36 protein-coding genes are annotated in these 45,155 nt (G+C 31.5%); 17 read left to right on the top strand and 19 right to left on the bottom strand.

Translation table 11 applies throughout. The features are described 5' to 3' along the window. A partial coding sequence (locus tag B4E59_RS01670; protein ID WP_291050921.1) for a hypothetical protein occupies window positions 1–722 on the top strand: 722 nt, incomplete at its 5' end. 72 nt (window positions 723–794) lie between these two features. Next, window positions 795–1,061: a DUF6520 family protein gene (locus B4E59_RS01675; protein WP_225542528.1), complete on the top strand. Its 267-nt coding sequence runs from the start codon at window positions 795–797 to the stop codon at window positions 1,059–1,061. Between the two features lie 33 nt (window positions 1,062–1,094). Here B4E59_RS01675 and B4E59_RS01680 read toward each other — a convergent pair whose 3' ends face one another. Genes B4E59_RS01680 through B4E59_RS01690 form a run of 3 tightly spaced genes read right to left on the bottom strand, consistent with a single transcriptional unit; the run spans window position 1,095 to window position 7,974 of the window. Then, on the bottom strand, window positions 1,095–3,602 hold the full coding sequence (locus B4E59_RS01680) for a S9 family peptidase (protein ID WP_291050926.1): 2,508 nt from the start codon (window positions 3,600–3,602) through the stop codon (window positions 1,095–1,097). Next, entirely contained in the window at window positions 3,592–4,989 is a 1,398-nt protein-coding gene (locus tag B4E59_RS01685) for a RagB/SusD family nutrient uptake outer membrane protein (protein ID WP_291050928.1), read from the bottom strand. Before B4E59_RS01685 ends, B4E59_RS01680 begins: the two co-directional genes overlap by 11 nt. A gap of 12 nt (window positions 4,990–5,001) precedes the next feature. Further along, the gene (locus tag B4E59_RS01690) at window positions 5,002–7,974 is read right to left on the bottom strand and encodes a SusC/RagA family TonB-linked outer membrane protein (RefSeq protein ID WP_291050931.1); all 2,973 of its coding nucleotides are present in this window, start codon (window positions 7,972–7,974) and stop codon (window positions 5,002–5,004) included. A gap of 2,566 nt (window positions 7,975–10,540) precedes the next feature. Here B4E59_RS01690 and B4E59_RS01695 point away from each other — a divergent pair. The 6 genes from B4E59_RS01695 (at window position 10,541) to B4E59_RS01720 (ending at window position 18,931) form a co-directional block, all read left to right on the top strand. Further along, on the top strand, window positions 10,541–10,846 hold the full coding sequence (locus tag B4E59_RS01695) for a helix-turn-helix domain-containing protein (RefSeq protein ID WP_291050934.1): 306 nt from the start codon (window positions 10,541–10,543) through the stop codon (window positions 10,844–10,846). 329 nt (window positions 10,847–11,175) lie between these two features. After that, window positions 11,176–14,142, top strand: coding sequence for a type I restriction endonuclease subunit R (locus tag B4E59_RS01700; protein ID WP_291050936.1), 2,967 nt, complete (start codon window positions 11,176–11,178; stop codon window positions 14,140–14,142). Continuing rightward, on the top strand, window positions 14,135–15,346 hold the full coding sequence (locus B4E59_RS01705; RefSeq protein ID WP_291050939.1) for a restriction endonuclease subunit S: 1,212 nt from the start codon (window positions 14,135–14,137) through the stop codon (window positions 15,344–15,346). The genes B4E59_RS01700 and B4E59_RS01705 overlap by 8 nt, the downstream gene beginning before the upstream one ends. Before the next feature lie 2 nt (window positions 15,347–15,348). Further along, complete coding sequence (locus B4E59_RS01710; RefSeq protein ID WP_291050942.1) at window positions 15,349–16,488, top strand: AAA family ATPase; 1,140 nt, start codon at window positions 15,349–15,351, stop codon at window positions 16,486–16,488. Then, on the top strand, window positions 16,485–18,134 hold the full coding sequence (locus tag B4E59_RS01715; RefSeq protein WP_291050945.1) for a type I restriction-modification system subunit M: 1,650 nt from the start codon (window positions 16,485–16,487) through the stop codon (window positions 18,132–18,134). The genes B4E59_RS01710 and B4E59_RS01715 overlap by 4 nt, the downstream gene beginning before the upstream one ends. A gap of 212 nt (window positions 18,135–18,346) precedes the next feature. Further along, window positions 18,347–18,931 (top strand): SOS response-associated peptidase, encoded by a 585-nt coding sequence (locus tag B4E59_RS01720; protein ID WP_291050948.1) that lies wholly within the window; start codon window positions 18,347–18,349, stop codon window positions 18,929–18,931. Here the strand turns inward: B4E59_RS01720 and B4E59_RS01725 are convergent. Beyond that, complete coding sequence (locus B4E59_RS01725; RefSeq protein WP_291050950.1) at window positions 18,920–19,726, bottom strand: GIY-YIG nuclease family protein; 807 nt, start codon at window positions 19,724–19,726, stop codon at window positions 18,920–18,922. The two genes, B4E59_RS01720 and B4E59_RS01725, sit on opposite strands and share 12 nt — an antisense overlap. 90 nt (window positions 19,727–19,816) lie before the next feature. On the opposite strand from B4E59_RS01725, the gene B4E59_RS01730 reads away from it, so the two are divergent. Both B4E59_RS01730 and B4E59_RS01735 read left to right on the top strand, forming a co-directional pair. Further along, the gene (locus B4E59_RS01730) at window positions 19,817–21,085 is read left to right on the top strand and encodes a Y-family DNA polymerase (protein WP_312067276.1); all 1,269 of its coding nucleotides are present in this window, start codon (window positions 19,817–19,819) and stop codon (window positions 21,083–21,085) included. Next, complete coding sequence (locus B4E59_RS01735) at window positions 21,086–21,544, top strand: LexA family protein (RefSeq protein WP_291050953.1); 459 nt, start codon at window positions 21,086–21,088, stop codon at window positions 21,542–21,544. It abuts the gene before it with no gap. 85 nt (window positions 21,545–21,629) lie between these two features. Here the strand turns inward: B4E59_RS01735 and B4E59_RS01740 are convergent, their stop codons facing one another. The 10 genes from B4E59_RS01740 to B4E59_RS01785 form a co-directional block, all read right to left on the bottom strand. Continuing rightward, window positions 21,630–22,448, bottom strand: a complete 819-nt coding sequence (locus B4E59_RS01740; protein ID WP_221854659.1) for a hypothetical protein — start codon at window positions 22,446–22,448, stop codon at window positions 21,630–21,632. 166 nt (window positions 22,449–22,614) lie between these two features. After that, on the bottom strand, window positions 22,615–23,013 hold the full coding sequence (locus tag B4E59_RS01745; RefSeq protein ID WP_221854658.1) for a hypothetical protein: 399 nt from the start codon (window positions 23,011–23,013) through the stop codon (window positions 22,615–22,617). Between the two features lie 11 nt (window positions 23,014–23,024). Further along, complete coding sequence (locus B4E59_RS01750) at window positions 23,025–26,192, bottom strand: type I restriction endonuclease subunit R (RefSeq protein WP_286476336.1); 3,168 nt, start codon at window positions 26,190–26,192, stop codon at window positions 23,025–23,027. 1 nt (window position 26,193) lies between these two features. Further along, window positions 26,194–28,563: a DUF262 domain-containing protein gene (locus B4E59_RS01755; RefSeq protein WP_291050960.1), complete on the bottom strand. Its 2,370-nt coding sequence runs from the start codon at window positions 28,561–28,563 to the stop codon at window positions 26,194–26,196. Window positions 28,564–28,566: 3 nt separating this feature from the next. Then, window positions 28,567–30,447, bottom strand: coding sequence for a DUF262 domain-containing protein (locus tag B4E59_RS01760; protein ID WP_291050962.1), 1,881 nt, complete (start codon window positions 30,445–30,447; stop codon window positions 28,567–28,569). 32 nt (window positions 30,448–30,479) lie between these two features. After that, the gene (locus B4E59_RS01765) at window positions 30,480–31,424 is read right to left on the bottom strand and encodes a hypothetical protein (protein ID WP_286476330.1); all 945 of its coding nucleotides are present in this window, start codon (window positions 31,422–31,424) and stop codon (window positions 30,480–30,482) included. Between the two features lie 119 nt (window positions 31,425–31,543). Next, window positions 31,544–31,960 (bottom strand): hypothetical protein, encoded by a 417-nt coding sequence (locus B4E59_RS01770; protein ID WP_291050965.1) that lies wholly within the window; start codon window positions 31,958–31,960, stop codon window positions 31,544–31,546. 41 nt (window positions 31,961–32,001) lie between these two features. Continuing rightward, window positions 32,002–33,189 carry a restriction endonuclease subunit S gene (locus B4E59_RS01775; protein WP_291050968.1) on the bottom strand — a complete coding sequence of 396 codons (1,188 nt, stop codon included), beginning with the start codon at window positions 33,187–33,189 and terminating at the stop codon, window positions 32,002–32,004. After that, window positions 33,186–34,784: a type I restriction-modification system subunit M gene (locus B4E59_RS01780; protein WP_291050971.1), complete on the bottom strand. Its 1,599-nt coding sequence runs from the start codon at window positions 34,782–34,784 to the stop codon at window positions 33,186–33,188. Before B4E59_RS01780 ends, B4E59_RS01775 begins: the two co-directional genes overlap by 4 nt. Window positions 34,785–34,884: 100 nt before the next feature. Next, entirely contained in the window at window positions 34,885–35,094 is a 210-nt protein-coding gene (locus B4E59_RS01785; RefSeq protein WP_225541534.1) for a hypothetical protein, read from the bottom strand. A gap of 149 nt (window positions 35,095–35,243) precedes the next feature. Between B4E59_RS01785 and B4E59_RS01790 the strand changes: the two genes are divergently transcribed. Then, a complete protein-coding gene (locus B4E59_RS01790; protein ID WP_225541533.1) occupies window positions 35,244–35,663 on the top strand; it encodes a hypothetical protein in 420 nt (139 codons plus the stop codon). A 29-nt stretch (window positions 35,664–35,692) separates the two neighbouring features. Here B4E59_RS01790 and ytxJ read toward each other — a convergent pair whose 3' ends face one another. The 4 genes from ytxJ to relB form a co-directional block, all read right to left on the bottom strand. Beyond that, entirely contained in the window at window positions 35,693–35,977 is a 285-nt protein-coding gene (gene ytxJ, locus B4E59_RS01795) for a bacillithiol system redox-active protein YtxJ (RefSeq protein WP_291050978.1), read from the bottom strand. Between the two features lie 117 nt (window positions 35,978–36,094). Further along, window positions 36,095–37,081, bottom strand: a complete 987-nt coding sequence (locus B4E59_RS01800; RefSeq protein ID WP_291050981.1) for a type II toxin-antitoxin system HipA family toxin — start codon at window positions 37,079–37,081, stop codon at window positions 36,095–36,097. 1 nt (window position 37,082) lies between these two features. Further along, complete coding sequence (locus tag B4E59_RS01805) at window positions 37,083–37,403, bottom strand: HipA N-terminal domain-containing protein (RefSeq protein WP_291050984.1); 321 nt, start codon at window positions 37,401–37,403, stop codon at window positions 37,083–37,085. Next, window positions 37,400–37,609 carry a type II toxin-antitoxin system RelB family anti-toxin gene (relB, locus tag B4E59_RS01810; protein ID WP_194182874.1) on the bottom strand — a complete coding sequence of 70 codons (210 nt, stop codon included), beginning with the start codon at window positions 37,607–37,609 and terminating at the stop codon, window positions 37,400–37,402. The genes B4E59_RS01805 and relB overlap by 4 nt, the downstream gene beginning before the upstream one ends. Window positions 37,610–38,112: 503 nt before the next feature. On the opposite strand from relB, the gene B4E59_RS01815 reads away from it, so the two are divergent. Further along, window positions 38,113–38,727, top strand: coding sequence for a DUF6088 family protein (locus tag B4E59_RS01815; protein ID WP_291050989.1), 615 nt, complete (start codon window positions 38,113–38,115; stop codon window positions 38,725–38,727). Next, window positions 38,717–39,715 (top strand): nucleotidyl transferase AbiEii/AbiGii toxin family protein, encoded by a 999-nt coding sequence (locus tag B4E59_RS01820; protein ID WP_291050992.1) that lies wholly within the window; start codon window positions 38,717–38,719, stop codon window positions 39,713–39,715. The genes B4E59_RS01815 and B4E59_RS01820 overlap by 11 nt, the downstream gene beginning before the upstream one ends. A 72-nt stretch (window positions 39,716–39,787) precedes the next feature. Here the strand turns inward: B4E59_RS01820 and B4E59_RS01825 are convergent, their stop codons facing one another. Next, window positions 39,788–40,699: an IS481 family transposase gene (locus tag B4E59_RS01825; protein ID WP_291050994.1), complete on the bottom strand. Its 912-nt coding sequence runs from the start codon at window positions 40,697–40,699 to the stop codon at window positions 39,788–39,790. A 255-nt stretch (window positions 40,700–40,954) separates the two neighbouring features. Between B4E59_RS01825 and B4E59_RS01830 the strand changes: the two genes are divergently transcribed. The 4 genes from B4E59_RS01830 to B4E59_RS01845 are packed head-to-tail and all read left to right on the top strand — an operon-like array spanning window position 40,955 to window position 45,130. After that, the gene (locus B4E59_RS01830; RefSeq protein ID WP_291050996.1) at window positions 40,955–42,502 is read left to right on the top strand and encodes a type I restriction-modification system subunit M; all 1,548 of its coding nucleotides are present in this window, start codon (window positions 40,955–40,957) and stop codon (window positions 42,500–42,502) included. After that, complete coding sequence (locus B4E59_RS01835) at window positions 42,499–43,527, top strand: virulence RhuM family protein (protein ID WP_219035294.1); 1,029 nt, start codon at window positions 42,499–42,501, stop codon at window positions 43,525–43,527. Before B4E59_RS01830 ends, B4E59_RS01835 begins: the two co-directional genes overlap by 4 nt. Next, a complete protein-coding gene (locus B4E59_RS01840; RefSeq protein ID WP_291050998.1) occupies window positions 43,524–44,792 on the top strand; it encodes a restriction endonuclease subunit S in 1,269 nt (422 codons plus the stop codon). The genes B4E59_RS01835 and B4E59_RS01840 overlap by 4 nt, the downstream gene beginning before the upstream one ends. A 38-nt stretch (window positions 44,793–44,830) precedes the next feature. After that, window positions 44,831–45,130 carry a GIY-YIG nuclease family protein gene (locus B4E59_RS01845; protein ID WP_114999448.1) on the top strand — a complete coding sequence of 100 codons (300 nt, stop codon included), beginning with the start codon at window positions 44,831–44,833 and terminating at the stop codon, window positions 45,128–45,130. The last annotated feature ends 25 nt before the right edge of the window (window positions 45,131–45,155 follow it).

The following is a 45,155-nucleotide window of genomic DNA, read 5'->3' on the forward strand; positions in this document are numbered from 1 at the left end:
AACTTTCGTTAGGATATCCATATTTCTACTTAGGGGATGGAACAGTAGGAATTATAGAAAAAGGAATATTAAATGATTATACGGCTTCTCTTGAAACTATTGATAATGCTTATTACAATCAATATGTTCCTGGAAAAGATGATCATTTTGGTCTTTCTGTAACAAGTCAAAAAACTAAACAAACAGCACTCGCTTTATTGTATAAAACAGTGGATGGATTTCAACTAAAAATAAACGATACAACTCTAAAAAGCCAACAAAATGGAGCATTTGATTTGGATGGATTACTCATTTGGAATGAACAACATCAGATTTTTTTATATGTCTATTATTATAAAAATGAAATTATCATCCTTGATTCTATGATGAATGAAAAAAATGTTATGAAAAGCATCGATTCTTTAAATGAACCAGAACTTGATGTTGCTTTTTATAAAAAAGACCAAAACTATCGATTAGGTCCAAAGACAATTCGAGTGAATGAAACGATAGCTACCTATGGTGATAATCTCTACATCCACAGCAAACGACTGGGAAATTTTGAAGAAGAACACCAAAGTGCAAGCATCATAGATGTATATGATCTCGTAAACAACCATTATCTCCACAGTTTTTACCTCTATCATAAACCTAAACAACAACTTAGGGATTTTAAAATATACCAAAACTCTGTTTTCGCTGTAATTGATGATGAAATCTATCGTTACCAATTAAAAAAATAAATCGTTGCGCAACGCAGGGGAAGACTGAAAACCTGTATAATAGAGTAAGTCACCACATTAAAATTATACAAAATGAAAACAAATTTTCTAAAAAAAGCGCTACCTATTGGGGTAGGAATGATGGCTGTTGCTTTTGCATTTGCCACTGAAGGTAAATCTTCTAACAAATCTACAGAGTATGCAACTGCATATATTTACAATGATTTAGAAGAATGTGAACAGGTAGATGCCACTTGTAATAACATAGGAACTGTAAGTTGTACAATTGGTTCTAAAGAAGTATTTGAATTTAAAAATGGTACTCAATGTAGTCAAAACTTGATGCATTGGCAACCATAATTTAAAGGAAAGGAGCGTAATAGCTCCTTTCTCTTATTTTAAATATGTATTAAACCAACTTAAGATTGAATCATATAACATTTCTTGATTCTCTTTACGAGTTAAATAATGACCATCATTATTAAATAAAATCAATTTACCTTCTTTATTTAATTTTTTCATTGCCATATACATATATATGCTTTGATACCAATTTATATTATAATCAGATTTACCAGCCCATAACAATAAAGGCGTTTTCATGTTTTCCACCTGATAGAAAGGTGAGTTTCTTATATAGTTATTTTTATCCGTATAATAACTATCTTTCATTCGAAACTGCTGACTTTCTAACCTCCATGCTTGCTCTCTAAACCAACCTTCCCATTGTACATCATGCGACCAAGAAACCAAATCCATCACGCCAGAACCCGCTACAATTGCCTTAAACAAATTGGAATGCGTTGCTATAAATGCCGCTTCATAACCACCAAACGAATGCCCTATTAGTCCTAATCTATTCTTATCAATATAGGATCGACTTGCTAGTTCTTCTACACTATTTTCTATATTCACGACAATTGATTCACCTAAATTTCCTATTTGATAATCTAAATTGGGTAAAAAAACAAAATACCCATCCAATATATAATTAAGAATGTTAAAACCGTCCTCCGTATGTTTTGTTGGACTTGCAAACTGATTTACTTTATACGTCATATTCTCGTATATATAGTAAATAACAGGATATTGCTTGGTAGGATTAAAATTAGTTGGGTAAAGTAAAATCCCTTTCGATTTGTTTCCTTTTATGTTCTTGTATTCTATACTTTCACTTTTACCTAAATCTAACTTTGCCAAATTGGGATTACTTTGATATACTATCTTTCTTTTTTTCGTAGCCAAATCTACACGCTCTATAACAGGAGATACGTTATACCTAAACTTCTTAAAAAAACACGTTTGCTTATTAATACATACAACATTTTCAATCGTATTGGATTCTAAGACAATTGGTAAAATTTTACCTTTTTCAAAAAAAGCAAAACCATTTTGCTCATCTTTGGTCGATAGATCTAACATCAACTTTTGATTGATATCAATGTGAGAGGTATTTTTTCGTTCTTTTTTATTAAATCTATAACTTATATCCCCATTACTAGCTGTTAACCTTTTAGCATTACCATTTTTTATATCATACATCCAAATATCAAACTCATCATACACAAATACTTCATTTTCGTTTATAGACCACCCTTCTACTCCATATGGTGTTGGATGTTTATAATACATATCGTTTGTTTTATATAAAGAATAATTTGATGGTATGGTGATATCAAAGTACTTATCATTTTCTGTATCATATCCCCACCATTTTTTATCTTTAAAATACATGATATATTTTCCACTCGGCGAAAACGAAAGATAGTCGTAAGAAAAATAATGTGCAGGAACAATTAACTTCTCTTCTCCTTTTTCATAATTTTTTAGGTATAAATCGGCAACAGTATATTGTTCTGTAGAAGGTTCATTTTCTAAAAAGTCATACGCTAATGCATAACTATAGTTAGGTTTAATGATAACAGCATTCAATTTATTTGAAGTAATGATAGAAAATTCATTCGTTTTTGTATCCCATCTTATGCTCTGTTTATTCAAAACATATTCTTCAGCAACAGCTTTTCTAGGTGCGATTAAAGCATCTTGGGTATCCCAAATACTGTAATTATCATTTTTACTCTTTACGATATCTACATTAAAAAAGACTATTCCATTACGATCACTAGTAGTATCAAAACCATTTATTTTACGAACTACCTCATCAGAAAATAATGTTTTACAAGCCAAAGATTTTACCTCCTTATTTTGGGTATTAATCGTGTAAAGTATCCCTCCGTCAACCGTGTTTTCTAGTAGAAGTATACTTTTTTGATCGCTTTGCCATCCTAATATCTTTACTTCATTTTTTGGGCTTATAAAGAGAGACTGCTGATTTTCTGAACCCGATTCCCATTTTTTTAATGTTTTAGTATTAGAATCCGTATTTGATGTTAGAAAAATTAAATCATCTTTGACGGTATGCCACTGGTAGTTTTCTACATCGTGTATCGTATATGACTTGTTACTCTTCAAATCAAGTAACTGTAAATCTTTTTTCTCTTTTTCGCCCTTTCTTAGGTATGAAATTATCGTTTGATCATGATTTGTAAAATATCTTTTATGTAGTACCTCAACTTGCAAGATTGTTTTTAATGTTTTTAAATCAATTAGATGCAAATTTGATTTATCATCAACAAAAGATAGTATATCATTATTTTTCAAAAATTTCAAAAGAATGATTGAACCCAATTCTTTTCTAACACCTGATTCTGTCTGTATAAGTATAACATTATTTTTATCTTGCATATCATTTACAACAACCCACTTTCCATCGCTACTTACGTCTGTAAATAAAGTATGTTTTGTCCAATTCGAAGTTTTTTGAATCTCTTGCGCTTTTGAAAAGTATCCCAAACAGACAAACAGTATAACTAGTATTGAATTGACATATTTAATAGCCATCGTTTTGAGGATTTAGATTAGGATTAATCAATAATTCGCTTTCTGGAATTGGTAAAATTAAATCTCTTGGTTTCCAATTTGATTTTATAGGTTTTAGAGTTTCCTCGGCTATTTTCCAACGTTTCAAATCAAACCATCTGTTTCCATGTTCTGTAAACAATTCTAGTTTTCTTTGAAGTATAAGTTCTTTTTGAATCTCATTTGGATTAGAAGAATTAAACTGATTTAACCCTGCTTTCTCTCGAATGATATTAATTTCTTTTACTGCCAATGCCAATTCATTTGTATGTAAATAAGCTTCTGCTCTCATCAAGATTATTTCTGACAAACCAAATACAATAGAAAACTCTTTGCTTGAACCTGTATTTGCATTTTCTTTATATTTATACGGTATATACCAAGATTGTGTATTTGTTGTATTGCTTACTTTCTTTGTCCAAAATTGTAACCTTTTATCGAGTGGATTAAACAGGTTTATAAAATCTTGTCGTAAAGCTACCCGAGTTGGAGGTCCGCTATTAATAATAAAATATGATCCTTCTAACGTATTTTCACCATTTATGGTCGATGAAAATTGAAATATTGTAGACTTGCTTTCTTTTTTATATTGATTTTCTATTGGTTGTTGAAATGAAAAGTTCTTATTTTGAACAATTCCTTGCGATTCACTCACTACTTTATCCCATTTTTCTTGGTATAAGTACACCTTACTTAATAGGGCTGACACTGCATATATAGTTGCTCTGTTACTCGCAGTAGACGCCACATTATTTACCAATAAACCTTTTGCTTGGAGCAAATCTTTTTCGATATTATCGTAAACAATCTTTATTTCATCACGGTAAACATATCGATTGATTTGATAATTAGATGTAGTGATATAGGGTATTTTACCATATACATTCATCAAATTAAAATGCGTAAATGCTCTAATAAACAACACTTCTGCTATCAATTTATTTTTTAACTCAAGGGATAAATTCGTTGAATTATTTAATGCCTCTATAGCTAAATTTGTTTCATAAATAATTCTATAATTATTTGCCCATATAGACGTTACAAGTGTATTAGAAGGCAATAATTGATGGGAATGAAACATTGAAAGGTTATTGCTCGTAGAACCATAAAAATCAAGTTCATCTGCATACAAACTAAATAATACGCTTGATCCATTTGTACTTCCCGACAACAAACCATCATTTTTCATGTCTTTGTAAATACTCGCAACTGCTGCATTAGCAGTTTGCTCGTTGTTGTAAACCTTTTCAATTTTTATTTCTCCCTTAGGATCATCTGTTTCAATCCAATCATTACAAGCAGCCAATGTAAATATGGCAATCAATAGGATGAATCTATTCATCACATATATTGTTCTATTATTTTTCATGGTTTCAATTTTTTAAAATGAGATAGTTGTTCCAAATGCGATACGTTTTAATGGAGGTAAAAAATCTTCAATTTGTTCGGGATCCCCTCCTTTGTAGTTCGTAAGCGTTAGCAGATTAAAACCTTGCGCATATAAAGCGACTTTATAATTTTTCTTAAGAGGTACATTGTAGTTTATCGAAAGTGATTTTAACCTCACAAAAGAAGCATCACTTACAACTCCAGTACTTGTATAAAAATAATTTTGGGCAACAACAGCATTTGTATTAGAGCCTGTTGTATAAATTTGCGTTCGACCTTCATCTATAACCGAAACAGGTTGATTGAAGAATGTACCTGCTGCATTTAACGTATGCAGTTCGTTGTAGGCTTTCTTTTTCGAGAATTGAAAAAGTACCTCAAGATTCCAATTGTTATAACGAATGGTATTTCCTAAACTTCCGTACCATTTGGGATTGAAATCAGTATATATTCTACGATCATCGGCACTACTTATTTTTCCATCATTGTTATAATCCTCGAACATATAAGTTCCATTTACAGGGTTTATTCCTATATAATTGTATAGCTTTGTGATATTTATAGATTGCCCAATAACATATTGATTGCTATAACTGGATTGAGCTAGATTTTCGAACGCTTTTAATTTATTCTTTGGAAATGTAATTAAAAAGGATGTTTCCCATTGCCATTTATCTTTCTTAATATTGGTTGAATGGAGAGCAATTTCTAATCCTTTATTAACCACTACTGCATCCAAATTTGCTTGAATTGTTTTAAACCCTGTTGTAGCAGGTAACGAATAGCCTATTAGCTGATTATTGGATTGATTGTGGTAATAGTTTACTTCAAGATTTAATCTATTTTTCAGAAAAGCCAATTCTATTGCTCCTTCTATCTTTCGATTTTTTTCCCATGAAAAATTCGGATTATGTAAACGAGAAGGTGTTAAATAGGTTGTTCCATCATAACCGTCTTGTTTTATAGAATATGTACTCAAATACTGATAATCCCCTATTTGGTCGTTTCCAGTAATTCCATAACTCCCTCTCAATTTCCCGAAACTCAACCACGATTGATCACTCAAAAAATGTTCTTTCGAAAAAATCCATGCAGCGCCTATTGCACCAAAATTTGCTAACTTATTGGCTTCTCCAAATCGACTTGATCCATCTCTTCTTGCTGTAAGATTAAGAATATATTTTTGATACAAACTGTAATTAAATCGTCCATAGATCGCATTGTATTTATATTGTGAAGAAATATCTTGCAGAAATTGAAATGCTTTTGCTGCGCTCATCACATTCATTAGTGCATTATCTGCAAAGCCAACTCCTCTTGTAACCAACTGATTTTGTTCGTTCATCATAAAAGTTGCTCCTACATTCAAGTTAATTTCACTATTTGTCCAACTAAGATGATAATCCAACTGCGGTTCTATTGACCATACTTCTTTTTCATTCTCATTCATTATGACACTACTATCGGCACTTGTATTACCATAAGCAGGATTTCTTACTGTATGTGGATTGAAACTTTTATCTTTTAAAATTGAATGATTGTAACCTATATTCGTTTTAAATGTTAATTGATCCGTTAAAGCATAGCTCATATTAAAGCTGGTATTCAACACATTTGCATGACTACGATAGGTACTATAAGTAGATGCTATAGGGTTTGTCCATGTATTATTTTCCCAATTTAGATTTCCATTTTCATCGAATAAAGCGGGTGCATTGGGAGCTAATTTTTTAGCTGTACGCGCTAAGTTTTCTATTGGTAATACATTGTTATCATCTCCATAAACTAGGACAGTACCTACTTTAAATCTATTGTCTTTAGAAGAATGATTAAGATTGACAAAGGCATTCAGTTTTTTATAGCTATAATCCCCATATAAAACAGAAGTTTCTTTCATAAAATTGGTGCCAATCATAAAACTTGTTTGCTCGCTACCGCCCATAATATTTAGTCTTGTATTATTGGTTGTACCAGTATTCCCTATTAGTAATTTTTGCCAGTCGGTATATCGCGTTTGATCCCATGCTCCATTAATATCATACGCATTTGTCGGGTAATTTGTAATTCCATCATTTTCAAATGCTTTCTTTCGCATCATGAGGTATTGTTCTGTATTTAGAAGATTTACTTTTTTTGTAATGGAATTGACACTAATCGATGAATCTATATTAAATGTAGTTTTTCTCTTTTGTCCCTTTTTAGTCGTTATCAAAATCACCCCATTTGCACCACGCGAACCATAAATAGCAGTAGCATCCGCGTCTTTTAAAACTTCAATCTTCTCGATTGATTTTGGATCAATAGAATTCAACGGATTAATGTTTGAATTGGGCATTACGGTATTGGAAATACTGGTGTAGGACATCGAATTCATATCAAACGGAACTCCATCTATTATAAACAAAGGATCATTCCCCGCATTTATACTATTCTGTCCTCTTAACCGAATGGTATAACCACCACCTGCTGTTCCTGTAGTTGGCGTAATTTCTAAACCTGCAACTCTACCCTGCAAGGCATCTAACACATTATTCACAGGCTGATTCTCAATTTCTTTAGCCGTTACACGTGCAATTGACCCCGTTCGTTCTTTATCCTTTACGGAGTAGTATCCTGCATTGATCACCACATCTTTCAGCTGAATACTCTCCTCTTCTTTTGTGAAACGTACATTGATCACGCTTCTATTCAATACCTCTTCTTCTCGAATAGGAAAATCCAATTGCTCAAAAATTAGTTTAGCATCATCATGTTGTAAGGTCAACGAATAATGTCCATTGTCATCGGTATAGGTAGAATTATCGGTTCCCTCCTCCTTTACCATTACGCCCACCAGTGGGATTTGAAGTTCTTTTACCGTTCCAGTCACGGTTTTTCCTGTTTGTGCAAATAGTGGTGTTGCACAAAACAATCCCAATAATACAGCAAATGACTGCCTACTGAGTTTAAAGTAAAATTTTTTCATAATTTTACATAGTTTTTTAAAATTCAACATTAGTTTTAAAAGCCACTCCTTTTCCTGTACATCGCGCCAACTTTGTTTTAGGGAAAGGAGGTTTTATTTTTTTTACGTTATAAGTTATTTTTTAACCACAATAGATACATAGGTTTTTATCTTTTTTTATTTTAGAGATTCCATAGTTCAGTAAACAGAAACATAGCGAGCTGCTAACTATGTTTAATAGATTTATCTTCTCTATTGCTCTTTATTTTTCATCATTCAGTTCTATGTATCTATGTGGTGAATATTATTTTCTACCATTCTAAACATGGGCACTTAGGCACTCGAAGTGCAGAATCTTTCTATTTTTTTTCTTCTAACTTTTACCTTAATGCAAAGTCTGTGCTAACAGAGTATGTGATTACAAAACATCAAGTCTTTGATTTTCGACGGTCAAAATAAGTTTCAGCCATTCAATATTTTAAATCATTTGCTACGCAAACAGTAAAATATTTTAACCATGGCGATCAACTTTTTGACACTCGCCTCCAAATCATATGACATTTTTTTTCATCCTTTTTCAATATTCAAATCCACTTTTAACAACAAATTTCAAAACCGTCATTGCTGAAAAGTCGAGCGTCAATTCGGCGTAGTGAGCGTTAAAAATGATTTACTGTTCGCATTTCATATGCGAATGATTTAAAGCATTTAGCGAATAGCCGTTATTGACCGACTTGTAAGCACGGACTTGATTTTTTTTGATTCGTTTTTTTTATCAAGAAAAAAAATGAATAATCTTAATCATTCTCTTCAACTTTTTGACACTCGCCTCCAAATCATATGACGTTTTCTTCATTCTTTTTCAATACTCAAATTCGTTGTCATTTTTAAAAACGGATTTTGTCATTCTGGGCTTGTCTCAGAATCGCATCCTTTATAAATCCCCCGATATAGACAAGTTTTAAAAATTACATTAATAAATGAAAAAAATTAACACTAATACATTTTATAAAGATCATTTATACTCTTTGTGTTGTCTTCGGGGGATAGAGTGTGAATCTGTTTACTCTTTCATAATTTTACATCGTTATTTAATTCAACATTAGTTTTAAAAGCCACTAACTTTCCTGTACATCGCGCCAACTTTGTTTTTGGGAAAGGGGTTTTGTTTTTTTATTTCAAATTTGTTCTTTATTTTCATTTTTTTGAGCATCCAAAAAAACGAAACAAAAAAAGATGCCGACAGTAGTCTCTCAATGATTCAACTAAATAAATTATTTCCATAAAGTTGATAACTCACTTCGTTCAAACACCTCAACTTTTTTTATTCCAATAATTTAGAGTTGAATTGCATTTCGATCCTAAATCGTCGGATTTTTATCATTCTTTTTAAATATTCAAATTCATTGTCATATAAATTCTCAAATCCCGCACCTCGAATTTCGAATTTCGCGTCTCGAATCTCGAATCTAAAATCTAACATCTAATCTGTACATTTTACAACTCAGCATCGATACACGAACCTCGAACAAACCATACGGAACGCATATACAATGGATACAGAATGGATACAGCGCGGATACACAACCGATACAGAAAAATGTCATTTTGGATATACAGAGATACAAGAATTTAACACTTTTTAACACATTATTTCTCTAATATTCTGTCATTTCAAGAAATCTTTTTTCATTTTTTGAGCGCAAAAAACGAAACAAAAAACTCTTGTCTTTGATTTTCGACGGTCAAAATAAGTTTCAGCCATTGAATGTTTTAAATCATTTGCTACGCAAATAGTAAAACATTTTAACCATTTTCTTCAACTTTTTGACACTTGCCTCCAAATCATATGACATTTTTTTAATCCTTTTTCAAATACATAATACATTCTACTTTTTACATAGTACAAATCTAAAATTTCAATTCTCATATCTAACATCTAATCTGTACATCATACATTTAACTCATTACTTATAACTCATTACTTACAACTTAAAACAGGTAGTAGCCCCAATAAATTTGGAAAATGATATGAAAGGCATTACTTTTAATGTGCGAAAAAAAAAGAGTATAACCAAACTGTCAAAGTCTCATTACCGAGGCTCTGATAGAGAGCGTGTAAAGAAAGGATAGCCCTTTACTTTACGATCCGTGTTTTAAAAATGTTATAAAAACGGAGGTTTATTCTTTAAAAAAATTAGTAACACCAACAGACTTTGTCTGGCGGTTTTTTACGGATGAATGGAAATTGTTTCGTTCTCATGTGTTTTGGGTTTTATGGAACGATGTCTTCTATTCTTGATAGAAGTAGAAATAAAAAGTCAGAGAAACGATTTACACTCCTTCATTATCGTGAGGAAATCCGGTAAGAAAACCTTTAGAGTAAACTCTTGCCCAATGAAGTACAAACGCATAAATCGCCCTCTGGAATTATCGCAAATATATGAAAATCCCAGTGTATTGGGCGACTTTTTGTACTCTCTAGGGCTTATAATTTACCGGATTATTCCCGAATAGAGAGACATCATTTCGTTAAGTCAAATAGCCTTAACTAATTGTGTCGCTTTAAACATATATCAAATATACAATGTTTGACATTAAACGCCAAACTTTTTTAATAAATATTTTAAATTATATGAAAATTAATCGATTAGATATTGTTTTTAAAGAAAGAAATGTACAAAATAGAGTCATTGCTAAATTTATTGGTAAAACTGAATTTACAATATCTAAATGGCGTAATAATAAAAGACAGCCTTCATTAGATGATCTTATAGAAATTGCAAAATTACTAAGAGTTAGTATTTATGATTTAATAGAACCAACTAATTGGGATAATGAAAAATCTGATACTTATGAGGAGTTTGTAAAAAAAGTAAAAGATATTAAGTAAATAAACGTTTTATTTAAAAACAATATACTAAATTAGTCGTGTTAGCTTTTAGGTAAGTTTAATGTTAGTAATGGTACTTTGGAGTTAATTTTAGGTTTGTCTAACTCCAGAGTATTTTTACCTGTAGACTCACATATAATTAGAATAACTATTCAACTTCCGTCAACTGCCTTGCTATTTCTAATTTATTTAAAATAGTCAATTATATAATATTTAGATTCTTAGCGACTTTATAGTCAGATATATGTTGTAATTATAAATTAAGTCATTTAAACCATTGCTTATTTTATGTATATTTGGATGACATTCTATTAAATTTAGAACCATTCATGACAAAAGAGCAAAATATTGAAAATCAATTAATTTCACAGTTAAAAGACTTAAAATATACCTATCGACCTGAAATTGTTGATAGAAAATCATTAGAAGATAACTTCCGTCAAAAATTTGAAGAATTAAATCGGGTACGATTGACGGATAGTGAGTTTTTGAGATTGAGAGAAGAAATTATCCGTTCGGATGTGTTTGAAGCTTCTAAATTAATACGTGAAAGACAATATTTTCAACGTGAAGACGGCACACCTTTACATTATACTTTAGTAAACATTAAAGATTGGTGCAAAAATGATTTTGAGGTTATCAATCAATTACGAATCAATACCGAAAATAGCCACCAACGTTATGATGTTATCATTTTAATTAACGGTTTGCCAATGGTGCAGATTGAACTTAAAAGAGGTGACATTTCGCATAGAAATGCCATGCAACAAATCGTTGATTATAAAAATGAACCGGGCAATGGGTATGCCAATACCTTGCTATGTTTTATGCAATTGTTTATTGTAAGCAACAGTAACAGAACCTTATATTTTGCGAATAACAAAAATCAACATTTTGCTTTTAATGCCGATGAGCAGTTTTTACCTGTATATGAATTAGCTGATATTGATAATAAAAAAATTAATGACCTAAACGATTTTACCGATGTATTTTTAGCCAAATGCACGCTGGGTGAAATGATTAGTAAATATATGGTGTTGGTTCAGGGCGAGCAGAAAATACTGGTAATGCGACCTTACCAAATTTATGCGGTAAAAGCTATTGTAGATTGTATTAAAGACAACCGAGGTAATGGGTATATCTGGCATACAACGGGAAGTGGTAAAACATTGACTTCTTTTAAAGCTTCTACTTTGTTGAAAGACAATCCCGATATTGAAAAATGTTTGTTTGTGGTAGATCGAAAAGATTTAGATCGCCAAACCCGTGAAGAATTTAATCGTTTTCAGGAAGGCAGTGTAGAAGAAAATACAAACACCGAAACATTGGTAAGACGCTTGCTATCTACAGACTATGCCGATAAAGTAATAGTCACTACCATTCAAAAACTGGGGTTGGCATTGGACGGATCCAACCAAAAAAACTATAAAGAACGTTTAGAACCATTGCGCAACAAACGCGTTGTGTTTATTTTTGATGAATGTCATCGTTCACAATTCGGTGATAATCACAAAGCAATTAAAGATTTTTTCCCGAGCGCACAATTGTTTGGTTTTACAGGTACGCCTATTTTTGAAAGCAATTCTACGCAAAAAATACGAGAGGGTGAGTATGAAACTTATAAGACCACAGAATATATTTTTGAAAAAGAGTTACATGCCTATACGATTACTGACGCTATAGAAGATAAAAACGTACTGAAATTTCACATTGATTATTTTAAAGGCGAAGGATCTCATCAGGCAAAACCGGGTGAAACTTTGACACAGCAAGCTGTGGTAGAGGCTATTTTAGAAAAACACAACGCTGTGACCAACGAACGCAAGTTTAATGCTTTATTTGCAACCGCCTCTATTAATAACGCGATTGAATATTATCAGCTCTTTAAAAAGGCACAGCAACAGCGAGAAACACAGGATGCAAATTATAAACGTTTGAATATTGTATGTGTGTTTTCGCCACCTGCCGAAGGAAACAAAGACATTCAGCAAATACAAGAGGATTTAATACAAGAAAAAGAAGATAATAAACACAATCCGGAAGAAAAGAAAAAAGCTTTAACGGAAATCATTGCAGATTTTAATCTTCAATACGGTACAAACCATACCATTAACGAGTTTGATTTGTACTACCAAGATGTACAAAAACGGATTAAAGACCAAAAGTGGACGAATAAAGAACTGCCACACAAAGAAAAAATTGACATTACCATTGTGGTAGATATGTTGCTTACTGGTTTTGATAGTAAATATCTAAATACGTTGTATGTAGATAAAAACCTAAAATACCACGGGTTGATACAAGCATTTTCGCGTACTAACCGTGTATTAAATGATACCAAACCTTATGGTAGTATTTTAGATTTTCGTTCACAGCAGGAAGCCGTTAATCAAGCTATTGGTTTATTTTCGGGTAAAAGCGATAAAAACCCTAAAGAAATTTGGTTGGTTGATCCTGCACCTGTTGTAATGGATCAATTTAAAGAAGCGGTAGAAAAATTGGGGATTTTTATGCAACAGCAAAATTTGGTAAACGAACCTCAAGAAGTGTATAATCTTAAAGGCGATGCTGCCCGCATTACCTTTGTAAAAAATTTTAAAGAAGTACAGCGCTTAAAAACACAGTTAGATCAATATACCGATTTAAACGAAGAACAAAAAGCCCAAATTGAAACCATTTTACCCAAGGAAACCTTTGTAGCATTTCGTAGTTCGTATATCGAAACCGCTAAAAATTTTCAGAAACGCCAACAAAAAGAAGGAGAAAATGCACCACCTGAAATTCAGGAGTTAGATTTTGAATTTGTACTATTTGCTTCTGCTGTGATTGATTACGATTACATCATGAGTTTGATTGCAGATAGCACCCAGCAAAAACCATCAAAACAAAAAATGACCAAAGTACAAGTGATTGGTTTGTTAAAATCAAATTCTAATTTAATGGACGAAGAAGAAGATTTAACCGAATTTATTAACAGATTGGATTGGACAAAAGGTTATAGCACACAGGAGTTAAAAGTAATGTTTAATACTTTTAAAGATGAAAAATACAATAAAGAACTGGCGGCTATTGCACAGAAATACGGTTTACAAACAGCCGATTTAGAACGGTTTATAGAAAGAATAATGAGCCGAATGATTTTTGACGGCGAACAACTAACAGATTTATTAGCTCCGTTGGAGTTAAGCTGGAAAGAACGCCGTGTACAAGAATTGGCATTAATGGAAGATTTAGTACCCCAATTAAAGAAATTGGCAGGTACAAGAGAAATTAGTGGATTAGCAGCTTATGAGTAAGAATAATAAATTAATACCCGAATTGCGGTTTCCTGAGTTTGTGAATGAGGGAAAATGGAAAGAAATTTCCATAGAAACAATTGGTGATGTAGTTACTGGTGGCACTCCGAGTAAGGAAAAAAGTGAATATTGGGGTGGTGATTTTGTTTGGGTAACAGCACAAGACTTTAAAGAAAAATACATATATAATTCAGTTTTAAAACTTACTGATAAAGGGAAAGAGAAATCGAGAGTGATTCCGAAAAACTCGGTTTTAGTAACCTGTATTGCTTCCATTGGTTTAAACGGAATTAATAAAGTTGAATGTGCAACAAATCAACAAATCAATTCTATTGTTTGTAATGCGTCAAATCATTATGAGTTTGTTTATTATGCTATTTCAAGAAATATTACTCGCCTTAAAAATTTGGCAGGTCAAACAGCTGTACCAATAATAAGTAAAAGTGTTTTTGAGAAATTTACTATCCAAAAACCCAACTTATCCATAGAACAACAAAAAATAGCTGCTTGTCTTTCTTCTTTAGATGAAGTGATAGAAGCCCACAACCAAAAGTTGGAATTATTGAAAGCCCACAAAAAAGGCTTAATGCAAAATTTATTTCCACAAGAAGGTGAAAAAGTACCAAAGTTGAGGTTTAAGGAGTTTAAAGGTGAATGGGAAAATCTTAATCTATCAAAAGTTTCCGATGTTATTATGGGTTCGTCACCAAGTTCTGCATCTTATAATGAAGATAAAATTGGACTTCCATTATTACAAGGAAATACAGATATAAAAAACAGGTTGTCAGCTCCAAGAATTTACACAACGGAAATAACCAAAGAATGTGAAGTTGGAGATATTTTGTTGAGTGTAAGAGCGCCTGTTGGTACAGTTGCAAAATCTTTACACAATGCTTGTATTGGTAGGGGAATGTCGGCTATCCGGGCGAAAAAAACAAATTCACAAGAGTATCTCTATCAATGGTTATTCTCATACGAATCATCTTGGGAAAAAATCTCTCAAGGGGGAACTTTTGACGCTGTAAATAGCGATGATATTAGAAATCTTTTAGTCCCAATGCCCAAACCCACAGAACAGCAAAAAATTGCATCCTGTCTTTCTGCATTAGATGAACTCATCACAGTACAAGCCGAGAAAATAGAGCAATTGAAGCAACATAAAAAAGGATTGATGCAGGGGTTGTTTCCTAAAATGAATGATTAAGAATGAGTACAATAACTAATTTTTCAAATCTTACAGAGGTTGCTCAACATTTCCGTAAGGATTTAACAGGAGATAATCGTAGAGAAAAGGATATTATTCTGTTTTTCGCCCACAATGGTACAGGCAAAACAAGGTTGTCGATGGAATTTAAACAAGCGGGTAAAGAATTTGACCAAGAAGGCAACACAACCAACAGAGATACGTTATACTTTAATGCGTTTACAGAAGATTTGTTTTCGTGGAATAATGATTTAGAAAATGACATTGAACGAACGCTTACATTGAATACGGACTCCGTTTTTTTTAATGGTTTACGCGAATTGGATTTAGATGTTAAGATAGAGTCGTTTTTTAATAACTATGTCGATTTAAAATTTAACATTGATTACGAAACCTCAACCATAGCATTTTCAAGAAGTATCCTTATTGATAATCACGAGCAAACCGTAGAAAATATTAAAATATCAAGAGGAGAAGAAACCTTGTTTATTTGGTGTTTTTTCCTTGCTATTTGCCAGTTAGTCATCGATAAAGACCCTGCTTACAGTTGGGTGAAATATATTTATATAGACGATCCCATATCATCACTTGATGAGAATAACGCTATTGCCGTAGCTTGTGATTTATGCAATTTACTGACAACAGAAGGTAACACTATAAAAACAGTAATCTCTACACACCACAGCTTGTTTTTTAATGTACTTTACAACGAATTTGGTAGAAAGGTAAAAAACAAAAGGTACTTTTTACACAATAAAGGAACAGAAGGGTATGCGTTACAAGACACAAACGATACTCCTTTCTTTCATCACATTGCTACATTGAGCGAATTAAAGAAAATTGCCGAATCTGATAAAATATATACTTATCATTTTAATTCTTTAAGAAGTATTTTAGAAAAGACCGCAACCTTTTTTGGTTATGACAAAATAGATAAATGTATTGACGGTTTAGAAGATGAGGTACTCTTTGAACGGGCGTTGCAATTATTCAGTCACGGAAAATATTCCATATATGATCCCGTTGAAATGGGAGCTGATAACAAAGAACTTTTTAAACGAATATTAAATGGATTTCTTGAAAAGTACGAGTTTTCTTTTCCTGAAATATTTAATGATGAAATTGAAACAGAAACAAAATGACACAAAAAGATCAACATAAAAAATTAGGCGATACCCTTTGGAATATTGCAAACGATTTAAGAGGTGCAATGAATGCAGATGACTTTCGCGATTATATGCTTTCGTTTCTGTTCCTTCGCTACTTATCGTTTAACTACGAAGAAGCCGCAAAAAAAGAATTGGGGAGAGATTACCCTGCAAGTCCATCAATAGATGATAGAGCCGATTTTGTTGTACCACCACCCTTAGAAATTTGGTATAAAAACAACGAAGAAGATATCAAAGAGTTTGAGGATAGTATGCGCAGAAAGGTGCATTATGTAATAGAACCCCAATATTTATGGAGCAATATTACAGAATTAGCCCGTACACAAAACGATGAACTATTACAAACATTACAATATGGTTTTCGTTATATCGAAAACGAATCGTTTGACAGTGCGTTTAAAGGCTTGTTTTCGGAGATTAATCTAAGCTCAGAAAAACTTGGAAAAACAGCTAAAGAGCGAAACGATGCTCTTTGTAAAATCATTACAAAAATTGCGGTTGGCATTGCTGATTTCTCAGCAGATACCGATACCTTAGGTGATGCTTACGAATATTTAATTGGAAAATTTGCAGCAGGTTCGGGTAAGAAAGCTGGAGAATTTTATACGCCTCAACAGATTTCTACTATTCTTTCAGAAATTGTAACCTTAGACAGTCAAAATCCGGCTTCAGGTAAGAAAAGAAAATTGAACAGAGTATTGGATATGGCGTGTGGTTCGGGTTCACTCCTATTAAATGTAAGAAAGCGAATCAAAGAAAATGGCGGTAGTATTGGTAAAATTTACGGACAGGAAAAGAATGTTACCACCTATAACCTTGCCCGAATGAATATGTTACTGCATGGGATGAAAGATACCGAGTTTGAGATATTCCACGGCGACACCTTACTGAATCAATGGGATTTATTAAATGAAATGAACCCCAGTAAAAAAATAAAATTTGATGCCATTGTTGCCAATCCGCCTTTTAGTTTACGTTGGGAACCAAACGACACCATGGCAGAAAATTTTCGCTTTAAAGGTTATGGTTTAGCTCCTAAATCGGCTGCCGATTTCGCCTTTTTGTTACACGGTTTTCATTACTTAGGTACAGATAACCTATCTGATGATGGAACTATGGCGATCATTCTACCGCATGGTGTTTTGTTTCGTGGTGGAGCAGAAGAACGTATCCGCACCAAATTGTTAAAAGATAGAAATATTGATACTGTAATTGGTTTACCTGCTAATTTATTCTACTCAACAGGAATCCCTGTTTGCATTTTGGTATTAAAAAAATGTACAAATCAAGACGATGTATTATTTATCAATGCCAGTGATCATTTTAATAAAGAAAAAAGACAAAACAACTTGAGTGATGCTCATATTAAAGCTATTGTAGAAACATACCAATTCCGTCAGGAACGAGAGCGCTATTCCCGTCGGGTTTCCATGGAAGAAATTGAAAAAAATGGGTATAACCTAAATATTTCAAGATATGTAAGTACAGCAGAAGAGGAAACACCAATTGATTTACAAGACGTGAATAAGAAACTTAGTTTGGTCAACAAAATCATCGAAGAAAAAACGATAGAACACAATGTATTTTTGAAAGAATTGGGATTGGAAGAAATATACTAAATTATAAAAAGAGGCTTTAAATTTAAGCCTCTTTAATACTTCGGCAAGCTCAGCAACCGTTTTAAGGAGGTTTTTTGTTTTATATGAAACCGTAGTATATAAAACTCTTTATAAAAAACATTCGTTTTAATTCTTCTACAATCATTTTAATTGATTCAATTTTTGATTGTTATTTTCGTCCTAATCATTATCTTTATTCAAAAGTTGATCCTATGTGTTTCCATGTAAAAGTGACTAAAACAAAAGAACAGATTGAAAAGAAATCGAGATTGAAATTCAAGCCTGAGGTAACATTTACGCCAAATCCTCATTTCAAAGGTTTTGATCATCCAAAATTACCTGTGATCACCAATCAACAAGATTTTATTCATTTGTTCGAGTGGGGTTTAGTTCCGCATTGGGCTGGAAATGATTTTAATTCGAATAATACACTAAACGCACGAATTGAAACTATTGATGAAAAACCATCTTTTCGAGATGCTTACACCAATCGTTGTGTGATATTGGTTGATGGCTTTTATGAGTGGCGACACGAAGGCAAAGACAAAATCAAATATGATATCGGAATCAACAATAATTTGATGTGTTTAGCAGGATTGTATTCAGATGACACGTTTACGATTGTTACGACTGAAGCTGTCGGCATTATGGATTATATCCACAATACAAAACATCGTATGCCTGTAGTTTTAAATGATGATGAAAACTTAATGAATTGGCTTAATTGTAAACCTATTGTAGCATTTACAGATTTCAGCTATCAACGGGAAGATGGACAAGTGAGTTTATTTGGATAATTCGGATTTTATATGTCGAAATAAGATTTTTCGGACATCCTTATTATCTTGTTTTTGCTCAATAAATAATTTCATTTCATCAAGATTCTTAAGTATTGTATCACAATAACCAAAACCTTTATAAAGTCCTTTTTCAATTAATACAATACCTTTTTCATGTTCAGTTCGACCAACTAATTCAAACAAAAAATCCTTTTTAGGCAAATGAACTGTTTTCAAAAATTGACGTACTCTTTTGTTATAAAGCTTCACTTCTTCCCTATTTATACAAGCTCCGTTACATTCTTCTAGACTATATTGAAAACAACTTGATTTTGTTTTATATAAACCATTTATTTTTTGACAAAGTTTAAATTTTTCTGTAATGTAAAATAAATAATCTTTTGCTTCATTTAACGATGTAAATGAGATGATTTCGTTTCCAGAATTATCAATTTTCTTTGTTATTAATGCTTCATAGCCATCTGAATTTATTTCTTTGTACAATGCGTAAAAAAACTTAACTTTTCGTTGAGCTCGATTAAATATTGGTAGATTTTGCTTAATTAATTCAGATTCTCTCAACAAAGCAATTAATTCATTTCCTGTATTTTCAAACTGAATAGAATGCGTAAAATGTTGTAGCTTGATTTCTTTTTTATCAAGTGATTTGAAATGCTGAATCAATCGTTTTCTAATGTCAATACTTTTTCCAATGTATATAATATCTTGTTTATCATTGTATAAATAATACACGCCACAAATATTTTTTGGAACTTGGTTAACCAACATTTTCAATCTATCATTCAGTACCATAGTGCAAATTTACTGAATCAATTTCTAATTATAATTTTTTAACACTTTTCGACGACACCTTGTAGCGCTTTATTTGTTCAACTTTGTAACATGATGTATGCTTTAGTTGACTGCAATAATTTTTACGCTTCGTGCGAACGAGTTTTTAATCCAACGCTGAATGGAAAGCCAGTTGTGGTACTTTCTAACAATGATGGTTGTGTGATTGCACGTTCTAATGAAGCAAAAGATTTAGGGATTCCAATGGGTGCTCCTGCTTTTGAATACGAGAATAATTTTAGATTAAATAAAATCAATGTTTTCTCTTCAAATTATGCTTTGTATGCGGATATGAGTAATCGTGTGATGACTATTCTGAAATCCTATTGCCCTGATATTGAAATTTATTCGATTGATGAATCTTTTCTTCTTTTCAAAGGCTTTGATAACTATGATTTGGTAAAGTACGCCCAAGAAATTAAACAAAAAATATATACCATTACCAAAATCCCTGTTTGTATTGGTATTGCTCCTACAAAGGCTTTAGCTAAAGTGGCGAATCGAATAGCAAAGAAATTTCCGAAACATCATAATGGTGTTTATATGATTGATTCAAAAGAGAAAATAAACAAAGCCTTAAAATGGTTAAAATGTGAGGATATTTGGGGAATTGGGCGACGTTTAGCTAAACGTTTAGCTTTTGTTGGTTGTAAAAATGCGTATGATTTTACATTATTGAGTGATGAATACATCAAACGAAATTTCTCCATCGTCGAATTACGTTTGAAAAAGGAATTATTAGGCGAAAGCGTCTTAAAATTAGATGAAGTTCAACGCAAAAAATCAATTGCGACTACTCGTAGTTTTGAGAAAACAATCAATGATTATGAAAATCTGAAAGAGCGTGTTTCTACATTTGCTGTTTCTTGTGCCGAAAAGCTTAGAAAAGAACAATCTAAATGCAACATTATTACTGTTTTTGTGATGACCAATCGTTTTGATGAAAAGCAATCTTTTGTTTCAAATTCTTTAAGTACAACCTTAGATTTTGATTCGAATTCGAGCATTGTTTTGTCCAAATCTGCTTTATTTTTATTGGATAAATTGGTTCCTGCCGAAGGAAAAGTTCCTGATTATAAAAAAGCTGGCGTTATTGTTTCCGCAATTACGCCCGATAATCAAGCACAGATGAATTTATTTCACGATGATTCTCCAAAACATAAAGCGTTGATGAGTGTGATGGATCAATTAAATGCGAATTATGGCGATCATATGCTAAAATTAGCTTCGCAAGATGTGCGTAGAAAATGGAAAATGAAGCAAGAACGTTTATCGCCTTGCTATACAACGAGATTTACAGATATTTTAAATGTTTATTAAATGGTACATTTTATTCAAGTTCCGAAATTCTCAGAAGAATTAATTAATATCCCTATCAAAACAGATGGTGAAAAACAATTTGTTCAATTTTTTGGTGATGTTTCAGCAGGTTTCCCCTCTCCTGCTGCAGATTTTGTACAAAATAATATAAGTTTAGATGAAATTTTACTGAATCATCCCGAAGCAACTTATCTTAATCGTGTTGGTGGCGAAAGTATGTATCCTGAATACCTAAAAGGTGATTTACTTATCATTCGTTCGGATATCGAACCCAGACATCATGATGATATTGTGGTATCAGTCAACAATTCCGAATACACGTTCAAACGTTATGATGCCATCAACAAACAACTGATTTCTCTTAATCCGAAATACAAAAATTGCATTCAATTACAAGATGAAGATGTGGTCATTATTTTGGGAGTTGTAACTGATTTGGTGAGGAATAAGAGGAAATGAGATGACTTGATCTTAGATTAGTTTTATTCGTAATTTCAACTATTTTAATTTGAGAATTATATATAAAATGAATATATCTGTTGCTTTACTTTTTATCAAAATATTCAATTAACTGATAATTTCCATCATAATATTTTTCTAATAATTCTTTTAAATAATATTTATGCTGTGCACCAGTCAATACTACTATTGATTTACCTTTATTTTCATAAACTGTTTTAATAATATTAGATGCCATAGTATTATTTCTCAAGTCCCAGAATTTACACCATAATTGAAATCCTTCTCTATAAGATATTTTTTCTCCATTTGGTTTAGTTACAAACCGTTCTGAAAATATTTTTTCTGAGTTAGTTATTTTTGGTAATTCATGATGCTGTAGATGTTGTCTATATTTATTAAAAACTTCAAATTCGATACTATTTAAAGTCTTTATATCAGATTTAAAATATTTAATTAAAACCTTATTTGCTTCGTTGTATTTCTTATAAATTTCAGAATTTACATCGCTTAATAAGTTTTTATGATATAAACTATCGATTAGATTAATTGTTAGATCATCAGTAGGTGTCATTCCATTATTTTTCCTGTAGGAATTTCTACCTTCAAATTCAAAAGACAAGTTTACTGTCTTAGGATTTTTTTTTATGTAATTAAGCGATGCATTTCTTTCATTAGAATTTGGATCCAAATCATCAAAATAAATAGCCATGTTATGACTATCACTTTCTTGTAATAATATTTCAGGTTTTATTTCATCTAATATTTTAAGAAGTGTTTCTGGCGTCAAAATAGTTGATGAGCTATGTACAGTTCCAATAATATATATTTTTGATTTTTCTATATTTTGCGCGAAAGAGAAGTTTAAAATAATGAAAAATAGTATTGTCAATGAGTATTTCATTTATGCAATTGATTAAAGCTAAGTTTCAAAAGTAAAAAATAATGATTGATAAATAAAAAAGAATTTCTACAGCAAATAAGGTTTTTCTAAAAGGAAAAAAACTCTATTAAAAAAACATGAGCCGATTAAGCGTGCTAATCGGCTCATGTTTTATAATTTATAGGAATTAGTAAACCTTTACCTCTCCTCCATTTTTTTCTTCATAACAACTTGCCCAAGTAAAATAATCATACTCAATTTCTGACCAACTATTGTCTTCAAATTCAAAACCATAGTTTAAGTTTACTTGATTCAATTCAAGCGAAACGTGTAACCGATCTTTGTCTTCAAAATCAATTGATTTATCAAACAGTGTGTTATCGTTTAGTTTTTTGAGCACAAGGTCAACCAAATTGTTTGGATTATACTTTTTCAACATATCATCTAACATTATTTCGCCAACAATTACAACGTTTAACGCTTCATTGAAACGATACAAAACCCAGTATTTTTTTAATGATTGAACTTGATCGATTTTAAAATCAGAACAGGTACAAAACGTGACATCAGAATAAACTTGACACATAAATTTAAGTTTTAAAAATTAGAGTATGAATACACATGCTGATACACCTCTAAGCTTCGCAAACTTACATCTTCATCTGTATACTTTTCTTCAGGTAGCCACAAAAGTTTATCATAGATAGTTGTTTTTACACTTGATCTTATTTCACGACTTTCTTTCCAATTTGGGATATCAAGCTTTTCTTTTTGAAGTATTTCTAGTGTTTCTTTTGCTACTTTCTTAACCGTTTCCTTCTCTTCATCTGTAAGCTTTTTTCCTTTTATCAAAAGATCAAAAATAGATAATGTCGGCTGATCTAAATTTTCTTGAAATGCACGTTTATCCTCAGCTGAAAGGTCCTGATAAAATTCCATTAATTGATCAAAACTACGTTTAACTTCAATTTCAGTTTTACCATTATTATATTCCTCAACAATTTCTTTGTAACGTTCGTAAAACTCTAAACGCAATGGATTCTCACGAAGCATTTGTTCTAATTTTTGCTCCACTGCTTTATTCAAATCGTAAACCAACTCATTTTTACGTGGTAGTTTTTCAAAAGCTTTTTTAAGCGCTTCAATATTGAATTTCGACAAATCAATATATACATCAGCAGGTTCAGACACTGCATCTATTGATACACTTTCATTCACTACTTCTTGCAAGCGCATAATGACCTCTGTGACATCGGCTGATTTTACTTTCTGATTCAGTTTATTATATAAAGCATCAATCGCATTGTATTCTTTCACAAATTGCTTTGCCTGTTTTTCAGGGAATAAAGCTTTGTACTTTCTAAACACATTACGAGCTGAAATTTCAAACTTAGCTCTTGTCTCGTCATTACGACAAATTGCATTTGCCCCATTATTAATGGCTGCTATTTTTGACATCGAATTTGCTTCTATTAATGTTTGAATATCAAAATTGAGTTCTAAAAGCATACTAACAACTTCATCAATTGCTTGTTTGATCTCATTACCCATAGCTTCTAATTGTTCAAAAGGCTTTTCTTCTTTATCACCAGATTTATTCCCCTTATCACCTTCTCCATAGATAGCATAAGCCTTCTCTAATTGCTGGTAAACATTACCATAATCGACGATCAAACCATTTTCCTTCTCATCATCATATACACGATTGGCACGAGCGATGGTTTGCATCAAAGTATGTCCTTTAATTGGTTTGTCTAAATAAACCGTAGAGACACAAGGTGCATCAAATCCCGTAATCCACATGGCGCAAACAATAGCTAAACGGAAAGGATTCTCTTCATCTTTAAATTCCTTTTCTAAATTTCGTTCTACCATTTTGCGACGGTGACTTTCGATATCCAAATTCATTTTCTTGAATTTATCTACCTCATTTTGCTCCGAGCTTACGACCACGCAAACTTCAGTTTCACTTACTTGTTTGTATTTACGTTGAAGTTCTTGTTCTTCTTGAATATCTTCTGCTTTATCTATTCGAGATTTCAACTCCAATAGATAATCAGGCCAATACTCCATTACGTAATCATACATTCGCACAGCAGTAGGTTTGTCTAAAGCTACAAACATAGCTTTACCTTGATAACCACGTTCATTAAAATGCCACACTAAATCTTTGGCAATGGCACGAAGACGTGATTCTGAGGTAAGAATAGGATATTCTTTTTTGAACAGATAAGCTAATTTCTTTTGTTGATCTTCATCTAAATCTTCATTCTCTAGAATTTCAGCCATTTGCTCATCCAAAGCAGGATTTTCGATATTCAAGCGTTCTCCTTTATTCAGATATTTTAATGGAAGCGTCGCTTCATCTTCTATTGCGCGTTTGAAATCATAAACGGACACATATTCTCCAAATATATTCTTGGTTACCTCTTCTTCATCTTTAATAATTGGCGTTCCAGTAAATCCAAGATATGACGCATTTGGTAAACCATAAAAACGCATATTTCGAGCATATTTACCACCTTGAGTACGGTGGGCTTCATCCGAAATTACAATAATATTTTTACGATCGGTGATCAATGGATATTCGGTTTCCTTTTCCGGATCTATCGAGAATTTATGAATCAAAGAGAAAACATAACGATGATTCTCGCTCAACAATTCACGTAAATGTTCACGTCCTGAAATACCACTCTTCTTTCCTGCTATTATATTCTTATTATTGACAATGCCTACTCCAGAGAATGTATCATATGCTTGGTTCTCAAGCTCGGTACGATCAACAACTATTAAAAAAGTATAGGATCCACCAAATTTTCGATGTATTTTCTCACACAAGAAAACCATAGAATAGGTTTTCCCTGAACCTTGTGTATGCCAATAAACCCCTAATTTACCTTCTAAATCTTCGATGTTTTCGACATTATCCAATACACGATTCACTCCAATAAACTGGTGATTCTTCGCCATTAGTTTGACGACATTACCACTGCTTTCATCAAAAAGTAAGAAGTTCTCGAAAATATCCATCAAGTGCTGTTTAGAACAAACTCCTCTCAGCATGGTATCCAAGCTCACCACACCTTCAGCTTCCTCTGTAATACGTTTCCAGTCCAAAAAGTATTTGTATGGACTCGTTACCGTTCCTACTTTAGCGTCAGTTCCATTAGAAAGGATCACAAAAGCATTGTGGTGAAACAAATGTGGAATGGTGTCTTTATAATCCTTGAAATTATCATCATAAGCCGAACGCAAATCCACCGCATGTGATTTGAGTTCTATAAAAACTAAGGGAATTCCATTTACAAAACCAACAACATCTGGTCTACGGTTGTGTAATTCGCCCGTAACTTCCAACTGACGAACGGCTATGAAATCATTATTTTCATAGTCGTTGAAATCAAAAACTCGTAAGGTTTTCTTCTGTGCTTTGCCTTCAGAATTCATGAATGAAACTTCAACTCCATTTTTCAAGAGCTGATATTTCGCTTTGTTATGTTGTGCAATAGTTTGGCCAGCTATCCTCTGCCCGATCTTCTCAATCGCACGTTTGTAAGCCAAATCGGGTAAATCGGGATTATATCGCTTTAAAGCAGCCAATAAATGACGCTCTAAAATTACTTCTGTTTTATTATCACGCCCCAACAAACCTTCCTCACCAAAGGATTCATTTTGCCAAGCCGTTACCACTTGCCAACCCAGCTCTTTCAGTACATCTTCTGTAGCTTGTTCTATCAATTGATCTTCTGAGTATTCGTAGGACATGTTAATTGGTTTTTAGGTTTAATATCTTAATATTTTCTACTATTTTTTGATAAACACTATTCAAATCTTCGTTATTGTCTAAAGATTCATATTCAAACTCTTGACATTCTATCCAGTAATCTTCTTCTTTATTTGAATCCTTTAATTGTAAATTATGACCACTCCATATACCAACATCAATAAAATCATTCTCATAGAATTTTATGGTAATATGCACACCATTATCTTGTCTCTTTTCACAATCAATCATTTTTCCTTTGTAAAAAGTGGTTTCTCCACAGTTTGCATTACATTCAAAATCTAGCTCCGTTACAACCTTATTAATTAATTCATTTCTTAAATTATCGATCAACACTCTATCGTTTGAAGATCGATATCTATTAATATAGAGATGATTAGAATAGTACCATAAAACATCTAAACCACTCTTTTGGAACCATTTATGAAATTCATTATCATAGTATAAACTGTTATGCAAATGAGAATAATCTTCAATACTTGACTTTTTATTTATTGAAAAAACAAGATGTTGATTAACTTCATTTATGTCTTTGTAACTAAAAAGACTTGAAATAATATTCTGAATAACAATATATTCCTTTCTTCTTAATAATAACTGCCAGTAATCGTAATCGTCCCTATAATAACTGGCAGTGATTTGATCAAGCGTTTCAAATTGAGAGATGACATATCTAAACAATACATGATTTTGATTTTCAACCGCATTCAAACCTCCTTCTTTACTGAATAAACTATTAGCAATCGTCCTATTGTGCTTCAAATCTTCAATGTTTCGCACTTCTTTTAGTATGAAATTAATATTTCCTTGAAACAATTCATGTTTTTCAGTTTTAACAATTTCATTATACCTTTCTTCTTGCTCATTTTCATGGCCTAGAATAAAAATTGCCTTATTTTTTTCTTCGATTAATTGATTTTGTAAAAAATTATCTTTTAAATTATTAATAACATCATCTAAAGAATTATCTACTAAGTTGTCTAAAATATTAGTAGAATAACTACTCATACTATCAATAACCCTAATTACATTTAACATCACTAGTATACTTCTAATGTCGGGGTCAACTATAATATTCCAAACTACTCTAATCCATTCTTTAAATCGACGCTCACTAAAATCGCTATTTAATAAATATTTATATATTGAATGAAACAGTATTCTATTTATTTGACTTATTTCTAAATCGTCTACAAACCAATTAAAATCTGATTTCCAAGAAGGAGCAAGATTTCTTTTTAATATATCTTTAAATTCAATAAGCTTATCTAAAAATATTTCTAATCGAAGAACGATATCAAAATCAAATAATTTATCATAATTATTCCAGTCATTATATATATTACTTTGAGATGAATACAAGAAGTTAAAACTAACGGTATCTTCTACTTTTGATTCATTCTTTATTATAAATTCACTTAGAAGAAAGTTGTTTATAAATTTCAGGAAGTATGTATCTAATTGAGATGAATCTATTTCTGAACTACTAGAGTTTTCAATAGACTTCTCCCAAAAATAATCAGACCATGCATTATCCAATTTTGAAGCAATTTTAAGATAATAAGGCATGCTTTTTTGCTTAAAATTGACAGATTCATTAAATTTATTATATTCCCTGTTTTTTTCTGATTTCATCCAATTGATAAAATCTGCCTTAAAATTTTCAAAATGAGATAGCTGTTTTCCTCTGTCATTCATCTTAATATATAATTCATCAGAAAGATTAAATCCATCTAACGGCAATACATAAAATTTTAAATTAGATAATCTATTGAAATATTTTTCGTCAGTTTTAATTAGCTTCGTATACGTGTCGTGAATTTTCCCTAACATCTCCAGCATAGCAATCACAGTAGGATCACTTTTAAACTCTTCATGAAACCAATATGAATTTACTATATAATCCTTTGGGTTCCCCGTAAAATGTATAGTGCATATTTTTTGACAGAATAAAGTAGAGCTAGTGCGTGTTTCATAAGAAAATCGTTTAAGATTATTCAATACATCTTCTCTAGCGTTGCCATGTAACTCTGTGTTTGCAATGTACCAATTCAATAAATAAAGAGTTGTCAATCGTTGTTGACCATCAAGTGGTTGAAAATAATTGAGATTATTTAACTTTGATATGGAACCATAAATAAAATCAAGCTCTAATATTTCATTCTTTGATAATGCATTAAAAAGTGATGTAATAAATCTGTTCCTAATGATTTCTTCATTTTTTCTACCTTGAGCATAATCACGTTGAATTAATGGTATAGAGATACCATCAAAACTATAATTTTTTATTTCTCCGTTATATTCGAACTCCACTTCCCCAAAAAGCAAGTCTTGTAAAGTATAGTTTTTCATGATTTAAAATTTAGGTAAAAATGAATTAAGCGTTTTTTGCATTTCAACTCGATAACTAATAATATCATCAATAGACCAAACTGATTTATTAATTCTATTTTCGTCGTAATATTTTAAGAATACATTTCGGGTAATTATAGGAACAAAAAGCCCAGATTTTTCCTTTTTAATTATTTTCTTTCTTTTGGTAACAAATAATGCATTTCCATAACCTCTGTTGGTGTTTGCATCTAATAATGTCAAATTGCCAATATCGTTTTTAAATTCATCAGGAATGTTATCATCTCCCGCCTTTGAAACAACTTTTTCTTTCAAATCTTCAAATAAGATATTTTTACCTTCTTTTTTAATAAAACTCGTAATATCTTCGTAGTAATCTTCCTTTTCTATATCTAAAACATCCTCTAAGGCATTTTTAAGCCACACTATTTGATCATTTACTTTATTTAAAGGATTATCATTATATGAACTAATATGTTCAATATCCCAAGTTGTATTCAAATTGTTCGCATCTTTCATATTACTAAACTGAAAAAATGGAAACTTATAAATAAGATTATTCTTTATACATTGCTGAACAATTGTTTCAATATTAAATAACAGTAAAAAATTAAAAACTTTACCGTCTTTATAATCTAATTTTATAGGTTTAACTAAATTATTATCCTTATAATTCTGTTCAAATTCGGCAATAACACCTTCAAAGTTTAAATAGTGTATTGATTTAAATTCAAGTTTAATCTCACTTATTAATTCTTGAGTGAAATCATCCTTTCGAATTATTTCATTTTTTATGGATAATTTGTAAATATCATACAAACTATTTCCTGTGTAAATTAGATAACCTATATAATGATACCATGTTGGATTACTATACCAATCTAATAAGGTATTATACAGTTTATATATATCTTCCCATAATCTAGCAATTGTACTAAATTCTTTTATTGCTTCAACTTGTAGGTTATAATACCTAAATACAGGATTTTTTTCCTTTTTTAATAATTCTCGAAGATCATCATCATCATCAATAGCCTTCATGTACAAAACTTCCAATAATAGCTCTATCCTCGCATCAAAATCTTTGTTACTAATAAAAGCCCAAAACTCCTCTTTTTGCAATTGACGTTCAATACTATCCCATTGATGTGCTATTTCTCTTTGTTTTATTTTGGCCAACTCATCATTTCCAAATAAATTACTTTGTAAAAACAATGCTTTAACTAACTCAGCACTATTTAATGGAATTTTTCCGAGATTGATGCGAATAAAAGTATCGATTGGATTTATTTTTTCATCCTTTAACTCATACCAAATTACTTGTACAATACCTTCTTCTTTCTGATTGGTCGAGTTATATATTAAAGTTCTATTAATTGAATCAAACAAATCATCTTCCATCAATCCATCTTTACTAACCTTTGTTTTAAACCACTCATCAATGTATTGGTAAGCTTTTGTGATATGATAATAATCGATATTAGCTTTTGAGAAATTTTCAATAGTATTATTGAAAATTTCACTTAATTCTGGTCTAGTTTCATACTCAATTTCAAATATTGATTTTCCGTATCGTTGTTCGAATGAACGACCTACTAAAAATCTATTACTGAAATAAGTAAGTAAAATTTTTATACTTGTTAATCGTTGTTGTCCGTCAATAACCTCATAATTATAGTTTGTTTCGTTATACTTTACAATAATCGGTTGCAAACAATAAAACTCCTTATCAGCTTTATTCTTTTTGATAGCAAAAGAGTAAATATCATTTAATAAGTCATTTATTTGAGAGCTATCCCAACGATATCCTCTTTGATAAGCCGGAACAAAAAAACGTTCACCTAATAATTCACTTATTGATTTAAGTTTTATTATGTTATTCATAATTTATAGTCTTCTTATTGGTTGGTGTTAGCTTATTTTTTCCCTTTACTTGTATTTAATTTTCTATCCATTAATCTTAATTCTGTTTTACCAATGATTGAATTTAATTCGTTTTCTAAATCATTAATATTTATTTCAAGAAGAATATTTTCTAAACCATTTTCCTTTTTATATAAGGCAAGTGTTGGTCTATTTATAACTTCAGTTGAAGATTTTTTTAAAATTTCAGTTAATCTACTAAAAGTCGGTAATTTATCTTTTAATTCTAGCATTATACCATGTTGAGAAATAACATGATCTATTGATATATCGCTTAATTTATCGATTGTAAAAGGTTTGGAATTGCCATTTTCAGTTGGCGTATATATTTCGATCTCTTTATTCGTCTGGTTAACAACAACTTTATTGTTACTAATTTTTAATTCTAAAATATCTTTAAATAAGATTTCGTTTTGTTTTGAATCGTACATCTTGATAGAATTAATCATTTTTTCTAATATATGATCAAAAGCTTTTCTTTTATCATTTTTATAGAATAGCTGTTTAATTAAACTAATAGGGAAATATATATCATTGTAAAAACGATCTTGAGTAATCAATCGAAACACGAAATTTTTAAACAAATCTTCTTGTACATACACTTGATCTAAACTTGTATCTACTATCAGTGGAAGATTGACAGCTGTACCCTCTACATAAGTAGAAGTGTCATTTACAAACTCTCCATAAGCACGTAAACCTGATAAATAATTTTGTATTGTTTTTATAGATTTCTCATATTTTTGAGCAGTATCTTTTCTTGATAACACATCAATTACCTCTTCAACTGCATTTACATCTTGAACTTGTGACATATTCAATTCAAGGCACAATAAAGCATTACGCACGTAAGAATCATAGCTTATAGCACTTTCGTTAGATGTAATATTATTGGCTATTAACCAATTTATGAAGTTATCATTCTTTTCAATTTTCATAATTTAAAGTTTTTTTATAGTAGTTTAGTTTTAGTTAGTCATTCATCACACCTCTATCATCCCCATCATCAAGCGTGGCAACAAAATATCCCGTGCCTCGCGTAAACGTTGGTTTTGGTTTAAAAAGATTTATTCCATGGTGGTAAACAGCCGTAGACTTCAAAGTATCGTTGTAATAACAATCCCTCAACATAACCTGGTAAATCATTATGTTCATCATCCACGGTAACAAACCAATAAATATCCAAAGCTTCAATGTTTTCTTCCTCTATTTTATTCAAGAAATAGTATTCTCTTCGAATACCATCCTGTTTATTATTTAATCTCTTATTCAATAATTGATCTTTGAATTGACCATTTTGTAACATAGAACCAGATTTTCCTATGTAAACCAATTCCACTTTACCTTTAGCTAATTTTAGGATATAGTAAACTCCTGGTAGATTAGGAACATCTTTACTTTTATTTCTAAGGTTGTCATTTTTTTCGAAGAAAAAATGCCCGTTTGTTTTGTATTTTTCTAATTCTGCAAACATGTATTCGTATTTTTTATAGTAGTTTAGTTTTAGTTCACTTTTTACACCTCTATCATCCCCATCATCAAGCGTGGCAACAAAATATCTCGCGCCTCGCGTAAACGTTGGTTTTGGTTTTGTAGATTTAATATTTGTTGGTCTATTTTTGAAGCAAAATCATTAAACTTAATTGCTAATTCTTCATTATAAATTAATTCTATTCTTTCAACATCTGTTTTAGTTACAGATGCGAATATGGCTCCGCCACCAATTAAATTATCTTCAAAAAATATTTTACGTAATTGGTAAAAAATGAAGCTATTCAATTCCTTTTTATGGTTGATTGCAGCTAATCCACGACCTAAAATAATTTCTTCAGCAGCTACATTTAATCTTCCAACAGGAGCTCTAACACTAAATAAAATTGAATTTGGTTTAGCTTTTTTATTACCTGCCGTACTCCAAGATGTGTTAATTGGAAATCTAAATCCATAATCTTTTACACCTTGATGAAATGGTAATCCTAATTTTTCATCATTATAAAATTCAGATTTTGGACTTTGACCCATCACTAAATCACAGCAATCTTTTAACTTCACCTTCTCCCAACCCTCCGACAAACCCGTTTCGGGATTGATGGTGGCTGATTCGTGCCCAGGAAAACGCATACGCACAAACCATTCTTCGTAGGTTTGCTGTGCCATTTCTTCCAAAATTTTGATGCGCTTGAGGTTGTTCTCGATCAAATCATCATAACCTGATAATATCGAAGCGATTTTCTTTTGGGTTTCGAGTGGGGGAAGATTGATTTTTGTAGATAAAATTTTATAAATCCCTAATTTTGGTTGGGCAGCACCTGATGCCAAAAGATGAAAATAATCATAAACCGCTTTACTTCCCAAATAATATTTAAGATAAACATTTGAAACTCTAGAACTATCAGCCTGAATTTTTACTGCATTTTCTGTAAGATTTGAATGATTAAATTCTTCTGTTACTAAACCAACCTCTCCAATCGTCCCAGCAATGGTTAAAATTATATCTCCCGTGTGAACGATATATTTTTTTATCTGTTCATGAGTTTCATTGGAAATATATACAGGCTGATCAAAGTTTATTTTTCCTTCTTTAATATCTCTGGCTCTTATATATTTATGATTTGTTATATTGCTAAGTAGCTCATGTCCTTTAGGTAAACGTTTACCCCCTTTTACTTTAACAATTTCATTTAGATATACCAATTCACTCATAATTTCACCGCTTGAATTTGGTTCATCAATTGGTTGGCTTCTTCGTTCAAGGTGGCTAATTCGCTATGGAGTTCTTGCATACGGCTTTGGTAATCAAAATCCATATCAATATCGATATTCACGCCTACATAACGTCCTGGTGTAAGGCTATAATCTTGTTCGGCTACTTCGTCCAAGTTCACAATCTTGCACAAACCTTCAATATCACGATAGGTTCCATCCGGGAAATGTTCGTTAAACCAAGCGTTATCCGCAGCTACTTCGGGCTGTTGCCCTCGATACATAGCCATAATAGCGGTAAGACCTTCTAATTGCTCTTCCGAGAAATCGTTAATCGTGGTCGTTACCTTTCGAAACACATTACGTGCATCGATCATTAAGATTTTATTCTTGTTTTCAGGACGTTTGCCTTTATCAAAAAACCAAACATGACAAGGTAACGAACGCGTATAGAAGAAATTGTTTCCGATAGAAACAATACAATCTACATTGCCGGTTTTTACCAATTCTTCACGAATACGTTTTTCGGCATTTCCGGCATCGGTTGCCGAAGACGCCATGACAAATCCGGCACGTCCAGTATCATTCAGGTAACTCATAAAGTACTGAATCCATAAGTAATTTCCGTTACCAATGCTTCCTTTTCCTGTTAAAGGCGCACCAAAAGGCAAACGTTTATCTTCTGCCAGAAACTTGTTTTTCGCATCTACTTTGTCCACGTTAAACGGTGGATTTGCCATTACGAAATCACACTTTTCATACAACTCATGTGGATCCGAATAAAAGGAATTGTTGTTAGCAATTTTCCCTTCAATGCCGTGTATCGCTAAGTTCATCTTCGCCAATTTCGTGGTATTCGATTTGTACTCGGTACCGTACACCGTAATGGCTTCGTTTACTTTTTTATTGAGATGATCTTTGATAAAATGTGCCGTTTGCACAAACATACCTCCCGACCCACAAGCAGGATCATGGATAATACCATGATTCGGTTGAATGAAATTGACAATCAACTGTACCAAAGACGGTGGCGTAAAGAATTCGCCTCCTTCTTGTGCACCTGCACCCATCATCGAGAGTTTCATTAGGAAATATTCGTACACACGCCCAAATACATCGCCTTTGGCATTGCGCACCGAATCACTATTGAAAATACGAATTAGATTTGCCAGTAGATTGCTATCCGTATCATCTTCGGGCGTTAAATCGTGGAAGTTTTTCGGAAGAATACCTGCTAAATCTTCGTATTCTGCCTCGATCAATTTCATCGCATCGTTCACTGCTTCGGCTAAATCTTCCGATTCGGGCAAAGCCGCTAAATACGAATATTGCGCTTTCTCGGGCAAATACATCGCACCCATCGCCGCATAATCGTCTTTGGTGGCTTCTCTTCGTTGTTTGGTGCGTGGATTAATCGGAAGGGTTTCTGCTAATTGTGCTCTGGCTTCTATGAATTTATTCTCCGCAAATCGCAATAAAATCAATCCCAACAGAGGGTCTTTGTATTCACCAGCAGTCAGTTTCGAATTCGCACGCAATTCGTCTGCTGCTTCCCATAATTCTATTTCGAGTTGTTTGATATGTTGTTGTGTCATTTTCTAAAAAATTGCTGTAAATTACTAATAAAGTACCAATAAACATCTAACAAATCTCATAAAAATAGAAACCTCATAAGATTTATTGATTTTTAAAAATCTACTCCTTCGGAATCTCCACGAACACAGCACCAATATATTCTTCTTTATACCCTTTTACTGTCATCATGTGTATAAATGGAAGTAAATCCAACTCAATTGAACTTCCATTAAAAGTTTCTTCTTTCAAATCTAAATTACCATTATAACTCAGGGTTTCTTTCACTTTTTTTAATTGTTCATCAGACAATTCAATTGTAATTATAGGCATATTTTCTTGTTTTTAATTTATATTACAAAGGTCATAAACCATCCCGCCAAAACATGTCTTTTAGATATTTTTATAATTATTTTTTAGACTATCGTAATCTGATAGTTGTGTAGTCATAGGTTTGCTTCATAATTTTAAAATAGAAGATTATGAAATTAAAAGTTCATTATGAAGTCGAAACACTATTCGATCAAGAAACAAAAGAAGTAACAATTAATTCATTTTATAATGATGATCCGATTGTTGCTCGCGAAGAAGCTTTTTCGTTTTTAAGAAATTATATCAATGTTCTGAAAGAAGAAAATCAAGTAGAAGTTGAAACTAAATATTCGGGACCACGAAATCATGCCCAATTTAGATTTGATAGTCGTACCAAAAATTTCGATGATAATTTGAGTACATATTTTGTAAGTCATTTAGTGTTTAAAGACTCAAAGTTAAATAAGGGGTTAAAGATATATGTTGTCGTAGATGAAACTTTTTATACAGGTGAAGATTTTATTGATGAACACGAACGTAATTTAGTTTTCCTGTTAGGAAATCAAACCGAAGATTCTTTAATCGAATAAATCTAATTGTTTCTGAATTTCTTCATTTTTTATTTTACGATGTGATCATTGTACACACATTTTCCATTTTTTATAATAAGGATTTGCGGTGATTCGTGCTGAACATTGTATCGTCGTTCAATCTCATTAGAGAGTGGTCTATACGTTAATAAATCTAAATAATTCAGTTCAAAATCGCTTTCTTTTACAATATCCCAAATTATATCACATAACCCACAAGTTGTACTGTGTTTATAAATAATTTTTGGTTGATTAAAAGATGCTTGATCAATTTGATCTAAATGATCTAAAGTTATAATATCTATTTTTTTCATTTTTGATTCTATTATTTCGCTTATAAAATTACGTTGAAAAGAAGGAATAACCTATTCCATTTTGCTTATAGGATAAATTATAAAAAATGTGCTAAGGAAATCTCCTTGTTCATTTTTTCAATCTATAACTATTCTCAGTTTCTTCAATCGACGCTGATAACTTTGCAAATAATTACGTTTTAATTTTTCTGATAAATACGATTTACCAATTAAATCTACCACTTGATCTTCCTTAGAAGATAGATTTTGAATGACTTTTATGATTGATTTTTCTGTCATTTTTGCATTCTCACCTAACAAAAATAATTGGTCTATTATTTTTCCTTTTGAAATTGATTTAGGTAATAATCCCTCTTTTAATGCAAAATCTGAATCGTCAATATGAATTTTAGTATTTAATAAATCATAAGCTGGACTTAATTTAAAATCGCCTTGTTGAGTTTCGATTAATGAAAAATTCTTTAAATGAGCATCTCCATTGGAAAACAGATAATTGAATACGATTAATGTATATAGCTTAGGCGCTTCTATTTTCCAAGCAGGTACATATTTTTTTAAAGCATCAAATAACTCCAAATAATTCCCCTCATATTTATATTGTTCTCCATCTGTCGCAGGTGATTTCCCTAATAAAGAAGCGAAATCCTCTACTGCTAATTTTTCACCATTTTCATTGTAATCAAAACGCTTCGTAAGATAAGCTGGACTTCCATCTTCAAAAAAAACTAATACATTTTCTGCTGTTTCAATTTTAAAAATTTGTTTGGCAATTTGCATCGTCAATTGTTCGTTAGCTGGTGCAAATTCACTATTTTTAGGTAAATCAGAAATCGGTTTCAGTATATATTGACCGCTTTCCTTTTCATTCGTTAATCGTAATTCATTTCCATCAAGAATTAAAGAATATTTCTCTTGAAATCCCGAAATAGAAATATGTGTTTGATTTTGGTTAAAACTACTTTTATCCTTACGATCAGTTGGCGAAGTATAATTTAAAAATGGACTTACCTTTTTACCATTAAACATTTTCTTTAGAACAACAGGACTGTACGCATTAAAATTTTCTTTTAAAGAACCTGGGCAATTATTTAATTCTATTTTCATTTTACATTCTTTCTATTGTTACTGCACCCACTGTATCTACTTTAGAAGCTTGTAATAATATTCCAAAAGCATCATCTTCATCAATCTTATATGTTTTACAAATCATTCGTTTATTTACACCTTCAGGTAATAGATGATAGAAAAAAGGAAATAATGATTCTGATTCGAATTCAATTTGATTTTTAGGCAATGTTAAACTGACTGATGGTTTAGAATCATCTGATATCCAATCTTCATTATAGATAAAATGAAAACTACCATTATCCAATTGCGTTAAAACTCCTGCCCTTTCACCTTTATATAAAATTTGAGCAACTCTCATGATTCAATCGATTTAACCTCTAATTTAATTTCTAATCCTAAGGCATCACACAACTTTTGTAGTGTTTCTAAAGTTGGATTACCTTTACCACTTTCAAATTGTTTTAACGTGCGTAAGCCAACACCAGAAATCTCTGCTAATGTTTCTTGTGATATCGCTAAAACTTTACGTCTTTCTTTGATTTGATTAATTATTGATAGTGTCATATATTGCACTTTTAATGTAAATTTAGAAATAAATAAGGTATAAAACAAGAAAAGTGCAACAAATTGCACTTTTATAAGTATATTACTATTATTTTAGCTTAAAGGTTTAAAATAGTGCAATATATTGCACTTAATAAATCTTAATTTGAAAACAGAACTAAATAATGGGGAGGTTAGATGGATTTGAAAAAGCTAACCCAAGCTATATTTGTAAACTTATAAACTTTAAATACAGTGCATTTTTAAAGAAATAGGTCAAAAAAACGTGAAAGATGAATTCTTAAATCTAATACATTCTACTGTGCTACAATTAAATAATGTAGTCATTCAAAAAACAATTAAAGTACACCCCTAGGTTTACAAGATGATCTTTTCAAACTAGCAGCAGATGATGAATTTGGGCGAAAATTACAAGATATAGAATTACTATAATTACATTTTTAAAATTAAATTTTGTCACAAATTTTCACTAAATTTGTGACATAAAATTAACCAAAAACAAAATGAAATCAGCTAAAAATCAAATAGAAACAAAGATTTCAAAATCATCTTTTGGCAAAATATTTTTTTTAGCTGATTTCTCAAAATATGGCTCTTCAGATAACATCCGTAAAGTACTTTCTCGTTTAGAAAAAGAAGGTTTAGTTGAGCGTTTAGCTCAAGGTATTTATCTTAAACCTAAAAAAGATTCGTTGTTAGGTGCTATTTATCCCACAACTGAAGAAATTGCGAAACAAATCGCACAACGGGATAAAGCTCGTATTGCTCCTACAGGTGTCTTGGCTTTATATTTATTAGGATTAACAACTCAGGTTCCTTTAAAAGCTGTATATCTAACTGATGGATCACAACGCGAAATCAAAATAGGAAATCGTACAATTCAATTCAAAAAAACAGTCCCTAAAAGCTTTGCCATTAAAGATGAATTATTACACTTGATAATTCAATCTTTTAAAGAAATAGGACAAAAAGAAATAACAGATGATTTTTTAAATCAAATACACCCTAGTGTGCTACAATTAAATAATGAAGTAGTTCAAAAACAATTAAAGTACGCTCCTGTTTGGATTCAAAAACAAATTATTAACCTTACGAAAGACAATAACAATGTGGATTAACCTTACGAAAGAACAAAAAATTCAGATACTTGAACAGACAAGTATAGCTAAAGGTTTACCTGCATTTGTAATAGAGAAAGATTGGTGGGTTTGTATTTTGTTGAAAGCTATTTTTCAATCACAATATGCTAATTCAATTATCTTTAAAGGTGGGACATCATTAAGTAAGGCTTATCATTTAATTGATCGATTTTCTGAAGATATTGATTTAATTATCGATCGTCATTTATTAGGATTTGATGAATTAAATTCAAAATCTCAAATTAAAAAATTACGAAAAGCTTCAGATGGATTTATTATCAATGAGTTTAGAGAAGAGTTAATTCAGAAGTTGGATCAATTAGGAATTAGCAAAGAATTATATGAAATCAAATACAACGAACATGTAGACGATACAAGTGATCCTAATACATTAGAAATTTATTACCAATCTGTAGTGCCTGTAAATAATTCTTATATTCAACAAAGAGTATTATTAGAAATTGGGGCTCGTTCCTTAACAGAGCCATCTGAAACAAAATCTATTATTTCTTTTATTGATGAAAATTATAAAGATTTACCTTTTACTGAACCTGATTTTAATGTCCAAGTAGTAATTCCAACACGTACATTTATAGAAAAAGTTTTATTACTTCATGAAGAGTTTTCTAAACCTATTGATAAAATCAGAACAGATAGATTAACTCGTCACTTTTATGATTTAGATAGAATGATGCAAGCAGGTTTTGGTGAGAAAGCGATAGTTGATGACAATTTATTTCAGACTATTGTAGATCATCGTAAAACAGTAAATCCATTAAGAGGTTTAGATTATTCTAATCACGAAAAAGGAAAATTAAGCATTATTCCTCCTGAGGAAATTCTATCAAAATGGGAACAGGATTATAAAACAATGCAAGAACATATGATTGTTGGAGAGAGTTTGAATTGGTTAAATTTGTTAAATCAAATGAAAAAAATTCAAGAATTATTTAACCAACAAGATTAAATTGTAATAAATAAGACTGATTCTTTTATCGGATATTGTTGTACTTCATCACCTGCTAGACTTTAAATATAATTATTTTAGTTTAAATTTTAGTATTTCATAGGGTGTTTTTCCTTTAAATGAACCATGAGGTCTATTGAAATTATAAAAGTTTTCCCATTGCTCTAATTTTTGATTTAAATCCACATCATCTGTGTAATTTAAAAGCTGGTAAAATTCTTTTTTATCAGTTAAATGAGATCGTTCAACTTTTCCATTCAACTGAGGTGTTCCTACCTTTATAAATCGGTGTCTCATTCCTAAATCTTGAACATGCCAATGAAATTTTGATTGAAATTCATGTCCGTTATCTGTTTGAATTGTATTAATTCTGAAGGGAAATTTTTCTACAACATAATTTATGAAATCAATTGAACTTAATTGATTGTGCTTTTCACAGATTTTAAGTGCTCTAATTCGAGTAGCATCATCAATCACTGTATATTGAAATCGCTTGATTTTAGTACCATTTACATCATGGAAAATTAGAGATTTAACATCAACTTGTACATGATGACCAGGCGTTTCTTTTTCATATCTTATACTATGCATAGCTCTTCTAGTTACTTTTCTGTCTAACCTAGTAACATTATTACGCTTTAGAATACGATAAACACTTGATTCTGATATTAAAATATCATGATAACGTTCTAAATACCATTTAATTCGCCAAGTCCCTAATTTATGTTCTTTTCGAAGTTCTAATACTTTATTTACAATCTCTTGCTTAATTTGGTTAGGAAAAGTATGAGGAGTTGGTTTCTTTCTGAGTAAACCTTCTTCTCCATGTTCTTCATATGCTTTTTTCCATTTATAAAATGTACTCTTTTTAACACCATAAAATTTATAAGCTATAGTGTTATTTCCATATTCTTTAGCATATTTTAGAACTTGTAGTTTTTTACTATAAGTTAAGTAAGCTTCTATTTCTTTTGTCTTTTTCATCATCATAAGGCTATATTAGTTTTTTTACTAATTTAGTCTACGAGGATATGACGTACCCACAGGAATTAATTCAAATTGAAAAATAACTATGCAAAAACATTGCACACATAGAATGTATATTTGTACAAGTAAAAAACAAACCAATACAAAAAAGCACTAACGTCTTATTTTGGCGTTTAAATGCATTAAACTTGTAATGTTTTCAATAATGATTATACAAAAGATAAATTTTATCTTTAAAAAGAAATAAAGACAATGACAAATACAGCCCAAAGAGCAGAACTACAAGCCAAAATCTGGAAAATTGCCAACGAAGTACGTGGCTCAGTAGACGGATGGGATTTCAAACACTTTGTGTTAGGAACTTTATTCTATCGTTTCATAAGTGAGAATTTCACTAATTATATCGAAGGTGGTGACGAAAGTGTAAACTATGCAAAATTAGCAGACGACATCATCACACCAGAAATCAAAGACGATGCTATTAGAACAAAAGGATATTTCATTTATCCAAGTCAATTGTTTTGTAATGTAGTCGATACTGCCAATACAAATTCAAACTTAAATACAGACCTAAAAGCTATATTTACGGATATTGAAAACTCAGCAAATGGATACGAGTCTGAACAAGACATCAAAGGATTATTTGCAGATTTCGATACAACAAGTACACGTTTAGGAAATACCGTAGAAGATAAAAACAAACGTTTAGCTGCAATTTTAAAAGGAGTTGCCGAGTTAAATTTTGGTAGTTTCGAAGAAAGCCAAATCGACTTATTTGGGGATGCTTACGAATTCTTAATTTCTAACTATGCAGCCAATGCAGGGAAATCGGGTGGTGAATTCTTTACACCTCAAAACGTATCGAAATTGATTGCGCAATTAGCCATGCACAAACAAACTACGGTAAACAAAATCTACGATCCTGCTGCTGGTTCGGGTTCTTTGTTGTTACAAGCAAAAAAACACTTCGATAACCACATTATCGAGGATGGTTTCTTTGGGCAAGAAATCAATCATACGACATACAACTTAGCGCGTATGAACATGTTTTTGCACAATGTCAATTACGATAAATTCAACATCCAATTAGGAGATACTTTAACCGATCCTCATTTTATCGACGATAAACCTTTCGATGCCATTGTATCTAATCCTCCTTATTCGGTGAATTGGGTAGGTTCGGATGATCCCACTTTAATTAACGATGATCGTTTTGCACCAGCTGGAGTTTTAGCACCAAAATCAAAAGCAGATTTTGCGTTTGTCTTACATGCGCTTAATTATTTATCAAGTAAAGGGCGTGCAGCCATTGTATGTTTTCCTGGTATTTTCTACCGTGGTGGAGCAGAACAAAAAATCAGAAAATATTTAATAAAAGAAAATTTTGTAGAAACAGTAATCAGTTTACCTGCAAATTTATTCTTTGGAACTTCTATTGGCGTAAATATCTTAGTTTTATCAAAACACAAATCTGAGTACAAAACACAATTTATCGATGCGACAGGTGAGGACTTCTACAAGAAAGTAACCAACAACAATATGTTAGAGGATGTACATATCGAGAAGATTATGCAGTTGTTTGATGCGAAAGAAAATGTAAAACATGTTGCAGTAACCATAGAGAATAAGATAATTGAAGAAAACGATTATAACCTTTCGGTAAGTTCGTATGTAGAAGCGGTAGATACACGCGAAGTGATAGACATTGAAGTGTTAAATACTGAGTTAGCTGAAACTGTGAACAACATTTCATCTTTACGTGCAGCGATTGATCATCTTGTAAAAGAAATCGAAGGATGAGTGAAATAATTTTATATACTGCAGAAGATGGACAAACTAAAATTAATGTCCAATTGGATGACGATACAATTTGGTTAACGCAAAAACAATTGGTTGAATTATACCAAACTTCAAAATCAACAGTAAGTGAACATATTAAGAATATTTTTACAGAAGAAGAACTGATTGCAGAAGCAACTGTTCGGAAAATCCGAACAGTTCAAATAGAAGGTAATCGTGAAGTTTCTCGTGAACTGGATTATTACAATCTTGATATGATTATTGCTTTGGGGTATAGAATAAACTCGAAGATTGCTACAGGCTTTCGTCAATGGGCAACCAATCGACTGAAAGAATACATCGTAAAAGGGTTCACGATGGATGATGAACGCATGAAAAATTTGGGTGGAGGCAATTATTGGAAAGAACTTTTAGACCGTATTCGTGATATCCGTTCAAGTGAAAAGGTAATGTACCGCCAAATATTAGATTTGTACGCTACAGCAACCGATTACGACCCAAAAAGTGATGCAAGTGTAACTTTTTTCAAAATTGTACAAAACAAATTGCATTATGCTGCTCATGGGCATACTGCAAGCGAAGTCATCTATATGCGTGTAGATAGCGATAAGCCTTTTGTTGGATTAACCAATTTTAAAGGCGATGAGCCTACACAAGCTGAAGCGATGATTGCTAAAAATTTTTTAGAAGAAAAAGAATTACGCGTATTAAATAACTTGGTAGCAGCCTATTTTGATTTAGCCGAATTAAATGCCATTGAAGAACGCCCAATGTGTATGAACGATTATATCCGAGAGTTAGATAATATCCTGAATTCGACAGGACGCAAAGTTTTAGATAATGCAGGGAGTATCTCTAATGCCGCAATGAAAGAGAAAGCAACCTTAGAATACAAAAAATACAAAGCCAAAACCCTTAGCAATGTGGAAAGTGAATACCTAAAAACCATTACAATCTTAGAAAAACAAGCTAAAGCAGGCGATAAACAGGCTAAAGCAAATAACAAAAAAGGAGGGAAATCATGAGTAAATTAGACGAGTTATTAAAAGGGGTTGATGTGGAGTGGTTGCCTCTGGGAGATGTGTGTAAAATTATTGGTAGAATTGGTTATCGTGGTTATACAAAAAAAGATATAGTAGAAAATAAAGATGGTGCAATTGCATTAAGTCCATCCAATATAATAAATGATAAAATAAACTATGAAAAACTAACTTTCATTAATTGGGATAAATATTATGAATCACCTGAAATAATGATTCACAATGGTGATATAATTTTTTGTAAAACAGCGTCAGTTGGTAAAACAGCTTATGTTGAAGATTTACCATATTTAGCTACCTTAAATCCACAGCTAGTTGTTTTTAAGGAAATTAAGTGCTTAAGTAAATTTTTATCATATTGCTTAAAAACTGAAAATTTCAAAATAAGTTTAAATAAAATTATAGGTTTAGGATCAGTCCCTTCAATTTCACAGAAGGATTTATCAAAACTTAAAATCCCAATTCCTTGTCCAGATAATCCAGAAAAATCCCTTGAAATCCAACAAGAAATTGTTCGTGTGTTAGATGAATTAACTTCGTTAAGCAACCAATTAACAACCGAACTAGAAACCGAACGCCAAAACCGTAAAAAACAATTCGAATTCTTCCGTGAGCAGTTGTTTAGTTTTGAGGAAGGTTCAATAATATTCAATAAATTAGGTGATATTGGAGAATTTCAAAGAGGTAAAAGATTTGTTAAAACTGATATGATTTCAGAAGGGGTTCCATGTATTCATTATGGAGAGATGTATACACATTATGGTATTTGGGCTAATGAAACTAAATCATTTTTAAGTAAGGAATTAGTTGATACTAAAAAATTAAGATTAGCTAAGAAAAATGATGTTATAATGGTTGCAGCAGGTGAAACGATTGAAGATATTGGAAAAGGAACTTCGTGGTTAAGTGATCAAGGAGTCGTTTTTCATGATGCTTGTTTTTCATTTACTAGTCCACTTAATCCATCATATGTAGCATATTTTACTCGAACTAAGCAATTTCATGATCAGATTAGAAGAAATATATCATCTGGAAAGATATCTGCAATAAATTCAAAAGGTTTAGAAAAAGTTTATATACCAATCCCACCACTAGCAGAACAAGAACGCATTGTAAAATTGTTAGATCAATTCGATGCTACACATACAGCCATTGAAGAAGAGATTACTAAGGAAATCAAACTAAGAACCCAACAATACGAATATTACAGAGAAAAGTTATTAAGCTTCCCGTCATTGCGAACAACGTGAAGCAATCCAGAAAAGCAACCCCAAACCAGTAAACCAAAATGAAAAAAGGAGGTGTAGTCTATATTATGGCAAACAAAAGAAACGGTACTCTATACACAGGTGTAACAGCCGATCTAAAAAGACGTGTATACGAGCATAAAACAAAATATAATTCCGAATCTTTTACGGCAAAATATAACTGCACAATCTTAGTTTATTACAAAAGCTTCCATTCAATTGAAGACGCAATAACAGAGGAAAAAAGAATAAAAGCAGGTAACCGAAAAAATAAATTAAAACAAATAGAAACACTCAACCCAAATTGGATTGACTTATGGGATGAAATAAATGAATGGTAACTCCACGTCATTGCGAGCAAAGCGA

Origin of the sequence: Empedobacter sp. UBA2044, assembly GCF_002333005.1 — a bacterium.
Lineage (GTDB): Bacteria > Bacteroidota > Bacteroidia > Flavobacteriales > Weeksellaceae > Empedobacter > Empedobacter falsenii_B.

Excerpts from the sequence above, each read along its gene's own strand:
- B4E59_RS01675 (WP_225542528.1), top strand. The coding sequence starts at position 795 with ATGAAAACAAATTTTCTAAAAAAAGCGCTACCTATTGGGGTAGGAATG.
- B4E59_RS01680 (WP_291050926.1), bottom strand. The coding sequence starts at position 3,602 with ATGGCTATTAAATATGTCAATTCAATACTAGTTATACTGTTTGTCTGT.
- B4E59_RS01685 (WP_291050928.1), bottom strand. The coding sequence starts at position 4,989 with ATGAAAAATAATAGAACAATATATGTGATGAATAGATTCATCCTATTG.
- B4E59_RS01690 (WP_291050931.1), bottom strand. The coding sequence starts at position 7,974 with ATGAAAAAATTTTACTTTAAACTCAGTAGGCAGTCATTTGCTGTATTA.
- B4E59_RS01695 (WP_291050934.1), top strand. The coding sequence starts at position 10,541 with ATGTTTGACATTAAACGCCAAACTTTTTTAATAAATATTTTAAATTAT.
- B4E59_RS01700 (WP_291050936.1), top strand. The coding sequence starts at position 11,176 with ATGACAAAAGAGCAAAATATTGAAAATCAATTAATTTCACAGTTAAAA.
- B4E59_RS01705 (WP_291050939.1), top strand. The coding sequence starts at position 14,135 with ATGAGTAAGAATAATAAATTAATACCCGAATTGCGGTTTCCTGAGTTT.
- B4E59_RS01710 (WP_291050942.1), top strand. The coding sequence starts at position 15,349 with ATGAGTACAATAACTAATTTTTCAAATCTTACAGAGGTTGCTCAACAT.
- B4E59_RS01715 (WP_291050945.1), top strand. The coding sequence starts at position 16,485 with ATGACACAAAAAGATCAACATAAAAAATTAGGCGATACCCTTTGGAAT.
- B4E59_RS01720 (WP_291050948.1), top strand. The coding sequence starts at position 18,347 with ATGTGTTTCCATGTAAAAGTGACTAAAACAAAAGAACAGATTGAAAAG.
- B4E59_RS01725 (WP_291050950.1), bottom strand. The coding sequence starts at position 19,726 with ATGGTACTGAATGATAGATTGAAAATGTTGGTTAACCAAGTTCCAAAA.
- B4E59_RS01730 (WP_312067276.1), top strand. The coding sequence starts at position 19,817 with ATGATGTATGCTTTAGTTGACTGCAATAATTTTTACGCTTCGTGCGAA.
- B4E59_RS01735 (WP_291050953.1), top strand. The coding sequence starts at position 21,086 with ATGGTACATTTTATTCAAGTTCCGAAATTCTCAGAAGAATTAATTAAT.
- B4E59_RS01740 (WP_221854659.1), bottom strand. The coding sequence starts at position 22,448 with ATGAAATACTCATTGACAATACTATTTTTCATTATTTTAAACTTCTCT.
- B4E59_RS01745 (WP_221854658.1), bottom strand. The coding sequence starts at position 23,013 with ATGTGTCAAGTTTATTCTGATGTCACGTTTTGTACCTGTTCTGATTTT.
- B4E59_RS01750 (WP_286476336.1), bottom strand. The coding sequence starts at position 26,192 with ATGTCCTACGAATACTCAGAAGATCAATTGATAGAACAAGCTACAGAA.
- B4E59_RS01755 (WP_291050960.1), bottom strand. The coding sequence starts at position 28,563 with ATGAAAAACTATACTTTACAAGACTTGCTTTTTGGGGAAGTGGAGTTC.
- B4E59_RS01760 (WP_291050962.1), bottom strand. The coding sequence starts at position 30,447 with ATGAATAACATAATAAAACTTAAATCAATAAGTGAATTATTAGGTGAA.
- B4E59_RS01765 (WP_286476330.1), bottom strand. The coding sequence starts at position 31,424 with ATGAAAATTGAAAAGAATGATAACTTCATAAATTGGTTAATAGCCAAT.
- B4E59_RS01770 (WP_291050965.1), bottom strand. The coding sequence starts at position 31,960 with ATGTTTGCAGAATTAGAAAAATACAAAACAAACGGGCATTTTTTCTTC.
- B4E59_RS01775 (WP_291050968.1), bottom strand. The coding sequence starts at position 33,189 with ATGAGTGAATTGGTATATCTAAATGAAATTGTTAAAGTAAAAGGGGGT.
- B4E59_RS01780 (WP_291050971.1), bottom strand. The coding sequence starts at position 34,784 with ATGACACAACAACATATCAAACAACTCGAAATAGAATTATGGGAAGCA.
- B4E59_RS01785 (WP_225541534.1), bottom strand. The coding sequence starts at position 35,094 with ATGCCTATAATTACAATTGAATTGTCTGATGAACAATTAAAAAAAGTG.
- B4E59_RS01790 (WP_225541533.1), top strand. The coding sequence starts at position 35,244 with ATGAAATTAAAAGTTCATTATGAAGTCGAAACACTATTCGATCAAGAA.
- ytxJ (WP_291050978.1), bottom strand. The coding sequence starts at position 35,977 with ATGAAAAAAATAGATATTATAACTTTAGATCATTTAGATCAAATTGAT.
- B4E59_RS01800 (WP_291050981.1), bottom strand. The coding sequence starts at position 37,081 with ATGAAAATAGAATTAAATAATTGCCCAGGTTCTTTAAAAGAAAATTTT.
- B4E59_RS01805 (WP_291050984.1), bottom strand. The coding sequence starts at position 37,403 with ATGAGAGTTGCTCAAATTTTATATAAAGGTGAAAGGGCAGGAGTTTTA.
- relB (WP_194182874.1), bottom strand. The coding sequence starts at position 37,609 with ATGACACTATCAATAATTAATCAAATCAAAGAAAGACGTAAAGTTTTA.
- B4E59_RS01815 (WP_291050989.1), top strand. The coding sequence starts at position 38,113 with ATGAAATCAGCTAAAAATCAAATAGAAACAAAGATTTCAAAATCATCT.
- B4E59_RS01820 (WP_291050992.1), top strand. The coding sequence starts at position 38,717 with ATGTGGATTAACCTTACGAAAGAACAAAAAATTCAGATACTTGAACAG.
- B4E59_RS01825 (WP_291050994.1), bottom strand. The coding sequence starts at position 40,699 with ATGAAAAAGACAAAAGAAATAGAAGCTTACTTAACTTATAGTAAAAAA.
- B4E59_RS01830 (WP_291050996.1), top strand. The coding sequence starts at position 40,955 with ATGACAAATACAGCCCAAAGAGCAGAACTACAAGCCAAAATCTGGAAA.
- B4E59_RS01835 (WP_219035294.1), top strand. The coding sequence starts at position 42,499 with ATGAGTGAAATAATTTTATATACTGCAGAAGATGGACAAACTAAAATT.
- B4E59_RS01840 (WP_291050998.1), top strand. The coding sequence starts at position 43,524 with ATGAGTAAATTAGACGAGTTATTAAAAGGGGTTGATGTGGAGTGGTTG.
- B4E59_RS01845 (WP_114999448.1), top strand. The coding sequence starts at position 44,831 with ATGAAAAAAGGAGGTGTAGTCTATATTATGGCAAACAAAAGAAACGGT.